This window comes from Dokdonia sp. Dokd-P16, from assembly GCF_003095655.1.
GTDB lineage: Bacteria > Bacteroidota > Bacteroidia > Flavobacteriales > Flavobacteriaceae > Dokdonia.
The window spans coordinates 207501-262500 of the sequence record NZ_CP029151.1; the positions used below are offsets into that span (position 1 = coordinate 207501).

At 37.1% G+C, this 55000-nt stretch carries 48 protein-coding genes, 2 tRNA genes and 1 rRNA gene (1 of these 51 running past the window's edge); 30 read left to right on the top strand and 21 right to left on the bottom strand.

The features are described 5' to 3' along the window. Nucleotides 1-32 precede the first annotated feature (32 nt). Together DCS32_RS00925 and DCS32_RS00930 are read right to left on the bottom strand one after the other, a co-directional pair. Nucleotides 33-1556 (bottom strand): 16S ribosomal RNA (locus DCS32_RS00925). A gap of 783 nt (nucleotides 1557-2339) precedes the next feature. Further along, entirely contained in the window at nucleotides 2340-3020 is a 681-nt protein-coding gene (locus tag DCS32_RS00930) for a DUF4294 domain-containing protein (RefSeq protein ID WP_108876589.1), read from the bottom strand. 107 nt (nucleotides 3021-3127) lie between these two features. Between DCS32_RS00930 and DCS32_RS00935 the strand changes: the two genes are divergently transcribed. Then, nucleotides 3128-4216, top strand: a complete 1089-nt coding sequence (locus DCS32_RS00935; RefSeq protein ID WP_108876590.1) for a M42 family metallopeptidase — start codon at nucleotides 3128-3130, stop codon at nucleotides 4214-4216. A gap of 84 nt (nucleotides 4217-4300) precedes the next feature. Here DCS32_RS00935 and DCS32_RS00940 read toward each other — a convergent pair whose 3' ends face one another. Then, entirely contained in the window at nucleotides 4301-5140 is an 840-nt protein-coding gene (locus tag DCS32_RS00940; protein ID WP_108876591.1) for a 1,4-dihydroxy-2-naphthoyl-CoA synthase, read from the bottom strand. A gap of 44 nt (nucleotides 5141-5184) precedes the next feature. On the opposite strand from DCS32_RS00940, the gene DCS32_RS00945 reads away from it, so the two are divergent. Beyond that, nucleotides 5185-6321, top strand: coding sequence for a C1 family peptidase (locus tag DCS32_RS00945; protein WP_108876592.1), 1137 nt, complete (start codon nucleotides 5185-5187; stop codon nucleotides 6319-6321). 131 nt (nucleotides 6322-6452) lie between these two features. Further along, entirely contained in the window at nucleotides 6453-6869 is a 417-nt protein-coding gene (locus tag DCS32_RS00950) for a hypothetical protein (protein WP_108876593.1), read from the top strand. An 84-nt stretch (nucleotides 6870-6953) separates the two neighbouring features. On the opposite strand, the gene DCS32_RS00955 is transcribed toward DCS32_RS00950, so the two are convergent. The 5 genes from DCS32_RS00955 to DCS32_RS00975 form a co-directional block, all read right to left on the bottom strand. Next, nucleotides 6954-7787 carry a S1 RNA-binding domain-containing protein gene (locus DCS32_RS00955; protein WP_108876594.1) on the bottom strand — a complete coding sequence of 278 codons (834 nt, stop codon included), beginning with the start codon at nucleotides 7785-7787 and terminating at the stop codon, nucleotides 6954-6956. 195 nt (nucleotides 7788-7982) lie between these two features. Beyond that, nucleotides 7983-8324: a DUF2853 family protein gene (locus DCS32_RS00960; RefSeq protein ID WP_035336332.1), complete on the bottom strand. Its 342-nt coding sequence runs from the start codon at nucleotides 8322-8324 to the stop codon at nucleotides 7983-7985. Between the two features lie 79 nt (nucleotides 8325-8403). Further along, nucleotides 8404-10122 carry a 2-succinyl-5-enolpyruvyl-6-hydroxy-3-cyclohexene-1-carboxylic-acid synthase gene (gene menD / locus DCS32_RS00965; RefSeq protein ID WP_204161792.1) on the bottom strand — a complete coding sequence of 573 codons (1719 nt, stop codon included), beginning with the start codon at nucleotides 10120-10122 and terminating at the stop codon, nucleotides 8404-8406. 100 nt (nucleotides 10123-10222) lie between these two features. Further along, nucleotides 10223-11356, bottom strand: a complete 1134-nt coding sequence (locus DCS32_RS00970; protein ID WP_108876596.1) for a chorismate-binding protein — start codon at nucleotides 11354-11356, stop codon at nucleotides 10223-10225. Next, the gene (locus tag DCS32_RS00975) at nucleotides 11356-11775 is read right to left on the bottom strand and encodes a PaaI family thioesterase (protein ID WP_108876597.1); all 420 of its coding nucleotides are present in this window, start codon (nucleotides 11773-11775) and stop codon (nucleotides 11356-11358) included. The genes DCS32_RS00970 and DCS32_RS00975 overlap by 1 nt, the downstream gene beginning before the upstream one ends. Nucleotides 11776-11853: 78 nt before the next feature. Here DCS32_RS00975 and DCS32_RS00980 point away from each other — a divergent pair, with 78 nt between their 5' ends. Then, nucleotides 11854-12387: a hypothetical protein gene (locus tag DCS32_RS00980; RefSeq protein ID WP_108876598.1), complete on the top strand. Its 534-nt coding sequence runs from the start codon at nucleotides 11854-11856 to the stop codon at nucleotides 12385-12387. A 66-nt stretch (nucleotides 12388-12453) separates the two neighbouring features. Then, nucleotides 12454-13044, top strand: a complete 591-nt coding sequence (locus DCS32_RS00985) for a GNAT family N-acetyltransferase (protein WP_108876599.1) — start codon at nucleotides 12454-12456, stop codon at nucleotides 13042-13044. A 35-nt stretch (nucleotides 13045-13079) separates the two neighbouring features. Here DCS32_RS00985 and mtaB read toward each other — a convergent pair whose 3' ends face one another. From mtaB to DCS32_RS01010, 5 genes are all read right to left on the bottom strand, one after another. Then, nucleotides 13080-14423: a tRNA (N(6)-L-threonylcarbamoyladenosine(37)-C(2))-methylthiotransferase MtaB gene (gene mtaB / locus DCS32_RS00990; RefSeq protein ID WP_108876600.1), complete on the bottom strand. Its 1344-nt coding sequence runs from the start codon at nucleotides 14421-14423 to the stop codon at nucleotides 13080-13082. A gap of 86 nt (nucleotides 14424-14509) precedes the next feature. Continuing rightward, nucleotides 14510-15574, bottom strand: coding sequence for a glycerophosphodiester phosphodiesterase (locus DCS32_RS00995; protein WP_239057542.1), 1065 nt, complete (start codon nucleotides 15572-15574; stop codon nucleotides 14510-14512). A 141-nt stretch (nucleotides 15575-15715) separates the two neighbouring features. Then, nucleotides 15716-17029 carry a UDP-N-acetylglucosamine 1-carboxyvinyltransferase gene (murA, locus tag DCS32_RS01000; protein WP_108876601.1) on the bottom strand — a complete coding sequence of 438 codons (1314 nt, stop codon included), beginning with the start codon at nucleotides 17027-17029 and terminating at the stop codon, nucleotides 15716-15718. A gap of 19 nt (nucleotides 17030-17048) precedes the next feature. Then, nucleotides 17049-17711 carry a DUF4290 domain-containing protein gene (locus DCS32_RS01005; protein ID WP_108876602.1) on the bottom strand — a complete coding sequence of 221 codons (663 nt, stop codon included), beginning with the start codon at nucleotides 17709-17711 and terminating at the stop codon, nucleotides 17049-17051. Between the two features lie 297 nt (nucleotides 17712-18008). Beyond that, a complete protein-coding gene (locus DCS32_RS01010; protein ID WP_108876603.1) occupies nucleotides 18009-18299 on the bottom strand; it encodes a DUF493 family protein in 291 nt (96 codons plus the stop codon). 80 nt (nucleotides 18300-18379) lie between these two features. On the opposite strand from DCS32_RS01010, the gene DCS32_RS01015 reads away from it, so the two are divergent. The 4 genes from DCS32_RS01015 (at nucleotide 18380) to DCS32_RS01030 (ending at nucleotide 22209) form a co-directional block, all read left to right on the top strand. After that, nucleotides 18380-18919: an AAA family ATPase gene (locus DCS32_RS01015; protein WP_108879214.1), complete on the top strand. Its 540-nt coding sequence runs from the start codon at nucleotides 18380-18382 to the stop codon at nucleotides 18917-18919. Next, nucleotides 18912-20801, top strand: coding sequence for an ATP-dependent DNA helicase RecQ (locus DCS32_RS01020; RefSeq protein ID WP_108876604.1), 1890 nt, complete (start codon nucleotides 18912-18914; stop codon nucleotides 20799-20801). Before DCS32_RS01015 ends, DCS32_RS01020 begins: the two co-directional genes overlap by 8 nt. Next, nucleotides 20798-21748 (top strand): methionyl-tRNA formyltransferase, encoded by a 951-nt coding sequence (fmt, locus tag DCS32_RS01025; protein ID WP_108876605.1) that lies wholly within the window; start codon nucleotides 20798-20800, stop codon nucleotides 21746-21748. Before DCS32_RS01020 ends, fmt begins: the two co-directional genes overlap by 4 nt. 188 nt (nucleotides 21749-21936) lie before the next feature. Next, a complete protein-coding gene (locus DCS32_RS01030) occupies nucleotides 21937-22209 on the top strand; it encodes an HU family DNA-binding protein (protein ID WP_013751630.1) in 273 nt (90 codons plus the stop codon). Between the two features lie 184 nt (nucleotides 22210-22393). On the opposite strand, the gene menA is transcribed toward DCS32_RS01030, so the two are convergent. After that, nucleotides 22394-23296, bottom strand: a complete 903-nt coding sequence (gene menA / locus DCS32_RS01035) for a 1,4-dihydroxy-2-naphthoate octaprenyltransferase (RefSeq protein ID WP_108876606.1) — start codon at nucleotides 23294-23296, stop codon at nucleotides 22394-22396. A 103-nt stretch (nucleotides 23297-23399) separates the two neighbouring features. Between menA and DCS32_RS01040 the strand changes: the two genes are divergently transcribed. After that, a complete protein-coding gene (locus tag DCS32_RS01040) occupies nucleotides 23400-25070 on the top strand; it encodes an alpha-amylase family glycosyl hydrolase (protein ID WP_108876607.1) in 1671 nt (556 codons plus the stop codon). On the opposite strand, the gene DCS32_RS01045 is transcribed toward DCS32_RS01040, so the two are convergent. Genes DCS32_RS01045 through DCS32_RS16030 form a run of 3 tightly spaced genes read right to left on the bottom strand, consistent with a single transcriptional unit; the run spans nucleotide 25067 to nucleotide 28400 of the window. Then, entirely contained in the window at nucleotides 25067-25609 is a 543-nt protein-coding gene (locus DCS32_RS01045; protein WP_108876608.1) for an NADPH-dependent FMN reductase, read from the bottom strand. The genes DCS32_RS01040 and DCS32_RS01045 overlap by 4 nt on opposite strands. Nucleotides 25610-25666: 57 nt before the next feature. Then, complete coding sequence (locus DCS32_RS01050; RefSeq protein WP_108876609.1) at nucleotides 25667-27190, bottom strand: outer membrane protein transport protein; 1524 nt, start codon at nucleotides 27188-27190, stop codon at nucleotides 25667-25669. Between the two features lie 31 nt (nucleotides 27191-27221). Further along, nucleotides 27222-28400 (bottom strand): hypothetical protein, encoded by a 1179-nt coding sequence (locus DCS32_RS16030; protein WP_162533567.1) that lies wholly within the window; start codon nucleotides 28398-28400, stop codon nucleotides 27222-27224. A 99-nt stretch (nucleotides 28401-28499) separates the two neighbouring features. On the opposite strand from DCS32_RS16030, the gene proS reads away from it, so the two are divergent. From proS to DCS32_RS01105, 10 genes are all read left to right on the top strand, one after another. After that, complete coding sequence (proS, locus tag DCS32_RS01060) at nucleotides 28500-29978, top strand: proline--tRNA ligase (RefSeq protein WP_108876610.1); 1479 nt, start codon at nucleotides 28500-28502, stop codon at nucleotides 29976-29978. Nucleotides 29979-30062: 84 nt separating this feature from the next. Further along, a tRNA-Glu gene (locus DCS32_RS01065) sits at nucleotides 30063-30134 on the top strand. A 48-nt stretch (nucleotides 30135-30182) separates the two neighbouring features. Continuing rightward, nucleotides 30183-30254, top strand: a tRNA-Glu gene (locus tag DCS32_RS01070). A gap of 30 nt (nucleotides 30255-30284) precedes the next feature. Next, nucleotides 30285-30536 (top strand): 30S ribosomal protein S20, encoded by a 252-nt coding sequence (gene rpsT / locus DCS32_RS01075; RefSeq protein ID WP_013751623.1) that lies wholly within the window; start codon nucleotides 30285-30287, stop codon nucleotides 30534-30536. Nucleotides 30537-30763: 227 nt separating this feature from the next. Next, nucleotides 30764-31117, top strand: coding sequence for a 50S ribosomal protein L19 (gene rplS, locus DCS32_RS01080; protein ID WP_013751622.1), 354 nt, complete (start codon nucleotides 30764-30766; stop codon nucleotides 31115-31117). Nucleotides 31118-31641: 524 nt separating this feature from the next. Beyond that, complete coding sequence (locus DCS32_RS01085; protein WP_108876611.1) at nucleotides 31642-33864, top strand: NADP-dependent isocitrate dehydrogenase; 2223 nt, start codon at nucleotides 31642-31644, stop codon at nucleotides 33862-33864. Between the two features lie 123 nt (nucleotides 33865-33987). Further along, nucleotides 33988-36366 (top strand): TonB-dependent receptor, encoded by a 2379-nt coding sequence (locus DCS32_RS01090; protein ID WP_108876612.1) that lies wholly within the window; start codon nucleotides 33988-33990, stop codon nucleotides 36364-36366. Between the two features lie 4 nt (nucleotides 36367-36370). Then, nucleotides 36371-37264, top strand: a complete 894-nt coding sequence (locus DCS32_RS01095; protein ID WP_108876613.1) for a DUF4249 family protein — start codon at nucleotides 36371-36373, stop codon at nucleotides 37262-37264. An 84-nt stretch (nucleotides 37265-37348) separates the two neighbouring features. Beyond that, nucleotides 37349-39049: a M23 family metallopeptidase gene (locus DCS32_RS01100; protein ID WP_108876614.1), complete on the top strand. Its 1701-nt coding sequence runs from the start codon at nucleotides 37349-37351 to the stop codon at nucleotides 39047-39049. Next, a complete protein-coding gene (locus DCS32_RS01105; protein WP_108876615.1) occupies nucleotides 39046-41517 on the top strand; it encodes a carboxypeptidase-like regulatory domain-containing protein in 2472 nt (823 codons plus the stop codon). Before DCS32_RS01100 ends, DCS32_RS01105 begins: the two co-directional genes overlap by 4 nt. Before the next feature lies 1 nt (nucleotide 41518). Here the strand turns inward: DCS32_RS01105 and DCS32_RS01110 are convergent, their stop codons facing one another. Next, nucleotides 41519-42676: a cysteine desulfurase family protein gene (locus DCS32_RS01110; protein ID WP_108876616.1), complete on the bottom strand. Its 1158-nt coding sequence runs from the start codon at nucleotides 42674-42676 to the stop codon at nucleotides 41519-41521. A 195-nt stretch (nucleotides 42677-42871) separates the two neighbouring features. On the opposite strand from DCS32_RS01110, the gene DCS32_RS01115 reads away from it, so the two are divergent. Next, entirely contained in the window at nucleotides 42872-43792 is a 921-nt protein-coding gene (locus DCS32_RS01115) for a hypothetical protein (protein ID WP_108876617.1), read from the top strand. A gap of 1 nt (nucleotide 43793) precedes the next feature. Here the strand turns inward: DCS32_RS01115 and DCS32_RS01120 are convergent, their stop codons facing one another. After that, nucleotides 43794-44333 (bottom strand): Smr/MutS family protein, encoded by a 540-nt coding sequence (locus DCS32_RS01120; protein ID WP_108876618.1) that lies wholly within the window; start codon nucleotides 44331-44333, stop codon nucleotides 43794-43796. A gap of 142 nt (nucleotides 44334-44475) precedes the next feature. Between DCS32_RS01120 and DCS32_RS01125 the strand changes: the two genes are divergently transcribed. Genes DCS32_RS01125 through DCS32_RS01135 form a run of 3 tightly spaced genes read left to right on the top strand, consistent with a single transcriptional unit; the run spans nucleotide 44476 to nucleotide 47265 of the window. Then, entirely contained in the window at nucleotides 44476-46617 is a 2142-nt protein-coding gene (locus tag DCS32_RS01125; protein WP_108876619.1) for a T9SS type A sorting domain-containing protein, read from the top strand. A 9-nt stretch (nucleotides 46618-46626) separates the two neighbouring features. Beyond that, nucleotides 46627-46902 (top strand): DUF2752 domain-containing protein, encoded by a 276-nt coding sequence (locus tag DCS32_RS01130; protein WP_013751612.1) that lies wholly within the window; start codon nucleotides 46627-46629, stop codon nucleotides 46900-46902. 27 nt (nucleotides 46903-46929) lie between these two features. Beyond that, complete coding sequence (locus DCS32_RS01135) at nucleotides 46930-47265, top strand: CCC motif membrane protein (RefSeq protein WP_108876620.1); 336 nt, start codon at nucleotides 46930-46932, stop codon at nucleotides 47263-47265. A 124-nt stretch (nucleotides 47266-47389) separates the two neighbouring features. Here the strand turns inward: DCS32_RS01135 and rocD are convergent, their stop codons facing one another. After that, a complete protein-coding gene (gene rocD, locus DCS32_RS01140; RefSeq protein ID WP_108876621.1) occupies nucleotides 47390-48673 on the bottom strand; it encodes an ornithine--oxo-acid transaminase in 1284 nt (427 codons plus the stop codon). Between the two features lie 213 nt (nucleotides 48674-48886). On the opposite strand from rocD, the gene DCS32_RS01145 reads away from it, so the two are divergent. From DCS32_RS01145 to DCS32_RS01160, 4 genes are all read left to right on the top strand, one after another. Continuing rightward, entirely contained in the window at nucleotides 48887-50053 is a 1167-nt protein-coding gene (locus DCS32_RS01145) for a mechanosensitive ion channel (protein ID WP_108876622.1), read from the top strand. 161 nt (nucleotides 50054-50214) lie between these two features. Further along, on the top strand, nucleotides 50215-51627 hold the full coding sequence (gene rlmD / locus DCS32_RS01150; protein ID WP_108876623.1) for a 23S rRNA (uracil(1939)-C(5))-methyltransferase RlmD: 1413 nt from the start codon (nucleotides 50215-50217) through the stop codon (nucleotides 51625-51627). A gap of 1 nt (nucleotide 51628) precedes the next feature. Beyond that, nucleotides 51629-52132, top strand: a complete 504-nt coding sequence (locus tag DCS32_RS01155; protein ID WP_108876624.1) for a DUF6452 family protein — start codon at nucleotides 51629-51631, stop codon at nucleotides 52130-52132. Then, nucleotides 52095-52817 carry a DUF6048 family protein gene (locus DCS32_RS01160; protein WP_108876625.1) on the top strand — a complete coding sequence of 241 codons (723 nt, stop codon included), beginning with the start codon at nucleotides 52095-52097 and terminating at the stop codon, nucleotides 52815-52817. The genes DCS32_RS01155 and DCS32_RS01160 overlap by 38 nt, the downstream gene beginning before the upstream one ends. A gap of 25 nt (nucleotides 52818-52842) precedes the next feature. On the opposite strand, the gene DCS32_RS01165 is transcribed toward DCS32_RS01160, so the two are convergent. Further along, nucleotides 52843-54021 (bottom strand): class I SAM-dependent RNA methyltransferase, encoded by a 1179-nt coding sequence (locus DCS32_RS01165; protein ID WP_239057543.1) that lies wholly within the window; start codon nucleotides 54019-54021, stop codon nucleotides 52843-52845. Between the two features lie 55 nt (nucleotides 54022-54076). On the opposite strand from DCS32_RS01165, the gene DCS32_RS01170 reads away from it, so the two are divergent. Continuing rightward, entirely contained in the window at nucleotides 54077-54745 is a 669-nt protein-coding gene (locus DCS32_RS01170) for a ZIP family metal transporter (protein ID WP_108876626.1), read from the top strand. Next, on the top strand, nucleotides 54745-55000 hold the 5' portion of the coding sequence (locus DCS32_RS01175; RefSeq protein ID WP_108876627.1) for a DUF4268 domain-containing protein. The gene runs 173 nt beyond the window's last position; 256 of the gene's 429 nt are visible here — the first part of the coding sequence; its start codon is at nucleotides 54745-54747; its stop codon lies off the right edge, out of view. Before DCS32_RS01170 ends, DCS32_RS01175 begins: the two co-directional genes overlap by 1 nt.

Consider the following 55000-nt stretch of genomic DNA (forward strand, 5'->3'; position numbering starts at 1 on the left):
ACGTAACGCACAATAACAGGGACAAGCTCTAGAAAGGAGGTGTTCCAGCCGCACCTTCCGGTACGGCTACCTTGTTACGACTTAGCCCTAGTTACCAGTTTTACCCTAGGCCGCTCCTTACGGTGACGGACTTCAGGTACCCCCAGCTTCCATGGCTTGACGGGCGGTGTGTACAAGGCCCGGGAACGTATTCACCGGATCATGGCTGATATCCGATTACTAGCGATTCCAGCTTCATGGAGTCGAGTTGCAGACTCCAATCCGAACTGAGATAGGGTTTATAGATTCGCTCCTTATCGCTAAGTGGCTGCTCTCTGTCCCTACCATTGTAGCACGTGTGTGGCCCAGGACGTAAGGGCCGTGATGATTTGACGTCATCCCCACCTTCCTCACGGTTTGCACCGGCAGTCTGGCTAGAGTTCCCGACATTACTCGCTGGCAACTAACCACAGGGGTTGCGCTCGTTATAGGACTTAACCTGACACCTCACGGCACGAGCTGACGACAACCATGCAGCACCTTGTAAATTGTCCGAAGAAAAAACTATCTCTAGTCCTGTCAATCTACATTTAAGCCCTGGTAAGGTTCCTCGCGTATCATCGAATTAAACCACATGCTCCACCGCTTGTGCGGGCCCCCGTCAATTCCTTTGAGTTTCATTCTTGCGAACGTACTCCCCAGGTGGGATACTTATCACTTTCGCTTAGTCACTCAGTCCGAAAACCAAACAACTAGTATCCATCGTTTACGGCGTAGACTACCAGGGTATCTAATCCTGTTCGCTACCTACGCTTTCGTCCATCAGCGTCAATATATTGTTAGTGATCTGCCTTCGCAATCGGTATTCTATGTAATCTCTAAGCATTTCACCGCTACACTACATATTCTAACCACTTCACAATAATTCAAGACATACAGTATCAATGGCAATTCTATGGTTGAGCCACAGACTTTCACCACTGACTTATATGCCCGCCTACGGACCCTTTAAACCCAATGATTCCGGATAACGCTTGCACCCTCCGTATTACCGCGGCTGCTGGCACGGAGTTAGCCGGTGCTTATTCTTATGGTACCGTCATCAGTCTACACGTAGACCTTATTCTTCCCATATAAAAGTAGTTTACAACCCATAGGGCAGTCTTCCTACACGCGGCATGGCTGGATCAGAGTTGCCTCCATTGTCCAATATTCCTCACTGCTGCCTCCCGTAGGAGTCTGGTCCGTGTCTCAGTACCAGTGTGGGGGATCTCCCTCTCAGGACCCCTATCTATCGTAGTCTTGGTAAGCCGTTACCTTACCAACAAACTAATAGAACGCATAGTCATCTTATACCGCCGAAACTTTAATGTAAAAATGATGCCATTAATACATACTATGGGGTATTAATCTTCGTTTCCAAAGGCTATCCCCCAGTATAAGGTAGATTCTATACGCGTTACGCACCCGTGCGCCGGTCGTCAGCAAGTAGCAAGCTACCTCTGTTACCCCTCGACTTGCATGTGTTAAGCCTGCCGCTAGCGTTCATCCTGAGCCAGGATCAAACTCTTCATCGTGTATTGTAAATAAATTTAACTCCTCACGACTCGAAATATCTGGTCAATAATAAACTTCTAGTTTTCAAATTCTTTGTAATAATACCCGAAGATATTAATACGCGCTGTCAATTCAATAAATCAATGAACTTTCTCTACTACTATTAATAGTAGAAAACTCTTGTAAATGCTAAGGATTCGAACCTCAAATTAGAATAACTAATCTTCCAAAACATCTAAATAAAAACTTTTGAACTTCGCTAGATATGTTACTGTTTCTCTAAGCGGGTGCAAATATACAACTGTTTTTTAAACTCACAACTTAATCTTAAAAATAATTGAAAATTTAATTTCAAACCTTTAAAACTAAGCAACAATCGCAATGAACATAACTCCCAAATAACCTCCATTTGTTAGCGGCTGCAAAACTACAACCTTTTTATTAATCTAAAACTATCTTTTGAAAAATAATTTGAAAAAATAAAAACAAACTTTTTGAAGACATTTAAAAGAACAACCGCTTGCTGTTAAGCGGGTGGCAAAGATACACCGAAGTTCTAATCTGACAAGAATATTCTTAGGAAAATTTTAAGGAAATATGCAACTCACTGTAAATACATGAAGTAGCTTTTAAAATAATTTGACTAACACCTCAACTAAGCTAAAAGAACCCTATTTTACCTCTCATAAACTCAGAGAAGCCAGCAAATCTCACCTCAGCAACCATCAAATAGCTGCAAAAAGCACCCTAGAAATTTTCGCGAAAGCGATACAATGTAATTATACTATATAATAGGTATGATGCTACTCTACTCCTTTCTCCTTCCACTTATCTGATAATTCTAAAAACTCAAAGTCTAAAGCGCTAGGCTGTGTTTCTAGAATTCCTGATTGAAAAGAGCGTTGCAGTATATCTTCTATAAGGAAATCTTCTTCCTCGTTTACTGGATCAAACTCTCTTTTAAGTGATATGTCAAAAGCACTGGCGGTTGTATTATACCAGAATGCTCTCCAACCACTGCGCAACCTCTTTATCAACTCGAAGGCTGTCTCGCCTGTTTGACGGTGTATGAGCTTAATAAGTATTTGTCCTTCGGTGCGTGTGAGTTTCTTAAGCTCTGCCGAAAATTCTCCTTCTAGATATTTATGAATGATTTTTGTGTACTTCTTTCTAGCGCGTTTGCCCTCTATAGAATCTAATCTACTATTTAATTCTACAAGCCTATCTGCAGCAAGTTTTGCGTATGGAAAAACCTTTCTAGTTTTTCGGCGTAGTATTAAGTAGCGTCTACGGTCTTCTTTATTATCAAACTTCAATCTTTTAAAAACGATTACCTCATTAAGATATATAGCGCTCCTTGGGATGGTGTCTCCCTGAATGATGTAATACTCAATTGCTACTTCTGTAGAATCTACAGGAGTTTCTTGAGCACAAGCAAACCTTGCTATGAATACTATTATATATAGGAGATTATGTATGCGCATCTTTTTCTTTCGCTTTAAGCTAAAATCGTTCCAAAATTAGGTATTAGACCTCTATAACGTTATAAACTCTTGGTTAATATTCTTACATTTAAAGAAAATATTATACTATGGCTTCAAAAAGCATTTTAAATAAAAAGTCTCTGGACTTTCTCGAACGTTACCTCAACAACGCTGCTCCTACTGGTTATGAGTGGGACGGTCAAAAATTGTGGATGGATTATCTCACTCCTTATGTAGATGAATTTATCACAGATACCTATGGAACTGCAGTTGCAGTAATTAATCCAGACGCAAAATATAAAGTAGTAATAGAAGGACATGCAGACGAAATATCTTGGTATGTAAATTACATAGCAGATAATGGTCTTATATATGTAATACGTAATGGCGGTAGTGATCACCAGATTGCTCCTTCTAAGATTGTAAATGTGCACACTAAAAATGGCATTGTAAAAGGAGTGTTTGGCTGGCCAGCAATTCACACTCGTGATAAGTCTAAAGAAGAAGCTCCAAAACCTGATAACATTTTTATAGATGTAGGGGCAGCAGATAAAGAAGAAGTTGAAAAAATGGGCATATTTGTAGGCTGTGTAATCACTTACCCAGATACGTTCCATGTTTTAAACGGAGATAAATTTGTGTGCCGTGCTATAGATAATCGTGCAGGTGGCTTTATGATTGCAGAAGTTGCTAGATTACTTCATGAGAATAAAAAGACCTTACCTTTTGGTCTTTATATTACAAATTCTGTGCAAGAGGAAATAGGGTTACGTGGTGCACAAATGATTGCAGAGCGTATTAAGCCAAATGTGGCAATCGTTACAGATGTAACTCATGACACCACAACGCCTATGATAGAGATGAAAAAGCAAGGACATGTGGAACTAGGTAAAGGACCTGTGATCGCATATGCTCCTGCGGTACAACAAAAGTTACGTGATCGTATTACAGAAACAGCCGAAAAGAATAAACTTCCTTTCCAGAGAGCTGCACTTTCTCGTGCTACGGGTACAGATACAGATGCATTTGCTTATAGCGGTAGCGGCGTAGCCTCTGCCCTTATATCATTACCTTTAAGATATATGCACACTACTGTAGAAATGGTGCACCGTGAAGATGTAGAAAATGTGATTAAACTTATATATGAAACGCTGCTTACTATAGAAGATGGTGAGACATTTTCTTATTTTGAATAATTCGCTTTCGCGAAAAATTGAAAAAAAAAAACCCGTTCAATGATAATTGAACGGGTTTTTACTTTTAAAACGCTGAAGCCTCCTCTATGGAATCCACTTCTTCTCAAAATTAGGTGCTCTTTTTTCTAGAAAAGCATTTCTACCCTCTACAGCCTCATCTGTCATGTATGCAAGACGCGTTGCTTCTCCAGCAAAAACTTGCTGCCCCACCATGCCATCATCTGTAAGGTTCATCGCAAACTTGAGCATCTTTATAGATATAGGTGATTTAGCAAGAATCTCTTGCGCCCACTCGTATGCAGTATCCTCTAGCTCTGCATGTGGTATTACGGCATTTACCATTCCCATCTCATAAGCTTCCTGCGCAGAATAGTTTCTACCTAAGAAGAAAATCTCTCTTGCTTTCTTCTGCCCTACCATTTTTGCGAGGTAAGCACTTCCATAACCACCATCAAATGAGGTTACATCTGCATCTGTCTGTTTAAAAATTGCGTGCTCCTTACTTGCTAGTGTTAAGTCACACACTACGTGCAGGCTGTGCCCTCCTCCTACCGCCCATCCTGGAACAACTGCGATTACAGCTTTAGGCATAAAACGTATAAGACGTTGTACTTCTAATATATTAAGTCTATGATATCCATCTTCTCCTACATATCCTTCTTTACCACGTGCTTTTTGATCTCCACCTGAACAAAAACTATATACACCATCCTTAGATGATGGCCCTTCGGCAGATAAAAGTACTACACCTATAGATGTGTCCTCATTTGCATCATAAAAGGCATCATATAATTCCTTTGTAGTATTAGGTCTAAATGCATTGCGCACATCTGGCCTATTAAATGCTATTCTCGCTACACCATTACTCTTCTTATAAGTAATGTCTTTGTATTCTTTGGCTGTTTGCCAGTTTGGCTTATCCATAAAATGCTATTTTAGCGTAAAAATAATTCTTTATTCCTAGACCGATGAAAAAAGTAGTACTAAGTGTGATGGTTGTTTTTGCTTTCGCGAAAGCGTACTACGCACAAGAAGTCACCACCGCTCCCTATATTTTTACAGATACTATTGATTTACAAGCTACAGCTGTAATAAGTCAAGGTGTTACTGGAACCTGCTGGAGCTTTAGCACATCTTCCTTTTTAGAAAGTGAAATACTAAGACTGACAGGCAACACTGTAGATCTGTCTGAAATGTATACGGTAAGGAATATATATCCAGAAAAAGCAGATAACTACATAATGAGACAAGGTAGCGCACAGTTTTCTGAGGGTGGGCTTGCTCATGATGTATTACATAGTGTAACAAATTATGGATTAGTTCCCCACGCTGCTTATACTGGACTTGCTGATACAGAAGAAGCTCATAATCATGCCGAAATGGTAGCAGTATTACATGCTATGCTGGACACCTACATTGATAATCCAGGGCGTAGCTTAAGCAAAAAATGGAAAAAGGCCGTGAATAAAGTGCTAGATGTGTATCTAGGAGAAAACTTAGCTACATTTAATTATAATGGTAAAACTTATTCTCCTAAAGAGTTTGCGAGAGAAATGAAAGTAAATCCTAAAAACTATGTGACGCTTACTTCTTTTACACACCATCCATTTTACACTTCATTTATACTTAATATTCCTGATAACTTTTCAAATGGATCAATGTACAATCTCCCGCTAGATGAATTTATAAGTAATATAGATCACGCACTAGACAATGGGTTTACAGTTACACTTGACTGTGATGTGAGCGAACTCACATTTTCTTCAAAACATGGTGTAGCCGTTATTCCTTCTCGTGATGAGAATAAGAGGATTGCCGTCTTAGGTCCAGAACTAGAAAAAACAATCTCTCAAGAGTATAGACAAGAGGAGTTTGAAAACTACAATACTACAGATGACCACCTAATGCATATCACAGGGAAAGCAACCGATCAAAATGCAAACGTCTACTATAAAGTAAAAAACTCATGGGGAACAGATCTAGCAAAGACTACTTATGACGGCTATGTATATATGAGCGTTGCATATATGAGATTAAAAGCCATTTCTGTACTTCTACATAAAGAAGGACTTTTAAAACAAACTTCAAGGAAAATTACTTTTTAAAATCGACAAAGTGACATCTATCATCGATTAATTACATATACAAGCTAAAACGCAGTAATATAGCAACTTACAGTCCCAAAAATTGTAATTCAAATTATCTTTGAGCCATCAACAACAAGCTATTAAAGCCGATGAGTATAAGTGAATTAAAGTCTTTAGAAGAAATTGAAACTATATATCATCTAGATATCGGGTCTGTAACTATGTTTAAAAATTATCTTGTTACAGAGTTTAAAGAAGGTGTATTACTTGATGCAAAAAATTATCAATACCTGGCATCACTTATAAAAGATCATTTTGAACATTTAGACACATTTGGATATATATCTAATAGACTTAATGCATATGCTGTTGTTCCCACAGCACTTATGAATACTGAGCCTTTTAATATCCCAAAAGCGAAGGTCGCTATTGTAAGTTATAACGAAACAAGTAAAAGGTCTTCCATTTTTGAAAGCAAATTTTATCCATTTAAACCCACAATATTTGACAGCCTACCTGAGGCTCTTGATTGGGTTACTAGCGATAATTCTATTACCGCTTGCTAAAGACGGATCTCAAAATCCTCCATTTAATTAAAACAAAAGGCAGCTCGATGAGCTGCCTTTTGTTTTATCACTTACTTGGTTAATCTAATCAATAAGATGAATTCCATCATCTTTTATTAAAATTTTACGATCTCTATATAAAGTGCCTATTGCCTTTTTAAAACTCTTTTTACTCAAACCTAATTGGTTTTGTATATCTACCGGATCAGATTTATCATGTAAAGGCATGAATCCGTCATTTGCTTGAAGTTCGTCAAATATGTATTGAGCATTAGGCTCTATGCTTTTATATCCTTCTTCTTGAAGTACTAAGTCTATTTTTCCATCTGGGCGTATTTTCTTTACCCATGCTTCAAGTTTATCACCAGTTCTTATATCCTCAAAAATATCTTCCTTATATATAAGACCTTTATGTTTACCATCTACAATTGCATTTGCACCACGGTCTGTAATATGTGAGATAATAACTTCCACTTTATCAAACTTCTTTACCTCAATATTATCGTTAGATAAATACTTCATGGTTTTACTTGTGGCTGCAAGACGATTTGTTTTTGCGTCTAGATACATATACACAATGTACCAGCTACCTACCTTCATAGGTCTTGCTTGTTGAGCAAAAGGCACGAAAAGTTCTTTCTCAAGACCCCAGTCTAAAAACGCTCCTACTTCATTTACCGCAGTACATCTTAAATAACCAAAGTTATTAAGCTCTATAAAAGGCTTAAGAGTCGTCGCTACCGGTCTTTCTTCATGATCAAGATAAACATACACATTAAGTTCATCCCAAATTTTATATTCTTCTGGAACATATTTATTGGGTAACAAGACGTCATCTCCTGCTTCATTAGAAAGAAAAAGCCCAGGCTCTGTCTCTCTATCTATTCTCATTATATGGTACTTTCCTATATCTAACATAATCTTAATTAAAGTGCAAAAATACGATTACTTAAATTACAAACAACCATCTACTATAGACTTAATCTATAGGGTAGAAAACAACAAAATTCTGAGCACAATGTCACATACAGATTAAGCAATTTACTAGTTGCCCAAAATCAAAAAACGCCTTGACGGTAGGTCAAGGCGTTTTTTTAATATTGTAAGAGTAGTCTATTTGTAAACAGACTCTTTCTTAAAGTGCTTTGCTAGCATATAGTATACTACTGCACGGTATTTATTACGGTTAGACTTTCCATATGTTTCAAGAACACTATCGATAGCCTTATCTAAGTCTGCGCTATCTGCAAGACCTAGTTTTTTTATTAAGAAGTTATTCTTCACAGTAGCGATTTCTGTAGCAGAACCTCCAGAAACTGTAGATGAGTCTTTATTATAGATAGACGGTCCACAACCTATTGTTACTTTAGTAAGAAAGTCCATGTCTGGAGTTACTCCACATTTGTTCTTTAAATCATCTGCATACTTGGCGATGAGTTCTTCTCTTTTGCTCATAATTGTATTGTTACTAGTTTAGTTAATTCTTTATTACATCTTAAAGATAAACAAAAAGTTAAACTATCCTTAAAAAAGATCACTTGATAAAGTTAAAGTAATCAAGCAACACTTTATCGTTGATTTTGCGCGGTGTGAAGATTTCAAGCAACGCAGGTTTATCATTTGATGCATATAACTCCGCTTTCGCGAAAGCGCAACTCTCCTCACTATCTGCTTTTAAGTATTTCAAATTATACATCTCACATAACTTCTCTGCCGAAAGGTCGTGCGTAGTTTCAAAAAACTCATCAAAGTTATCCGTGTTCTTATCCTTATTAGGTAGAATACGGAAAATGCCTCCTCCACTATTATTTATAACGATGATTTTAAAATCTTGCGGAATATTTTTATTCCACAGCGCATTGCTATCGTAAAAGAAACTTAGCTCTCCTGTGATGAATGTAGTAGGCTTTCCACTTACCATAGCAGCACCTATTGCAGTACTCGTGCTTCCATCTATACCGCTAGTCCCTCTATTACAATAAACCTCAAGCGTTTTATTAATATCAAATAGTTGTGCATATCTCACGGTACTACTATTACCTAGTTGTAACATTGAGTGATCTGGAATCTCACTGAGAATATGGTCAAATGCTTTAAAATCGCACCATTCCATTTGATTGATATACTCTGTATGAAGTCCATCACGTTTTTCTCGTATAGCAAGCCATTCCTGTTGGTAAACACTCTCAGTGTATGAAGTGTGATCTCGCAAGTTTTCTAAAAAGTGGGAAGCCGAAGTTTCAAAATGTTTATTAAGACAGAAATAAGTATCATAAGCTTTCTTTGCGTCAACATGCCAGTGCTGTTCTGGCTGGTAATTTCTAAGAAAAGCTTTTACCTTTTTTGAAACCACCATTCCTCCAAAGGTTAATAGAATGTCTGGCTGCAATGCTTTGAAACCATCATCATCTAGACTACCGATTATATTGTCTATGCGAGTAAAGAAATTAGGGTGAGAAACATTTGAAGTTGTCTCTGTAAAAACAATAACGCTAGGATCATTACCTAACATATCAAGTAATGATTGTTCCATCACATTTGGCCCTTGTACACCGACTATTACAAGCTTACGTGTTGCATGATTCCAGCTATCCATATAGGGTTGTAACTCGTCTAAAGATAACTGACCAATAATTTTATGAGGTGCTACCTCTATAGGTTTTGCTATCGCCACATCTGTCATTTCATACAAAGGCTCGTAAAAAGGAACATTAATATGTACTGGGCCAGATTGTTCAATCGCTATATTAAGCGCTTTATTAATCTCTTGATCATTATGTCGCTGGCTCTCCTTTATTTTCTGAGCAATCTTAGTATCCGTAACCTCATCTGTGGGCACTAATTCTGAATATAAGTTTGCCGAATATAAAATGTGATTTTCAAAAACATTCTTTTGTCTTATCGTTTGTCCATCTCCTATATCTATACGTTCTATAGGTCTATCTGCACTTATAGCTATAAGCGGGATATCACTGTAAAAAGCTTCGGAGATCGCTGGATAGTAATTAAGTAAAGCACTACCTGAAGTACATACAATAGCCACAGGCTTTCTAGATTGCTGTGCTATTCCTAAAGCTACAAAAGCAGCACAGCGCTCATCTACAATGCTGTGTGCTTTTATGTTTGGATTTTTTGTAAACTCAATGGTGAGCGGTGCGTTACGGGACCCTGGAGATATGATAACCGTGTCAATTCCTTTACTTAAGCAAAGGTGAACGATAGATTGTGCTACAGGAATTTTAGAGTGAATCATTAGTAACAAAAATACGATTTCTACCATTTAGAATTGAGCATCTATAATCAGGAATTATAGAAAATTTGAGATACTTTATTTCTCAGATAGCCCCTTCATGTCATGCAGGACGCAGTACCTTAGCAACAGTTTGTAACTTATTTACAGTTTCCTCCCACTCTGCTAGGGCATCGCTAGATCCTGTTATTCCTCCACCCACATATAGTTGTGCACCTTGAGCATCTACCTCCATGCATCGCAAGTTTACAAATAAATGAGTGTGTTTTTTTATCGCGCCATAAGCAAGGTTCTCAACGTTTCTACGAGTACTTGCTCTCTTTTTTTCTGTTTTGTAATTAAGTTCCCCTAAGAAACCTGTGTAATAAGAACGCGCATATCCTTCATGATTAAGGATAAATTCCTTTGCTTCTTCTTTTGGTAGTCCGCAAACGGCTGGTGTGGGATGTAAAGCATTTACTACAGCAGCTATGCTTGTTTCATTTTCATTAATGATTGCAGAAATATCTGTCTTGAGATGTAGCAAAGTTCCTGCTTGCTGGGTCGTAACATCAGAAACTTGAAGATCATTTACAAGCGTCAATAGATTTTCGACAATAGAGTCTGTGACAAATTGTTGTTCCTCTTGTTCTTTTTCTCCCCAGACCACATCAGAACTAGCGCTTGTTTTCTGTGTTCCAGCTAGCGACATTGTATGCAAACGTCTATTATTTATAGATAATAATGTTTCTGGCGTAGCTCCTAGCCATAAACCTACATTAGGGTGATACCAGCAATACACAAACGCGGTCTTATAAGTCCCTAGTAATCGCTTAAAAAGCTCAACAGGAGATTCATAGTTATGCGGTATGTTTTGCTTTCGCGAAAGCACCACTTTCTTCATAACCGTATTTGCTATGGCTTCAATTCCTTTTTTTACTAGTTTAATATGAGTCTCACGATCCTCATTTGTGTGATTAACTACGATTGTTTCTGCTTCTAATAGCATCTCATTTTCAAAGGAATTGAGTTCCATTGCAAAAGACTCTTCAGCAGGAATTAAGACAGTCTCTGAAGTCGATGCATCAAAAGGTGCAAACACGAAGCCACTTTCTGAAAAGTCATTTACTTCGTGAAGCGATTCATCATCTTGTAAAAGCGCATGAATCTTTTCTTCATTAGGTTTTCTATAAACCACAAATGGTAATGCACTTTCAAAATGCTCATCGATATGTTCAAAAAAGTCTGTGCTATTCATTACTTCCTAGGCAAAGCGATTGTAGTCAGTTTACATTTTGAAATAAGCGCATCGTTTTCGTCTACCACATCGATGTTCCAAAGCTGGGTGGTTCTACCTTTATGTATAAATGTAGCTTTTGCATAGACCATCCCATCACGCTTACTCTTTACATGATTTGCCGAGATTTCTATACCCCTTATAGTATGCTCCTGGTTAAGAAACATAAAACTAGCAGCGCTCCCTACACTCTCTGCAAGTGCAACCATTGCACCTCCATGCAACACTCCATCTGGCTGATGTACTTTTGGAGTTACAGGCATTTGTGCTACAAGAAAATCCTCTCCAAAATCTATATAAGTAATATCTAAGGTTTCCATTAAAGTGTTTTTACAACTCTCTGCTAGACGTGCTAGTACTTCTTCTTTATTATTTTTCATATAAATCTTTCAAGCAAACAAATTATAGATACTTTCGCTTATCAAATTTCGTTAATATTGAACACAAAACCCTCAATTATGATTAAAAAGACACTTGCTATCACATTACTTATACTTACAATTATCTCTTGTGATAAAATTGATGAGCTCACTAAATTTGACATAGACTACACTACAAACTTTACGATTCAAGCGACTACACTTCTAGGTACGCCGTTTGATATTGTTACTCCAGAAACCACCACAAACTCAGAGTCAGAATTTGAGAATAATAATACAAACTCTAGTCTTGTAGAAAGTGTGAAATTAACCACCTTGAGACTTGACCTTCAAACACCTGCTTCTGGTGATTTTGATTTCTTAAATGACATTTTTATTTATATCACTGCAGATGGTCTTCCAGAGCAACTCATCGCTTCAAAAGTGGGCATCCCAGAAAATGGAGCTCGCTCACTTACGCTAGACATAGAGAATGTAGAGCTTGAAGAGTATATAAAGAAAGATTCTTACAGATTGCGCACAGAAACAACAACAGATCAAACCATCGAGTCTGATCATGAAATTGAGATTTATACTAAATTTAAAGTCGATGCAGAGATTTTAGGAGTATAATAACTCATAACATATCGCTTCTTACAAAATGTGTCGTATTTTTAAATACGACACATTTTTTTTGATATGAAAGTAAAGAAATTAGAAAACGAAAGAGCAAAATTACTTGCCTTAGAGAATTACCATTACAGTGATCTTCTTCCATTATCACAAGAAGTAGACCTCAACGCCTATGGCGGTTCGGATATATCTACGGGGCCTAAACTAAAGGCGTACATAAAGGATGCAATAGAAAGGCAATCATTAGGAACTGCTTTACCTTTTATCATTTTTGACAAAAAACTTTGCAAATTTGCTGGCTCCACACGTTATGGAAATATAGATGATGTCAATAAAATTGTCCATATAGGATGGACTTGGCTTGGAGAAGATTTTCGCGGAAGCGGTCTTAACTTACATGTCAAGTTTCTCATGCTACGTTATGCTTTTGAAAAACTTCGCTATGAACGTGTAGAGTTTCGTATTGACGAGCGCAATATTCGCTCAAGAAAAGCAGTAGAAAAGCTAGGCGCTACCTTAGAAGGTATCATGCGCAAAGATATTGTTACAAAAAACGGTAGACGTCGTAATTCTTGTTGCTATTCAATTCTCAAAGAAGAATGGGAAGAAATCAAGAACACACGATTTATTGATATTCTAGATAGTAAAGAAGAGTAGATGTTTTTAAAGTACGCTTTCGCGAAAGCGATCACCTACACCTCTACGTTTGCAAAATCAAATCTCACCATTCCATCGTCATCTATAGAAGTTAGCTCCACTTCGTGTAATGTATTTACAAGTTCTGGATTCCAAGGTGATTTTACTTTTACATAATTTTCTGTAAACCCGTGAATGTAGCCTTCCTTATTCTCACTTTCAAAAAGTACCGTACGTGTACTATTTAATTGAGACTCATAGAATGCTCTACGCATTTTGGCTGAAAGTCCTCGTAGCATTTTACTACGTTTACTGCGCACTTTTTTGGGAACTACACCATCCATCGCAGCCGCAGGAGTATTATCACGTTCTGAGTACGTGAAGACGTGTAAGTAAGAAATATCTAGACTAGTAAGGAAATTATACGTTTCTAGAAAATCCTCATCTGTTTCTCCCGGAAAACCTACAATCACATCTACACCTATGCAAGCGTGCGGCATCACCTCCTTGATTTTGGCAACACGATCTACATATAACTCGCGTTGATAACGGCGACGCATTAACCCAAGAATCTTGTTACTTCCACTTTGTAATGGAATATGAAAATGAGGTACAAATGTGCGGGACTTAGACACCACATCAATTGTCTCATTTTTAAGAAGATTAGGTTCTATAGAAGAAATTCTTAAGCGCTCTATTCCGGCTACTTTATCAAGCTCTTGTACAAGTTCTAAAAAAGTATGCTCGTGCTTTTTATTACCAAACTCACCCTTACCGTAATCTCCTATATTAACTCCAGTAAGTACAATTTCTTTTATGTCTTGCGCGGCAATTTTTGAAGCGTTGTCCAATACGTTTTGTAATGTATCACTTCTAGAAATACCTCTAGCAAGTGGTATCGTACAATAGGTACACTTATAATCACAACCATCTTGCACTTTTAAAAAGGCACGAGTTCGATCTCCTATAGAATAAGAACTCACGTAGAAATCTGCATCTTGAATTTCGCAAGCATGTACTTCTCCGCCCTCCTTAGATCTGTCTGGATTATCTAGTAAATCATTTATATAACTTGTAACATTAAACTTCTCTGTCGCCCCAAGAACGAGATCTACACCATCTACAGCAGCAAGCTCTTCTGGTTTGAGTTGTGCATAACAACCTACTGCAACAGTAACTCCTTCTGGATTTCCTTTCTGAGCTTGTTTTACAATTGACTTAAAACGCTTATCTGCATTTTCTGTCACACTACATGTATTTATCACGTAGACATCTGCAGGCTCAGAAAACTCAACCTTATCAAATCCCTCTTGCCCAAAACTACGAGCAATAGTGCTCGTCTCTGAAAAATTCAGTTTACAACCTAGTGTATAAAATGCGACTTTCTTTGTAGAGGACATGTGGTGATGATTTGGAAAAATTGCTCAAATTTTGAGGACTGCAAAGGTAACAAAAGAAGCAAAGAAAATATTACTACTTACAACAACTAATCATTGGTTGCTAAGAATTTGTTTCTGGCAGCTACGGCATCTTTAGTATAGTCGCTAAAAACTCCATCTACGCCTGCCTCAAAAAACAGTTGATACTCGGTAATTCCTTCATTATTCTCACTCCACAAAGTATCTTCTTTCCTAAAGGTGTAGGGATGTACTTCTAGCTTCTGCTCATGTGCAAGCGCTACAAAGTCTGTAGATGCTAGCATCTCAACCTCTCCTTCATCCGTTTTACTATAAGAAATTACAAAAGGTTTCCAAGGACCTATTCCATCGGCATAGGTAGAAACAAACTTCATTCCTTCTTTGGTTGTGAAGTAATTGTATGTACGAGCATCTTTACTCAGTATGAAATCATAAGGTTGCCCTTCTGGATCATAGCTACCATCTTCTTTGGAAAAGCGTAAATCTCCATTGCTAGAGATTCCAGCTGCACCAATAAGTTGTATAAGTCGCACATCTGAACGTGCTGAAATGTATTGCAACGTACTCACCTCAAAACATTGGACAAAAATGGGTGAGCTTTTATCCACATAACCAGCCTTTGTAATCTGATTAAGGAAGAGATCTTCCATTACAAGCCCTAATTCTCGGTGATAACTAGGATGCTTTAATTCTGGATAAATACCCACAGGATTTCCTGATGTGGTTTTGTTCGCTTTCGCGAAAGCGATAATCTCCTCAAACGTAGGGATCTCAAAAAGATCATCATACTCGTGTGTTCTCTCCTCCCAAGACTGCCTCGCTCGTAGTGTTTTGAGTTCGCTAAGAGTGAAGTCAGATACAAACCAATCTGTTACAGGTACACCATCAAGCATTTTTGTGGTTTTACGATCTGCATATTCTGGGAGTACAGAGACATTAGTAGTTCCAGAAATAAAAGGCTCATGCCTAGCTACAAGAACGCCATCCTTTGTCATCACAAGATCTGGCTCTATGAAATCTGCGCCTAGTTCGATTGCTTTTTTATACCCTTCCATCGTATGTTCTGGATATAAAAATTGCGCTCCCCTGTGTGCAATAACAATAGGCGTATTATGAATTTGAGGTTGCTCCATTTGATTACAAGATAAGATGAGTATTGAAAATAAAAGCGATATTCTTTTTAAACTAATCATGTAGACAAAGGTAGAATCTATTCCACAAAAAAGGCGCAAATATCACTTGCGCCTTTTTTAATTTTATAACTAGAGATTAGATTAATCTATTCTAGTGATTTTTGCTCCTATTGCTCTAAGACGCTCATCTATATTTTCATATCCACGGTCTATTTGCTCAATATTATGAATAGTAGAAGTTCCCTTTGCACTTAACGCTGCAATAAGCAATGAGATACCAGCACGTATATCTGGTGATGTCATTGTAGTTGCCTTAAGCGTAGACTGAAAGTTATGTCCAATCACTGTAGCGCGGTGCGGATCACAAAGTATCACTTTGGCTCCCATATCTATAAGCTTATCTGTAAAGAACAAACGACTTTCAAACATTTTCTGGTGAACCATTAGTTCGCCCTTTGCTTGGGTTGCCACTACTAGAATAATACTTAAAAGATCTGGAGTAAAACCTGGCCATGGTGCATCAGAGATAGTCATAAATGAACCATCAATGTATGATTCCACCTGGTAACCGTCTGTGTGTGCAGGAATGTAAATATCATCTCCCTTACGTTCTAGCGTTATCCCTAGTTTTCTAAAGGTATTAGGTATAACACCAAGATCATCCCAGCTTACATTTTTAATTGTAATCTCACTTTTAGTCATTGCTGCAAGACCTATCCATGATCCTATTTCGATCATGTCTGGTAATACTCTATGCTCGCAACCACCTAGTTTTTCTACACCTTCTATAATAAGCATGTTTGAACCTATCCCTTGAATATTTGCTCCCATGCGCACCATCATTTTACAAAGCTGTTGTAAATATGGTTCACAAGCTGCGTTATATATAGTTGTAGTTCCTCTGGCTAATACGGCAGCCATCACGATATTTGCCGTACCTGTAACAGATGCTTCATCTAGTAGCATGTATGCTCCTGTAAGTCCGTTAGGTGCTTCTACACCATAAAAACGTTCTTCACGATTGTAACGAAAAGTCGCTCCCAGTTTAATAAAACCTTCAAAGTGTGTATCAAGACGACGACGACCTATTTTATCACCTCCTGGTCTAGGAATGTATCCTTTGCCAAAACGAGCTAGTAATGGCCCTACAATCATTATAGATCCTCTTAGTCCACTACCTTCTTTTTTAAATTTCTCACTTTCTAGGTACTCGAGGTCAAGATCATCTGCTTGAAACGTGAACTCACCTTTTCCAATTTTCTCCACCTTTACACCTAGATTTTCCAAGATCATGATGAGCTTATTTACATCTATAATGTCTGGCACATTACTTATGGTAACTTTTTCAGGAGTGAGTAGTACTGCACATAATATTTGTAATGCTTCGTTTTTTGCGCCTTGTGGTTGGATATCACCTTTAAGTTGGTGACCTCCCTCGATCTGAAATGTTGCCATAGTTAATTAGAAATATATTTTAATAACGCTTTTTGCGGTTGTTATTGTTGTTTGTATTTTTTGAGTAGCTTCTTTTCTTTATTGGATTATCTGCGGCTTTAGCTTTCTTGTTTGCTCTTATAAGTCTATCAGAATCTCCTAGTTCTTCTCCACTATTTTTTAGATTGATCTCCCCATTACTTAACTCAAATAGGTGATTAAAGATGACCTCATCATCTACAGTATCCTTATTCCAGTTTAAGAAACACTTTTTCATATGGTTTGCGATAGTCATTGCAAGTCCCTCACGCATATCTCCTTTATCCCAGCTTACGGCTACATCAATCATACGTTTGATGTTGTTACCGTAAAAACGATATTTAGGGTGGTTTTGCGGATATTCTAAAGGCTCTGGACGCTCTGCAAGCTCCTCTCTAGATGGTTTTCCATATGGCGACTCAACATCTAGTTGAAAATCAGACATTATAAATAACTGATCCCACAACTTATGCTGAAAATCTGGTACATCACGCAAGTGAGGTTGCAAATTCCCCATTACTGCGATAATCGCTTTAGCTGTTTTGTTACGCTCTTCGGCGTCTTCCATTGCCGTCGCATCATTTACCATTTTCTGTATATGGCGCCCATACTCGGGAATGATGAGATGAACTCTCTCCGTGTTGTACTCTAATTGATCTATCAATTGTAAAAAATTAAGTGAAGTCGTCCTTTAAGTAAAGACATGTGCAAAATACTAAAATTTGTCTAAACGCATCTAGTCTTTAGTAAATTGATAACATAACAATAAAAAAAGCCTCTTATTGTGTTCTTGAGATGCTTTGGGCGTGACCACAAGGGTCGGGCGCTACGCTTTTACGCTTCGGCTCCTTGCGCTATCGCTTCATGAGCCTGCAGGGTAACCACTACGATCCCTCACGCGGAGTTAGTAAAACTAAAAGATGGTAGTGATTAATAACATTTTCGCGAAAGCATATATCTCTTACAATGAAATAACGCCTTCTATCTTACCTACTTCCTTATACTTTTCTATCACAACATCAGGATTATCTAGACGTACGTTTATAGAAACGCTTGTGTACTTCCCTGTGCGAGATACATTCTTTTTTATTACAGCTCCTAGGTGGTCAAAGAGCCCTTCAATTTGCGCTTCTTTCTCTGCATTTGCAGGCACAATAAACTTGTACAAATAAGGTGCAGGCCAGCTAGAAGTTTCTTCTAGTTGTGTCTTTAATTTTTTATAAAACTCTTCTGGATTTTTATCTAAACTCATGGGTGTCTATTATAATACAAAGGTACATAAATCACGTTCTTTGTAGTTTGCTTAATTTTGCTAAAAAGACTACCATTTTTATGCCAAAACGTATACTTCTCATAGGAGGGCCATCTACCGGGAAAACAACATTACTTAACCACCTAGAACAACTAGGGTATCCCTGCCTTGAGGAAATCTCAAGACAAGTAATAAGTCAAGCTCAAAAGGAAGGTATAGACCAGTTATTTCTAGAGAAACCATTATTGTTTTCTGAGCTTCTTAGAGATGCTCGCATACAACAACATAAGGAAGTGGACACATACATCACAGACACTGTTTTTATAGATCGAGGGATTCCTGACACTGTGGCATATATGGACTTTATAGGACAAGAATATCCTGAGGCTTTTGTTCAGGCTTGCAAGACGTATACTTATGATATCGTATTCATCTTACCTACTTGGGAGAAAATACACAAGGTAGATCAAGAACGCTATGAGACTTTTGAACAAGCTCAAAAAATTGAAAAACACCTTGTAAAAACGTACCAAAACTATGGGTACACCCCTATTGTAGTACCTATGTCTCCAGTAGAGGATAGAGCGGCTTTTATATTAAAAACGCTAGCTCTTGAGTAATCAAGCGCAAGACATATTACAACAATACTGGGGTCACTCCACCTTTAGACCACAACAAGCAGAAATTATAAAGAATGTGCTTGCTGGGAGTGATAGTATTGCACTATTACCCACAGGTGGCGGAAAGTCTCTATGCTATCAATTACCTGCGTTATTACTGGACGGTATTACGATAGTGGTATCACCACTTATCGCTTTAATGAAAGACCAAGTAATGACTTTGCAAGAAAAAGGTATCAAAGCGCTCTCTATCACAAGCGGAATTTCCTTTAGCGAGCTAGACACGCTACTCGATAATTGCATTTATGGCAACTACAAGCTTTTATATCTCTCACCAGAGCGATTACAACAAGAGCTTGTAAGAGAACGTATTAAACTTATGAATGTCTCTCTCATCGCTGTAGATGAGGCTCATTGTATTTCTCAATGGGGACATGACTTTAGACCCGCATATAGAGAAATCTCAAAATTACGTGCTCTCAAGCCTACCGTACCATTTATAGCGCTTACTGCTACAGCAACACCTAAGGTATTAAAGGATATCACAGAGCAGCTAGAATTACAAGATCCGCAGTTATTTAAAACTTCTTATCACCGCCCTAATCTCACATATAATGTAGTGCAAGCTACAGACAAGTTTTACCAGCTAGAAACTATCCTCGCAAATACAAAGGCTAGTGCTATTGTATATGTGCGTAATAGAAAGGCTACACTTAATACTGCTCACTTTTTAAAAGGCAGAGGCATCTCTGCCACCTCTTACCACGGAGGTATGTCTCGTGATGAACGTCACAAACAATACCTCGCATGGCGTAATAATAAAGTGCAGGTCATGGTAGGCACAAGTGCCTTTGGGATGGGAATTGATAAGGCAGACGTAGCTACTGTAGTGCATTTAGAAATCCCTGATAGTATAGAAAATTACTTTCAAGAGTCTGGAAGAGCTGGAAGAGCTGGACAAGAATCACAAGCTGTACTCCTTTATAATGAAAATGACGAGGTGCGATTAGAAAATCAGTTTATAAAAGTGATTCCTCAGGTAGCAGATGTGAAAAAAATATACAAGCACCTCAACAACTACTTTCAGATCTCTTATGGTGAGGGCCAAGAGACACTGCATCGATTTAACTTCAGTGAATTTTGTGCAACTTACAAACTTCATACGATTCTTACATTTAATGCGCTTCAAACACTAGATCGTAATAGCGTGATAAGCTTATCTCAAGAATTTACAAAGCGCGCAACAATCAACTTTAAAGTAAATGACTTTGCGCTTTCTTACTATTTGATTCGCAATAATCAGCTGGATGATGTGGTTAAGGCTGTTCTTAGAACGTATGGAGCCGTTTTTGAACAAGTCACAAATATCAACTATAGCATTGTAGCTACAAAAGCTAGTAAAACTATAGAACAGGTACACCAAGTCCTACTTACTCTTGAGAAAGATGACATCATAGATTACGAGCATCAAAATTATGATACCGCAATTACCTTCCTTGTGCCTAGAGATGATGATAGAACTATAAACGTCATTGCTCCATATATAAATGCACAAGCTACGTATAAGAAAAACCAAGTAGATGCTATAAAAACATATCTCGCTACAGATACCGTTTGCAGGGCAATCCAACTTATGCAGTACTTTGATGAGACATTAACCACACCCTGTGGAAAGTGTGATGTATGTACAAATGCAACACACCAAGTTTCAAGAACTGCTATACACAGTGCTATTATTGATATTTTAAGAGAAGGTCCAAAAACTTCTCGCGAAATATCACAACTAGACTACCCACAACAAACCATAATTAATACGATTCGACTACTTTTGGATCAGAAAAAGATAGCCATCTTGGCAAATAACACCTACACCTTATTATGAGAGATTTACGCATAGTTTTCATGGGTACACCAGAGTTTGCAGTAACTATATTAAATGGTCTACTAGAAGAAGAATATAATGTAGTGGGAGTAATCACCGCACCAGATCGTCCTGCAGGAAGAGGACAGAAAGTAAGAGAAAGTGATGTTAAGGCGTTTGCAAAGGCAAGAAACCTCAACATCCTACAACCTACAAACCTTAAAAGTGAAGAGTTTTTAAAAGAACTAAAAGACCTTAATGCAAACCTACAGATTGTCGTTGCCTTTAGAATGCTTCCAGAAGCTGTATGGAAAATGCCAACTTATGGAACCTTTAATTTACACGCATCGCTCTTACCTCAATATCGTGGTGCCGCGCCTATAAACTGGGCAATTATTAATGGAGAGACAGAAACAGGTGTTACTACATTCTTTATTGATGAAAAAATTGATACCGGTGAGATTATATTACAAGAGAAACTCGCTATAGATGATAAGGAAAATGCTGGCGTATTACATGACCGTCTTATGATTGCAGGTAAAGAACTTGTAGTAAAAACGGTAAAAGCTATAGCGATAGATGAAGTAAGCACTTTTGTACAAGACTCCAGTAGAGAACTCAAAACAGCATATAAGTTACATAGTGAGAATACGAGAATAGACTGGGATGCTCCTCTTCAAGACATTTACAATCACATAAGAGGATTGAGTCCTTATCCAGCAGCTTACACAATGCTAGAAAATGGAGGAAAAGAGCAACGTGTAAAAATTTATAGCGCTTTCGCGAAAGCAGAAAAAGAGATGTTTATTCCATCTGGAGCAGTCACCCAAGTAGATGATCATCTAGCTATCGCAACGCCAGAAGGTTACATATGCATCACCGAAATACAGCTTTCTGGGAAGAAAAAAATGGCCGTTAAAGACCTTTTAAACGGATACAAATTTGATAAAAATGCAAAAATGCGCTAAACCCTTGCTCCTATTGGTGTTAAGGGAATTATAAAAAGAGACTACCTTTATCAACAATTGGCTCGACTTATTAACAAAACCTCTCATTTCCCTTGCTATAGCTTGCGTAGGCAATTAATTCAGATAAATTTGTTAGGGAATTAAGCATTTAGCTTAACCAACAATTTAATTAATTAACAATTTACATTATGAACAAATCAGAATTAATTGACGGAATGGCAGAGCATGCAGGTATCACCAAAGCTGCAGCAAAAAAAGCATTAGAATCTTTCTTAGGAGATGTTGAAAAGACTCTTAAAGACGGAGGACGTGTTTCTCTTGTAGGTTTTGGATCTTGGTCTGTTTCTAAGCGTAACGCACGTGAAGGAAGAAACCCACAAACTGGAAAAACTATTAAAATTGCAGCAAAGAACGTAGTAAAGTTCAAAGCTGGATCTGAGCTTGCAACTTCTGTAAACTAGTCAGTTTTAACTGTTATATAAAAAACGGGTAGCTCACGCTACCCGTTTTTTTTGTTTCCAACCGGCTTATATTGACAAAAGCAATCTTATTGGGAATCCATTAGTAATGAATAACCCTTTGATTATCTCGTGATTGTACTAGAGGTTTTTGGAAAATTTTCGCGAAAGCATAACTATATCCTTTCTATATATAACAACTTATAAAAAAGAGTATAGCAAGTAGAAATGTAGATAAAGCCACTTTTTTAAGTTCTGGATCAAGTAAAGCGTGTATTGAAGTACTTCTTACAGTAAACATATGCTTCACTAGTGGTATAAACGCCACAAGAGAGATATAATCAATAAAATGAGTTGCCGTAAGCATGAGATAAGAAACCCACCCTAAGAGTCCTAAAACGAATAATGCCGAATGATACTTCTCTGCACCAGCTGCTCCTAAGACAACTGCAAGTGTGTTTTTACCCACGCGAGCGTCTGCCTCACGATCTCTCATATTATTAAGATGCAATACCATTGTAGATAGCGCTCCTATAGTAAGAGCAGGAAGTATCTGTATAAAATTGATATACTGTGTAAATAAAAAGAAAGACCCCAGAACACCCACGAGACCAAAAAATATAAAAACAAAAACGTCTCCTAACCCTCTATATCCATAAGCACTCTTTCCTACAGTATATTTAATAGCAGATACAATTGCTGCTACTCCTAACAGTAAAAAAAGTATGGAAAGTAAAAAGTGATCTACTCCAAAGGATACGTAAATCAAAAGCAGCACAATAAACACGGTGATAATTGATGTAATTATAATTGCCTTCTTAAGATCTTGTGCCGTAAGAAGGCCGCTTTGCATGGCTCTAGCTGGACCTACTCGCTCTGCATTATCTGTTCCCTTAACGCCATCACCATAATCATTTGCATAATTAGATAAGATCTGAAATCCTAAAGTAGCGAGTATGGCTAGTATAAAAATACTCCAGTTAAAGGCGCCTTCTTGCAATGCGAGTCCGCCTCCCACAAGAATCCCAGCTATAGAAAGTGGTAATGTACGAGGACGTGCGGCACTAAGCCAAACTTGGAATGAGGGCATATATTTTTTTAAGTGCGTAAATGTACTATTTTCTTTGGGCTTCTACCCTTCTCAAATTTCAAAAGGATTTACTAGCTTCGTAATGATTAAAAATAATCTCATGATGAATCTCAAATCTATTGCCGCACTACTTCTTGTAATTCTTTCAGTTTTAAGTTGTAAACAAAAAGAAACTACAGCAGCCCATGTTGAAGTGGAAGAAAAAAAACCTTTTTTCTGGGAAGCTGCAAATATGTATTTCTTACTCACAGATCGCTTTAATAACGGCGATACAAGTAATGATGTCAACTTTGAGAGAACTCAAGACGCTGCGGTATTAAGAGATTTTATGGGTGGTGACATCAAAGGAATTACGCAGAAGATAGAAGACGGTTATTTTACAGATCTTGGGATCAACGCTATCTGGTTTACTCCAGTAGTAGAGCAAGTACATGGAGCAGTAGATGAAGGAACTGGTGTTACTTATGGTTATCACGGTTACTGGACTAAGGACTGGACTTCACTTGACCCTAACTTTGGCACGAGAGAGGACTTACAATCATTAATAAGTGCAGCACATCAAAAGGATATACGCATTGTTATGGATGTGGTACTTAATCACACAGGTCCTGTAACACAAGAAGACCCATTCTGGGGTGAAGACTGGGCAAGAGAAAACCCTAATTGCGCCTTCAGCACTTATGAGAATACTACTGCTTGTAGTCTTGTAGAAAACCTACCAGACATCCTTACCGAGAGTGATCAAGAAGTTGCACTTCCAGCTACACTAGTTGCAAAGTGGAAGTCTGAAGGACGTTATGATGAGGAAATGGCAGAGCTTGACTCTTATTTCGCAGCAAACAACCTAAAGAAAACACCGCGCAATTACATTATAAAATGGCTTACGGACTACATTAGAGACTTTGGAGTAGATGCTTTTAGAGTAGATACTACAAAACATGTGGATGAAGCCTCATGGGTGGCATTAAGAGCACAAGCAGATATAGCCTTTGCGGATTATAAGGCAAACAATGAAGACAAAGTTATGGATGATAATGACTTTTTCATGTTTGGAGAAGTTTATAATTACTCTATAGATGGAGGTCGTGATTATGATTTTGGAGATAAAAAGGTAGATTACTTTGCAAATGGCTTTGATAATCTGATTAATTTCCAATTTAAATATGATGCTCAAGGAAGTTATGAGCAGCTATTTAGTAAGTATGCGACAATAAAGGATTCTATTTTTAGCGATAAGAGTTTTGTAAACTATGCTACCTCACATGATGATGGACAACCGTTTGACAAAGACCGAAACAAAGCAATAGAAACAGGTACTAAGCTCTTATTAACTACGGGGATATCTCAGGTTTATTATGGTGATGAAACTGCAAGAGACTTAACGATAGAAGGAACAGATGGTGATGCAACCCTGCGTAGCTTTATGAACTGGAAAGATATTAACAGTAGTACTACAAATGAGGTTCTTGCTCACTGGCAAAAGCTAGGAACTTTTAGAAGAGACCATCCTTCGGTAGGTGCTGGTACTCATGAGATGCTAAGTGCAGCTCCTTATGTATTTAAAAGATCATTTGACAAAAATGATATGAAAGATACTGTGGTCGTAGGACTAGACCTCAATATTGGGAAGAAAGATATTGTGGTGGGTAACGCTTTCGCGAAAGCGCAAACTGTCAAGGACACTTACTCGGGACAAGAGGCTAGTATTATCGACGGTAAGATAACTCTTGATACTCCTTATGATATTGTTTTACTAGAGGTTGTAAAAAACTAATCATCTAGCTGCTGAAGAAATGAAGCCAGCACTTGAGAAATCCCTAACTCCATAGCAGGATTTGTTATGGAGAGATTGTTTACGTCAAAGTTTTCTTGAAATGATGGAAAGCTAAAGCTCTCTGCGATAACTCCTCCAAAACGAGGCGCTGTACTCTTCATGTATTCAAGCGCAGAAGAGGCTCCTCTCGCTCCAGGAGAAGTACTCACTAATAGAATCTTCTTATTTGCTAAGAAATTCCTATCTGCTCGAGAAAGCCAATCAAGAATATTTTTAAAATAGGCAGATATCATCCCGTTGTGCTCATTTACTCCTATAATAATACTAGAAGCCTCGGCTATCTTATTTTTAATAATCTGAATATCAATTGGGATTCCTCGCTCTTGCTCTATATCTAGATTATATATGGGAATATCATAATCAAGAATATGCAAACGCGCCTCGGGCTGAGATTGAATTGCATTAATAATATAATCTAGCAACATGCTATTTATAGATGTGTTGCTGTTACTTCCCGATAATGCTATAATGTTTCCCATAGTTTCATAAAAAAAGCCACCCGAAGGTAGCTTTTTTATTAATTATAAAATTCCTTTTTAGAGACTCAACGTAAGTGTAGCAATAATTGATGTATTGTCACGGTCTACTGTAGCCTCATTTGTTAATCCTGTACTGTATAGAGAATTAGTACGCTCTTGTGAGAATGTATCATAAGCTACATCTAATTTTATTTTTCCAAAATTATAACCAATACCTGCAGAGTAACCAGACAAATCACCTACCGTAGTCTCATCTTTAAACGGACTATCTTCATAGCGATAACCACCTCTAAAACTCCATGCCTGAGATCTAATCTCTCCACCTAATTTATAAGAATTTACTGGTTGCAATAAATTATCTATCGCTGCATTTTGAGCGTTAAAAAAAGAATCGCTTTCTGGTCTAAAACTAAGATTTGTATAATCTTTATAAGAGTAATCAAAACTCAATAAACCTTGCTGTCCAAAAAGATATGCGATACTTCCTGTATATTTTCCTGGTGTTTTGATTTCATAATTTTCATAGATATTAGTTACTCTAGGATTAATCACCGTGTTAAATACTCCTGCATCATCAATAGCTGTAGTAGAAACACTTTGATTAGTCTCTTCACTTATAGTTGTCCACGTAGGTGAATCATAGGTAAAGCCAACTCTCAAGTTTTCTCCAGCCTTATAAATACTTCCTAGTTGGAAAGAAAACCCACTACCAGTAGTTCTTAAATTATTTTCAAAACGAATGTCTGTAATATTTGTAAAACCTTCATCTGATCCTACATTGTTAGACTCAAATAAAACAGTAGACTGGTTATAATCTATAAAATGGGAATTTAAGTTAAGTCCTAAATAAAGATTTTCATCATACTGCGCTCCAATATTAAATGACGCTTTACCACTATAACCCGATGAAGCAAAAATGTACTCTTGGTCATAATTTTCGGCAACCGTGTTTACAAAATACTCAGTATTACCAAAATCATTCGAAGCTGGATCCAAAATAAAAGATTGGAACCCGAATAATGCCTGTTGAGCACCGAACCCTTCACTTTCTCCAAGAAATTGATATAAATCTGAAACAGACTCCCCATCAACCGTCTCTAACAGATCAAGAGGAATTCCTTGTGCAAAATCACTAAAGTAGCTAGAAATAGAATTTGTATTGTTTCCTACGGCCGTATATTGATTATCAAGATTTGATGTTCGATCGTAATTGAAACTAAGAGAAATTTTATTCCACTTAGAATTACCTGAACCCCCTATAATAAAAACACCACCAGCCTGATTTATAGATAAATCAGAATCTGAAACATTTGTAGTATTTCCAAGGTATCTCGTATCATTATCGAAGTTATCATTAACGATAGATAGTGATACTGTACCTTTTGTAAAAACAGCACTTGCTGCAGGATTATCTCCTATTGCACTTAAGTCTCCACCTAAAGCACCAAAAGCACCTCCCATAGCTCTATAACGAGCTGTTCCGGTTACATTTGATGAGGTATATAAAAGTGCATCAGAAATACTCTGTCCAAAAGATGTTCCGGTGGCCACTAAAGCCGCTATTATAATTAGTTTTTTCATATAAAAAATTTAATACTGTAAACTATATCAATTATCCTCTACGTCCCCCGCTTCTACCAGAAGATCTTGAAGATGAACCACTACTACTTCTTGATGAAGATGACGATCTAGAAGCAGAACTACTTCTTGACGAAGATCTGCTAGGCGTCGCTGTAGGTCTAGACGAACTTGATGCAGGTCGTGAGTTTGTACCACTAGGTCTTACTGGACGCGAAGGTCTTGATTGAGTTCCAGATGGTCTTGTAGGGCGACTTGGTCTCGTTGCATTAGGTCTCCCTCTTGTAACTCCATCGCGATTTGCAGATGTAGGTCTACCTCTAGTTACACCATCACGGTTAGTAGAAGTAGGTCTCCCTCTAGTTACGCCATCTCGATTAGTAGATGTTGGTCTAGTTCCAATTACTCGCGAACTATTTCCTCTATTTCTAGAATATGTATTTCTACTTGTAGCACTTGATGTTCTTCCTGAAGCCGAACGTAAACGAGATCTTGAGGATGAAATAGCATTTACAGCACTACTTCTTCTTCCTGTATTTGAAACAGCTGATCTTCTCCCTGCGCTATAGGCTACACGACCTCTATAATTCCTACCATTGTTTCCATAGTAATGATTGTTAAAGTTATTACCATAGTGAAAGAAAGGACGGTTATATGCGTATCCATAACCACCGTACCCGAAAAATGGACTATTAAACCCTCTATGAAAGCCATATCCCCATGGTGACCAAAATCCGCCTCCCCAAGCATTTCCATAGAATCCTCCACCCCATCCGTAACCGTAGCCTCCAAAACCTCCCCAGTTATTAAAGCCCCAATAAGGAGCGTTATTGTAGATGTTTATTTCTACATCTTGAGTTTCATCACCCCAAGCTGCATACCCAGTATTCGTTTCAAAACTAGCTCCGTCTACATAAATATCAGTCCCCGCTTCTGAAGAGTAGGATTCAATATCAGTAAATACGGCACCGTCTTCTTCTAGCTCACTGAGTTCTTGAACTCCTTTTTCAAAATAATTTTTATAAACCTGAGTATTTGCACCACTAGAAATTTCTTGATCAGAAGCGCTAGCTGCATCAGTTTGCGGACTACTATAAATTCCATCCTCATCATAAAAACTTTGTGTAGAACTACAACCTATCAAAAATACTGACGTAACAGCCACAAATGACAAATTCTTTGTTGTGCGTATAAGTGAAGTATAAAATTCCATATCGATAGTGTTTTAATTGTTGCTTGATTCAAAAATACCTAATTTCGCTAGGTATTTTTACATTCAAATAAACACAACATTTGTGCCAAAACAAGTTTTATGGGCAAGAACCTCACAAAAAGAAGTGAAGATTATTCTAAATGGTATAATGAATTAGTAGTTCAAGCAGATCTAGCAGAAAACTCAGCGGTGCGCGGCTGTATGGTTATCAAACCATACGGATATGCTATCTGGGAAAAAATGCAAGCAGAGCTTGATCGTATGTTCAAAGAAACAGGACATGAAAACGCATATTTCCCATTATTTGTACCCAAAAGTCTTTTTGAAGCTGAAGAAAAGAATGCAGAAGGCTTTGCAAAGGAATGTGCAGTAGTTACTCACTACAGATTAAAAACAGATCCTGATAATCCTAGCAAGCTTATTGTTGATCCTAACGCAAAATTAGAGGAAGAACTTATCGTTCGTCCTACTAGTGAAGCTATTATATGGAATACTTATAAAGGATGGATTCAATCATATAGAGATCTTCCACTATTAATCAACCAATGGGCAAACGTAGTACGCTGGGAAATGCGTACTCGCTTATTCTTAAGGACTGCCGAATTTTTATGGCAAGAAGGCCATACAGCACACGCTACTAAACAAGAAGCACTAGTTGAGGCAGAATTGATGAATAACATCTATGCAGAATTTGCTGAGAATTTCTTAGCCATTCCTGTAGTAAAAGGTGTAAAGACAGAGAGTGAACGTTTTGCTGGTGCAGACGAAACCTTTTGTATCGAAGCCCTTATGCAAGATGGAAAAGCGCTACAAGCTGGAACATCTCACTTTTTAGGTCAAAATTTCGCAAAAGCGTTTGATGTAAAATTCACCACAAATCAAGGAAAACAAGAGCACGTATGGGCTACCTCTTGGGGTGTATCTACACGACTTATGGGAGCTCTTATAATGACGCATAGTGATGACCAAGGACTTGTTTTACCTCCTAATCTCGCTCCTTTCCAGGTGGTGATTGTTCCAATATATAAAGGACAAGAACAACTGGATGCAATATCTCAAGTGGCAAATGAAATTGTACAAGACCTTAAACTGCACGGAGTTTCTGTAAAGTTTGATAATCGCGATACTCATAAACCAGGATGGAAATTTAATGAGTATGAGCTCAAGGGTGTTCCTTTAAGAATAGGTATAGGACCTAAAGACCTTGAGAAACGAACGGTAGAACTTGCAAGAAGAGATACACTGACTAAAGAATTTGTAGCCAAAGAGGATATTGTAGAGACTGTAGTTGACTTATTAAAGGAAATACAAGAAAACCTATACACTAAGGCAAAAAATTACAGAGACACGCACATAACGCCTGTAAATAACTTTGAGGAATTCAAAGAAGTACTAGAGACAAAAGGAGGTTTCTTAAGTGCACACTGGGACGGAACAGAGGAAACAGAAGAGAAAATCAAACAAATAACAAAAGCAACGATAAGATGTATCCCTATGGATGCTGTTGAAGAGGAAGGAAAATGCGTTTTTTCTGGTGCTCCTTCAAATCGTAGAGTACTGTTTGCCAAGGCCTATTAAAAAAAATTTGAAAAAAGTTTCAAATTGGCTTGCAACATCTAGAAATATGTTTATTTTTGCATCCGCAATTTAAACGTTGTTCTAGGCCCGTTCGTCTATCGGCTAGGACGCATGGTTTTCATCCATGTAAGAGGGGTTCGATTCCCCTACGGGCTACACATTTTGAATTAATGAATTCTGAAGTTAACACTTCAGAATTTTTCTGGCCCGTTCGTCTATCGGCTAGGACGCATGGTTTTCATCCATGTAAGAGGGGTTCGATTCCCCTACGGGCTACAATTTTTATAATTACTAGAAAAAACAATAATGGCAAATCACAAGTCAGCTTTAAAGAGAATTAGAAGCAACGAAGCTAAGCGTCTTAGAAATCGTTACCAACACAGAACGACTCGTAACGCGATCAAAAGACTACGCGATATGACTGAGCAAAAAGATGCACAGGCTTTATATCCAGCTGTAGCTTCTATGATTGACAAGTTAGCTAAGCGTAATATCATTCATGATAACAAAGCAGCTAACCTTAAATCTAAGCTTGCAAAGCACGTAGCAGCGCTATAATAGCACTACGATTATGATATACAGAGAACTTCTATATTTCTATAGGGGTTCTTTTGTTATTTAAGAAGTAGATAAGTATAACTTACGCTTTCGCGAAAGCAAAACCTCTCTACTACTTTTACATATTAAGATTAATACCGCAAGAAATTCTTGCAACTGATTAGGCTAACCTCTGACGATGTTCGTGAATGTTGCCCTAACGTAAAACCACTTTAATATCCATAGAAATGGAAGATTTAGTAAAATTCGTACAAGACGAATTCATCCCAAAAAACGATTTCCCAACTTTTTCAGCAGGAGATACAATTACTGTATTTTATGAAATTAAGGAAGGTGAAAAAAGTAGAACACAGTTCTTTAGAGGAGTTGTGATTCAATTAAGAGGAACTGGAAGAACTCAAACATTTACAATCCGTAAAATGTCTGGTACTGTTGGTGTGGAACGTGTATTCCCACTTAACCTTCCTGCTATCCAAAAGATTGAAATAAACAAGAAAGGTATTGTACGTCGTGCACGTATCTTTTACTTTAGAGGTCTTACTGGTAAGAAAGCTCGTATTAAAGAAAGACGTGGAGCTTAAGCTACCACAATATATTATCAAAAAGCTCCATCATAACGATGGAGCTTTTTTTTTGAACATATGTTAGGATACAAACATCTTAAAAAAGATAAATATTATACACACATCTACATTTGCATTGGAATAATATGGATTCATTAATCAAGTAAACTACTGTTGTCATCTTTCGAACTAATTAGAATCTTTCCGTAATAGTTGACAAGAAGTTCAAAGTCATCCCCTTCTCCTCAAACTTAATCTCCCTCCTTAAATACTACACATCAAACATAGTTATTAGCACTACAGCTTTGTAACACACCTAAATGTCAAGGCCACCTTTATACTTTATATAACTTCTAAAAAAGCATTATTCATCCCTCTTAATTAATTAAATGAATTCAATGTGTACTTAAATACAATATTCTTAATAATTCTAAGTGCATTCGCACACCTAAGCATTGCAAGTAACCTTAGTGATTTGGTATATTTGCTAGGCTCGACTTACGAGTGATTTTCAAAAGATTTACTAAACAAATACCTTCTAAATGGCGACAGAAAAGACCACTATAAAGTATACACTTACGGATGAAGCTCCTATGCTTGCGACGCATTCATTCCTCCCTATTATAAAACGTTTCACCCAGTCTTCTAATATTGACATGGAGCTAGTGGATATTTCTCTAGCTGGTCGTATCGTTGCAAATTTTCCAGACAACCTTACCGAAGATCAAAAACAAGAAGATGCATTGCTTGCGCTAGGAGAACTAGCAAAGCAACCAGAAGCAAATATTATCAAACTTCCAAACATCTCTGCCTCTATACCTCAGCTTACGGCTGCTATAAAGGAATTGCAAAGTGATGGATACGATATTCCAGATTTTCCAGAAGAACCAAAAACTGACGAGGAAAAATCTATACGTGCTAGATATGCAAAAGTATTAGGTAGTGCTGTAAACCCAGTATTACGTGAAGGTAACTCAGACCGTAGAGCTCCTAAGCCAGTAAAACAATATGCGAGAAACAACCCACACAGTATGGGCGCGTGGAGTGCAGATTCTAAAACACATGTTTCTACAATGTCTCATGGAGATTTTAGAAACAATGAAAAATCTGTTACTATTCAAGAAGCTGGAAATGTGCGTATTGAACATGTAGCTACAGATGGAACTGTTACTGTTCTTAAAGCTAATACACCAGTACTAGCAGAAGAAATTATAGATGCTTCTCTTATGGAGAAGAAAGCTTTAATTTCTTTCCTTGAAGAGCAAGTAGTAGATGCAAAAGAAAAAGACATCCTTTTCTCCCTTCACATGAAGGCGACTATGATGAAGGTTTCTGATCCTAAAATATTTGGACACGCAGTACGTGTATTTTTTGCACCAGTATTTGAGAAGTATGGAGCTACTTTTGATAAATTAGGAGTAGATGTAAATAATGGATTTGGAGACTTAGTTGCTAAAATTGACGAATTACCATCGTCAGAAAAAGAAGAAATCCTTGCTGCTATAAAATCTTGTTATGATGCAAGACCAGATCTTGCAATGGTAAATTCTGATAAAGGAATTACAAATCTACACGTTCCTAGTGATGTTATTATTGATGCATCTATGCCCGCAATGATACGTGCATCTGGTCAAATGTGGAATGCAGAAGGAAAACAACAAGACACTAAAGCGGTAATTCCAGATAGTAGTTATGCTGGAGTTTTCCAAGAAACTATAGATTTCTGTAAAAAACATGGAGCTTTTGATCCTACAACTATGGGTACTGTTCCTAACGTAGGTCTTATGGCTCAAAAAGCCGAAGAATACGGATCACACGATAAGACATTTGAAATACCAGCAGCTGGAGTAGTACGTACAGTAGATGACGCTGGAAATACATTAACAGAACACAAGGTAGAAGAAGGTGATATCTGGAGAATGTGCCAGGTAAAAGACGCTCCTATACGTGACTGGGTTAAGCTTGCTGTAAGTCGTGCAAGAGCGACTGGCGTTCCAGCTATATTTTGGTTAGATCAAGAGAGAGCTCATGATGCGCAACTTATCAAGAAAGTAAATCTCTACTTAAAAGATCACGATACCGATGGTCTTGATATTCAAATCATGTCTCCTGTACTTGCTACACGTTTCTCTTTAGAACGTATCAAAAATGGACAAGACACTATCTCTGTAACAGGAAATGTACTTCGTGATTATAACACAGATTTATTCCCTATTCTAGAAGTAGGAACTAGTGCAAAGATGCTATCTATAGTTCCTCTTATGAACGGTGGAGGTTTATTTGAAACTGGAGCTGGAGGATCTGCTCCTAAACACATCCAGCAGTTTCTAGAAGAAGGTCACCTGCGTTGGGATTCTCTTGGAGAATTCTTGGCACTAGCAGTATCTCTAGAGCACGTAGCAACTAGCCGTGGTAATGATCGCGCTCAAGTTCTTGCAGACACGCTAGATGAAGCGACAATTAAATTCTTAGAAAATAGAAAGTCTCCTTCTCGTAAAGTAAACGAGCTAGATAACCGTGGTAGTCACTTTTATCTTGCACTTTACTGGGCACAAGGCCTAGCTGCACAGACTGTAAATGCTGACCTAGCTTCAGAGTTTACACCTATTGCAAAAACTATGGAAGAAAACGAGCATACAATTATTAATGAACTAAATGCCGCACAAGGTGAGCCTCAAAATATAGATGGTTATTACAGCGTAAGCAGTGAGAAAACATTTGCAGCTATGAGACCTAGTGCTACATTTAATGCAATTATTGATTAGATTATAACGCTTTCGCGAAAGCGTACAAAATCACTTAAAAGCCTCTTCTAGACAGAAGAGGCTTTCATTTTTTTTAACAAGTTTAATTAAAGAATTGTGGTTAGCTTTACTCAAAACTATAACATGAAAAAGTTCTTTACTTTACTCTTTCTCATAGGGGTTACTCAGCTTTCATTGAGTCAAGAAAAGTATACACTAAGTGGCACAATCACCGATAGCTCAAGTAATGAAACGCTCATAGGTGTAAGTATATTATTTCCAAAATTAAGCGATGGTGTAGTTACAAATTCTTATGGATTCTATTCCATAACACTACCCGAAGGAACCTACCAGCTACAAATAAGCTATCTAGGATTTAAAGATGTTATTGAAACGGTTAATCTTACAAGTGATATACGTCGCAATGTTAAACTAACACCTTCTGAAGAGCTACTCAACGAAGTCGTTATAGAAGAAAAAGTAGAACGAGTACGTATACGCAAACCTCAAATGAGTGTAAATGCACTGAGCGCTGCGACTATCAAACAGATTCCCGTAGTACTGGGAGAGGCAGATGTAATTAAAGCTATTTTATTACTCCCAGGAGTTACAAGTGCTGGCGAAGGTGCTTCTGGGTTTAACGTGCGTGGTGGTGCGGCAGATCAAAATTTAATATTACTTGATGAGGCTACCATATTCAACTCCTCTCACCTCTTCGGGTTCTTTTCAGTATTTAATCCTGATGCGATTAAAGATTTAAAGCTATATAAAGGCGGAATCCCTGCACGTTATGGTGGTCGCGTTTCTTCTGTATTAGATATTTATCAAAAAGAAGGAAATAGTAAAAATGTAAAAGTAAGCGGAGGAATAGGCGCTGTAGCGAGTAGATTACTTGTAGAAGGACCTATTGTAAAGGACAAAGCTGCGTTTCTACTAGGAGGAAGAGCATCATATGCTCATTTATTTTTACCCTTATTTGACATAGACAACAAGGCATACTTTTATGACCTCAACACTAAGATTAACTACAATATAAATGACAACAATAGCTTGTACCTCTCTGGATACTTCGGCAGGGACCTCTTTAGTATAGATGATAGTTTTAAAAATGTTTATGGAAATGCCGTAGGAAACTTACGATGGAATCATATTTTTTCTGATAAATTATTTTCTAACGCCTCCTTAATATACAGCGACTATTATTATGGTTTAGACCTTGACTTTGTAGGCTTTGAGTGGAATTCTGGCATCAATAACATTAACCTCAAGTATGATCTTACTCATTACTTAAATGATAAAATGAAGATTTACTCTGGGATTAATAATCTATACTACACCTTTAATCCTGGTCGCATAAAACCTAATGGCCCAGATTCTGGTATTATAGAAGAACAACTCACAAAGAAGTATGCAAATGAGTTTGCTGCATATGTAGATATCGAACACAAATTATCAAAAGATCTCACCGTTGAGTATGGGTTACGTTATAGTAATTTTACCCGCCTTGGCCAAGATGAAATTAATATATATAGAGATAATCAACCTATTACTTTTGATCCATTTTTATTAATTTATAAAAGTGAAGATCCTATTGGAACAGATACTTCACTATCAAGAAGCGATAAGCTAGCTACCTTTAACTCACTAGAGCCCCGTATTGCCGCATCTTATGCCTTTAATGACGACACCTCTATAAAAGCAAGTTACACAAGACTTGTTCAATATCTTCACTTATTATCAAATACAAGCTCCCCTACTCCTCTAGATATATGGACACCTAGTGGACAATTTGTACAACCTCAAAAACTAGATCAATATGCGCTAGGTTATTTTAAAAACTTTGAAGTAAAAGACACAGAGTACACCCTAGAAACTGAGGCTTTTTATAAGAATATAGATGGTAGAGTGGATTATATTGATGGCGCACAACTTATCGCAAATGACGCCATCGAGCAGGTAATATTACAGGGCGAAGCAAGAGCCTACGGCCTAGAGTTTTTATTAAGGAAAAATGATGGTGATCTTAAAGGATTTATAGCGTACACACTCTCAAAATCTGAACAACGCACTCCGGGCAGAAATGAAAATGAGTTAGGTATTAATAGAGGACAGTGGTATAACACACCTTATGACAAAACTCATGACATCTCTATGAATCTAAGCTATGAACTCAGTAAGAAATGGAAATTTGGTAGTAACTTCCTTTTTCAAACTGGACAGCCTACAAATTTCCCTGTAGGACAATTTGAGTTCCAAGGAATAGTAATCCCTACCTATGGTCCTCGCAATGAACAACGACTCCCATCTTACCACAGGCTAGACTTAAGTGCAACATTAACTCCTAGTGCAAATGAAGGTCGCTCATGGAAATCCGAGTGGATTTTTAGTCTTTATAATGCCTATAATCGTCGCAATGCAGCTTCAATCAACTTTAGGCAAAACGCAGAAACTGGAAATAATGAAGCTATTAGGACTTCTATTTTTGGGGCAATACCTGCAGTAACATATAATTTCAAATTTTAAGAATATGAAATATTTATTTTCTATCCTCATACTGCTTTTCATCGCTACTTCTTGTGAAGACGTAGTAGATGTAGATCTAGAAAACGAAGAGCCAAGACTTATAGTAGATGCCCTTATTAGAATTGATACAGCACAAAATCTAACAGATGCAACCATAAAGGTTTCTTTATCATCTTCATTTTTTGGAGCTATTGAACCTGCCTCAATAGAAAATCTAGAATTAAGAAAAGAAGACGATGGCAGCACTGTTCCCTATGAAGCCATTCCTGGGTCACCTGGAATGTATCGCCCTTTCAGCACGACAACTTCTCCTGTGTCAGATAATAAAATTGTCACTAACTGGCTCGTAGATGATAGTGAGTTTCTATTATATGTAACCTATCAAGATCAGCTATACCTAGCAAGAACTTCATTTGCGCCTTCTTCTCCTATTGATTCTGTTACTCAGGGCGATGGAGGACTATTTGATGAAGATGATAAAGAAGTTATTGTGGCATTTACAGATATTGAAGCTCAAGAAAACTATTATATTTTTGACTTCGGGTTCAATGAATTCTTACCTACAGAAGATCGATTTTACGAGGGTCAGCAATTTGAATTCTCTTATTTTTATGATGCAGAAGATACCGGTATAGCAACGGGAGACGAAGTAAACATCAGTATTCTAGGAGCTACAGAAGACTTTTTCAACTACATGAACGGACTTGTTGAACAGAGTCAGCAAGGAGATAATGGACCTTTTCAAACTCCTACCGCCACCGTAAGAGGAAACTTTCTCAATGTGACTGACATAGATAATATAGACCAGTTTGATAATGTAAATAGACCAGATGCTTTTATCTTAGGCTACTTCTCGTTATCACAAGAATTTACAACCAGCTTCGTTATAGAAGAGTAATTTTCTTTTTACGCTTTCGCGAAAGCGTACTAATAACATACATCGACATTTTATTTTATTACTTGATTACCTACATTAGCCTTTATGATTAAAAGTATCTTATCCTTTACATTATTTATAGTTACAAGCACTCTTCTATTTTCACAGCAAGATGTACCTCAAGACTATTTTGTTAATCCGCTGGACGGACAGCTTGTCCTTGCTGGAAGTTTTGGAGAGTTGAGGAGTAATCACTTTCATAGTGGTTTAGATTTAAAAACACAAAGAAGAGAAGGACTTCCAGTTTATGCATCTGCGGCTGGTACGGTTACACGCATTAAGATATCGCACTACGGTTATGGGAAGGCCATTTATGTTACTCATCCTAATGGATACACTACCGTTTACGGACACCTGCAGAAATTCTGTGATGAGATAGAAGAATATGTAAAAAATGCACAGTATAAAAAGGAAAGCTTTGAGATAGAGCTTTTCCCTAAAAAGGGCGAACTAGAAATAGGTCAAGGTGAGATTCTAGCATATAGTGGTAACACTGGAAGCAGCGGCGGACCGCATTTACATTTTGAAATAAGAGATGCAAATGAACGCCCTATGAATCCATTTTTATTTGGACTTACAGCAAAAGACACGCGTAAACCTACTATTAATGAGCTACGCGCGTACCCTGTGGGAGAAAATGCATCTATTAATCAAAATGCAAATCCAGTATCTGTGAGACTTACACAGAAGCCTGATGGCAGCTACCTTGCCGAAAATATCAATGCACATGGAGAAATAGGTTTTGCAATAGGCACCATAGACCAGCAAGATCTAGCAAATAATAAAAATGGCATATATGCTATTACCACAGCTGTTAATGGTCAAGAAAACTTTGAAGTAACTATGGATAAATTTTCATTTGCAGAGACTCGCTATCTCAACCGAATGATTGATTACAGTCTATATAAAGACAAGCGTAAACGTGTTCAAAAATTATTTATAGAAAAAAACAATCCTTTGAGCATCTACACTAAGCAAGTGGATAATGGGATACTGAATATAGTAGATAGCCTCTCTTATCAATATCAAATAAATGTACGTGACTATGCAGGTAATAATGTAATCATTAATGTACCTATCACAGGCAAAAAAGAAACGATACCACCTGCTGACAAAAGTGAAATAGAAGATTATGTCTATAGTGATCAAGGATACACGTATAATGATGGTAAATTTGAAGTGTATATACCAAAAGGAGCGTTATACGAAGACACTTTTCTCAACTTAAAAACAGAAGGGGATAAACTTACACTGCACGAAGATTTAATCCCGGTACATAAAAACATCGCTATCTCTTATGACTTGTCTAGTTACAATGAAGAAGACCGAGATAAACTATATTTAGGTAGAATAGGATACAAAGGAGACGTTTATTATAGCAATACAAGAATTAAAGATAATAAGCTACAGATAAGCACTCGTATATTGGGCGACTATACAATAGGAAAAGATACGGATTCACCAATCGTAAAAGCTGTAAATATTACAAAGGGAAAATGGATGTCAAAATACAGATATCTCAAGTTTGAAATAACAGATCTTACTAGCGGCATTAAAGGCTATAGGGCTACTGTAAATGGCAAGTATATTCTATTCGAGTATGACCCAAAGACTAAACTCCTTACTCATGACTTTAATGACAAGGTGGTAACAGACACAGAAAACAACTTAAAACTAATCGTAACTGACAATGTAGGAAATAACACTACATTTGAAACTACCTTCTTTAGAAAATCTGCCTTTTGAAAAACAACTACCTACTCCTACTCATTACGTTTCTAGTCACAACTGCTACCAGTCTAGCGCAAACCGCAACTGTACGCGGTATTGTGATTGATGATAGAAAAACTCCCGTTCCTGGGGTTTCCGTGTCTTATGGAACGAATGGCACAACTACAAATGATAATGGTTTTTACTTACTAGAAATACCTTCTGGTGAGCAAGTAACTATAAACTTCACCTATGTAGGTTTTAAAAAAATAGCACAACCTTTTAACCTCTCTCCTAATGCTGAAGTGGAGTTTAACCCAGTGTTAAGCGCAGACGTAGAACAACTAGGAACAGTAATTATAACTGCAACAACACAGCAACGCGTTGAGGGTGTCGTGACCATATCTCCAGAAGTTATTAGAAAAACTCCTGGCGCAAACGCTGGAGTAGAAAACTTATTAAAATCCTTACCTGGGGTAAGCAACAATAACGAGTTGAGCACACAATATTCTGTACGTGGGGGAAACTTTGACGAGAACCTTGTATATGTAAATGAGATTGAAGTATACAGACCTTTCTTAGTAAGGTCTGGGCAACAAGAAGGATTGAGTTTTGTAAACAGTGATCTTGTTCAAAACGTGGCATTTAGTGCTGGAGGGTTTCAAGCCAAATATGGAGACAAATTGTCGTCAGTTTTAGATATAAGCTATAGGAGACCTACAGGTTTTGCCGCTAGTGTAGACGCAAGCTTATTAGGTGGAAGCATCTCTGGCGAGGGAATAACAAAGGATGGACGGTTTACAGCACTAGCAGGAGTACGCTATAGAGATAATAGCTTACTTGTAGATGCAAAGCAAACAGAAACAAATTTTAGACCTCGCTTTTTTGATGCGCAGACGTTTCTTACCTATAAGTTTTCAAGCAAATTCCAATTAGACTTTCTCGGAAATATTGCTGTAAACAAATATGATTATGAGCCACTTACAAGACAGACTAATTTTGGAACTTTAGCAGATCCTATTGCGCTTGTTGTTTTTTATGAAGGCCAAGAAAAAGATAAGTATGAGACATACTTTGGAGCATTAAAAGCAACTTACGAGCTTAATGAGCATACTACATTAAAGCTATTAGGCTCTGCATATCACACACAAGAACAAGAGTATTTTGACATTTTTGCAAATTATCGCTTAGGACGACCTAACACAAATATAGGGGATGAAAACCTAGGAGATGTAGAATTCACTCAAGGTATAGGGTCTCAACTTACCCATGCTCGTAATGATCTTGATGCGCTTTTTATTAACCTAGAACACAAAGGAACCTACTTAAAAAACGATGATCAGCTAGATTGGGGAATTAAATACACTAGAGAAGATATACGTGACCGCCTCGAGGAATATGAAGTAATAGATTCGGCTGGCTTTTCAATTAGACCTCCGATAGGGGATTTTATAAACCAACAACCTTATCAAGCTTTTGACGCTCCTCTTGAACCCTTTACAAATATCAGAGCTAGAAATAATGTTCAAATAGACCGCATCTCTGCTTATGGTCAATATAGCAAGCGCACGGATTGGGGCAATAATGAAGTATGGATTAATGCAGGAGTACGGGCACATCAATGGACAGTAAGTGGTGAAGGAATAGAAAGTAATACACAAACCATTATAAGCCCTAGAGCTCAAATTAGCTTAAAACCAGGCGGAAGTGAGGACATGATTTTTAGACTTTCAGGAGGGCTTTATGCGCAACCACCGCTCTATCGTGAGTTAAGAGATTCACTAGGTCAAGTACGCCCAGAAGTAAAAGCTCAAAAATCTTATCATATTGTAGCTGGACACGATTGGAGCTTTAATATGTGGGAACGTCCTTTTAAATTAGTTACAGAAGCTTACTATAAAGGTCTTACAGACGTAAATCCATATACGCTAGAAAATGTACGTATAAGATATAGAGCTACTAATAATGCTACTGCTCGATCGTACGGACTGGATACAAGACTTAATGGAGAGTTTGTGCCAGGAACTGAAAGTTGGATAAGTCTGGGTGTATTACGCACAGAAGAAAATATAGATAATCAAGGCTACATACCTCGACCAACAGACCAGCGATTAAAGGTTGCTTTCTTATTTCAAGATTATGCTCCTAGTATTCCAAGTCTTAAGCTATATATCAATATGGTATATCAAACAGGATTACCAGGAGGATCTCCAAGTTATGCAGACCCATATCAATTTGCAGAGCTACCGAGATTACGAGATTACTTTAGATCAGACATAGGTATAAACTATGTAATAACAGATGCAACAAAGCCATACCCAAAAGGGCACTGGCTACACGTATTCAAAGATCTAACTGCGGGATTTGAAATCTATAATATATTTGATAGACAAAACTCGATTACAAATACCTTTGTAAGAGATGCTAGTACGAGACAACAATTTGCAATCCCTAATTTTCTATCACCTAGAGTATTTAATGTAAGAATGTCTGCAAAGTTCTAAACTAAGCAGGAACACCTTCTAGAATTTCTTTTAAGATCCCAATTACATAATCTACCTCTTCTTTGGTGTTATATTTTGAGAATGAAAAACGCACACTAGGCTTTCCTAAATCTTCTCCTGATAGTATTTCTTGTAATACATGCGATCCCTTGTCGCTACCACTTTGACAAGCACTCCCTTTAGAACAAGAAATACCTTTCATATCTAGTTGAAAAAGTAGTAAAAGGGCTTTTTCTGAAGCGATAGGTAAACAAACATTGAGTAAGGTGTATGTACTTTTTTCTGAGTTAGAACAATTACCGTTGAGCTTAGCTTCAGGTATTTCTTGTTGTAGCCTTTCGGCGAAATAGTCTTTTATGCCCTTCACATAAGCGCTTTCTTCTTCAAGATTTTTGTAAGCATACTCCATTGCCGTTTCTAATCCTGCAATGTTATGAACTCCTTCTGTTCCCGCTCTTAATCCTCTTTCTTGAGAACCTCCATAAATTAAAGGTCTTAGGCCGCTATTTTTTCTCACAAAAGCAAAACCAACCCCTTTAGGACCGTGGAATTTATGAGCAGCTGCAGCAATGTAATCTACAGGTATCTTCTGTAGGTCTATATTATAATGACCTATACTTTGTACCATGTCACTATGCACTAGTGCTCCATATGACTTACACATAGTCGCCACAGCTTCTATATCAATCATATTACCTACTTCATTATTAACATGCATTAAGCTCACAAGCGTCTTCTCTTCACTTGATTTTAGCATTTCTTCTAGATGCTTCTCATCTGGTGTCCCGCAGTTCTTGAGGTTTACGTACTCTAATTTGATATTATTAGTACGTGCTGCCTCTTCGGCTGCATGTAGGACTGCATGGTGCTCTATACGTGAAGTAATTATGCGTTGTATTCCTAAGTCGCGTGCTGCGCTATTTATTACAAGGTTATCTGCTTCTGTACCTCCAGAAGTGAAGAATATTTCTCCAGCAGATACATTGAGAATCTTAGCTACTGTCTTACGCGCATTTTCTACAATGCTTTTAGCACTGCGACCTACAGCATGTGTCGAGGATGGATTTCCAGATACATCACGCATTACTTGCATAATACGGTTAAGTACTTCCTCTCTTATTTGTGTAGTTGCTGCGTTATCAAAATAAACCTTAGACATAAGCGTTATTCATTAGGGATTTGCATACAAAAATAACCAAAATAACTCGAGACTGGTCGATAGCTGCCTATTTGGTTATTAGAATTTGCAGAGCTAAAAAATAATTCAAATAGCTGCTTTTTTGAAAGTAAATAACATTTTCGCGAAAGCGAATTTCAATCACTTTGCCCTATTTTTGCATTAAACATCATAACTATGAAGAAGCTCACGCTTTTACTTGCTCTTATATTTTTAATCGTGTCATGTGATGACGGCGACGTTATTGTTACGGAACTTGATTTTGATGACGTTGAGTTACAACGATGTGAGAATGTAAGTGATGTTACTAACTATGTTTTTTATAAGACCAAATCTAGTACTAATGAGGCGCTTGCTTTACAATTTGAGACAGATGAGCCTTTATTTGAAGAAGTAAATACCTCTTATTCTATATTACTTTCTGGAACAGATCAATACTCATACCGTGTATTTAATGGAGATCCAAGCAACTACTTTTGTAATGCGATACCACCTACAAGTCCATTGGTTCAAGAAGAGTTTATAAGTACAGATGGTCTGGTAGAAATATTTTCTAGCGGTACAGAAAGCGACGCAGATGGTATTCCTACAGAAATAGAAGACCCTACACTGCTGCTAGATACAGATCTTGACGGAATCCTTGATTACTTAGATTTTGATGATGATGGAGATAATGTACCTACTAGACTTGAGGGTGTGGTTTTAAATGAAGATGAGACAGCGATAGATTTAATGTTATCCCGCGACACAGACGGAGATATGATTCCAGATTATCTTGATGATGATGATGATGGCGATGGGATTCTTACAAGAAATGAAGATTTAAACAGAGACTTAAACCCAAATAATGATAAATCTGATCTTGATTTTCCAACGGTCCCAGATTACTTAAACCCAAATATTACTGTAGAAACTGTAGTAGACGTCTATCGTGAAAACGAGTACTTTATATCGGATTTAACGCTAGATATCACGATTACTAATACGGTGCTTATTAACCCTGCAAATCAGGAAGAATTGCGAGATGAGACATTACAATTGCTAGGAACATACGCTGCAGGTGATGTGTCAATAAAGGATACCCCACTGTTTAATTAGATTATGTATTCTGGAAAATGTAGACTTCGGTAGCTCCTACTCCATACTTCTGAAAATCTGCATCATAAAACCTAAGATTATCATACCTACGAAGTAGTGTATATAGCTCATCACGAAGTACTCCTTCTCCCACTCCATGTATAAAAACCATCTTAGGAATACGTTTTTTGATTGCAAATTCTAATTGTCTAGTGGCAGTATCGAGTTGAACGGTAAGAATTTCATAATTACTCATACCACGTTCCCTATCGACTAACTTATGGATATGTAAATCCACCTCAAACATGGGAGCATTGCGCTCTTTAGGATTTACCTTTATCGCTTTCTTTCTTTTTGCCTCTTCTTTTTCTGAAATTACAGAATCTGGCACTACAGAAAGTGCTGCTCTCATACTCTTAGAAACTGCTGGTATAAGCTCGCTTTCGCGAAAATAGGATATAAAGCCATCCTCATCTTCTACCGAAACTTCATCCTCTTTTATGAGCACCACAACGCCCTCAAAATCATCGTCTAACGCTTGCACTTGATCTCCTAATTTCATAAATTTACAGTCGAATAGGTTTTTAGTCGGTAAAAATATACAATCTATCGAAAATTAAGCAGAAAAGTATACTACTTACGCTGTCCTATCTACATTTGACTAAGTTTGACCCCAAGTTATAACTAAGTGTAAAGTTTAAATTATGAAAAATCTACTTCTTGTAGCAGCACTCTCCCTAGGATTCTCTGCTCATGCACAACTTTTTGTAAAACCTACAGATACAGATGCATCATATGTTTTTGTAAACGATACTTTCATTTATGTTGAAAATGATATTGAGTTGGAGTCTAATAGAAGCCTATCAAATGGTACTGATGATGGTACAGCTAATATTGTCTTGCGAAACAATGCCCAGCTCCTTCAAGGTGCAGGCACGGTTAGTAAAAGTAATAAAGGAACAGGTGAAATATCAATATATCAAGAGGGTACTGTAAACAATTTTGATTACAATGTTTGGGGCTCTCCAGTTGGAATTTCTCGCAATGGGGCTAACTCTCCTGCTCCTGATGGAAATGGGGTATTCTCCTTCAGAGATGGTTCAAGTGGTTTTATTGAAAGTGTCTTCTATTTGCCTACTTCAGTGACAAATAGCAACCCTGCACTGGAAATTTCTGGATTTGATGGAGTTGTAGTTCCAAATACTTTAAAAATTGCAAATTATTGGCTATGGTCATATAAATCTGGAACAAACTATGGCGCCTGGGATCACGTTACAAATACTGGTGAGTTAGATGCTGGTTATGGTTTTACAATGAAAGGCGTATCGGGCACAGATGCAACCGAGATTTCAACAGAAATTGGACAGTTACAAAACAATCCTGGTAATGCGCAACGTTACGACTTTAGAGGAAGACCGAACAATGGGGATATAAATATAGAAGTAGGACCTACTACTAATCCATTATCGCCTGTTCAAACTTTAGTAGGAAACCCTTACTCATCTTCATTAGATCTCAATTATTTTTTGCTGCAAAACTCACGCGCCGCTAGTGATCCCGTTACTTACTCTGAAAATGTAGGAGGTGAAAATGTAACCTTTACCAGAAAAAGTGTGATTAATGGAATGGCATACTTTTGGGATAGTAATCCTGATGTAATGTCGCATTATCTCGTAGACTACCAGGGTGGATACGGCACGTACTCACCTCTTGGATCACTCAATGGTAACGGTTTATATACGAATGCCGTTTTTTATATGTATGATGAAAGTGGCGCTCAGATTCCTAACAGTGACACAACAACAGATCAAAGTAATGTTGGAGTTTTTGATAGAAGGTTTTCTCCCGTAGGTCAAGGCTTTTTTGTAACAGGTGCCGAAGTACAAGATGAAAGTACTCCAGGAGTTCCAGAATTAATTTCTTTTAATAATAGCCAGAGAGTATTTGTACGAGAGGGAAATAATTCTGACTTTCGATCATCACAATCATCTCAAAGTGAAGAGCAAACTCCAGGTGTAGGAGTATCTGTATATTATCCAGATGTAAATAATCTAGACATTACAAGTCACATAAAATTATCTGCTGGAATTAATGACACATATGCACGAGAACTAGGAATTGCTTTCTTAGACAGCGCTACAGAGGGTTATGATGTTGCTATGGACGCACCAACAGTAGACAACTTAGGGTCAGACGTTGCTTTTGTTATAGAAGATATTAATAACTACGTAATCAATGCTGTACCAAAAGATGAGTACCAGTGGATTCCTCTATCTATAAAAGCTTCTGGACCTACAGAATTTAAATTTGCAGTGCATTACACAGAAGCATTTGAATACAACGACGTTTTCTTAGTTGATATGGAAACAGAAGTATATCATTCTATACTAGGTGAAGAGGTTCTCATGATGCTTGAAGATGGTGTTTATGATGATAGATTCTTTATTCGTTTTACTACATCAGCATCGCAAGAGGAAGATGAAACTACAGAGGAAGAAGAAACAACTGAAGAGGAAACCACAGATAATACTGATGTAGCAGATGAAACTGTTGACATAGCGGTAAACGAGCAAGATCCATTTATTGAAGAAAGCGTTCTTGAATCTTTTACCATTATACAGAACAACATTAACAACCAACTTGAAATTTATAACCCAAATAACATTGTTGTTGAGGATGTAACGTTATTTGATTTATCTGGAAAAAAGATCTTTAATGAGATAAACTTAGGTGGCCAGAGTGAATATACTTTTCCTACAAGAAACTTGGCAACAGGCATATATGTAGTTAAATTTACAACTCGCGACGGACTTACAAAAGGACGTAAAATTAGTATAGTAAATTAAAAGACACCTATGGATGAATACATGTTGCCCTGCCTGAACAAGAAATATTTAGGTTTTGAATGCATGGGCTGCGGTATTCAAAGATCCATTTCTCTCCTTTTTAAAGGAGAATTTATAGAAGCATTTTATATGTACCCAGCAATCTATCCTTTGATAGCATTGCTGGGTTTTTTAATGCTCAATCAGTTTACAAATTTAAAATTTGCAAATAAAGGTGTAATATTTTTAGCTATATTGACGGTCGCTACTATCATTATTAGCTACACAATAAAAATGACTAACTAATCAATTAACTAAACATCAAAAATTAAAATGGAAAATCGTAAACTGCCTAATGTAACTATTTCTCTAGTATTAGGGATTGTATCATTCATAGCTTGCTGCTTCTCTTGGGGTATAGGAGGAGTTCTACTCTCTGGAATAGGCTTATTTTTAGCAAACAAAGACAAGAAAACATACTTACTATCACCTGATAGCTATGATAATTATGGACAGCTTAAAACTGCAAGAATTATCGCTATTATTGGTTTAGTTTTAGGTGTATTAACTTTATTAATGATAGTAGTTATGCTTGTTATGTTTGGAGGAATGGAAGGCATGCAAGAATGGCAACAACAACAAATGGAACAAGCAGGAATGGGACAATAGTCTTATTATTCTTGAACAAACATTAAACACGTCTCACGACGTGTTTTTTTTTGCTAAATCATGAAAGCAAAAAAGCCGTTGGGATTAATAATCCTAACGGCTTTTTATTTGAAACTAGAGCAATCTATTTCTCAAACTGCTTAAGCGTGTTGATTATTATATCAGTACACTCTAATAATTGTTTTTCATTCATTACTAATGGTGGAGCAAAACGAATAATGTTACCATGCGTTGGTTTTGCAAGAAGTCCATTATCACGTAGCGCCATACATATATCCCAAGCTGTTGAGCTATCTTCTGTATCATTAATGACTACAGCATTCAGTAGGCCGCGACCACGTACTAGTGTTGCAATATTACTAGTATCTACAAACTCCTGCATCTTCTCACGGAAAATTGTTCCTAGTTTACGAGCGTTCTGTATAAGATGTTCATCTCTTACAACCTCTAATGCTGCTGTGGCTACTGCTCCAGCTATTGGGTTACCACCAAAGGTAGACCCATGCTGCCCTGGCTTTATTACCTCCATGATGTGATTATTTGCTAGCACGGCAGATACTGGGTATGCACCTCCAGAGAGTGCTTTTCCTAGAATTAATATATCAGGCTGAGCATACGTATCTTCTTGTTTCTCACAGTGAGATTCACAAGAACAATCACCACATACCGCAAGTAATCCACCAGTACGTGCAATTCCTGTTTGAATTTCATCAGCTATAAAAAGTACTTCATGCTTATTACACAAAGCTTGCGCCTTACGCATATAATCATCTGCAGGAGTATAAACACCTGCTTCACCTTGGATAGGTTCTACTAGAAAACCTGCAATATTTTTATGTGACTTAAGGGCATTTTCTAGCGCATCAACATCATCATAAGCTATTTTAATAAATCCTGGAGTATATGGTCCGAAGTTTTTACGAGCGCCTTCATCGTTAGAAAAAGAAATTATAGTCGTTGTTCTTCCGTGAAAATTATTTTCACAAACTATAATCTGAGCGTCGTGTTCTGCAACTCCTTTTTTCTCGTAAGCCCATTTTCGCGCAAGCTTAATAGCTGTCTCTACAGCTTCTGCTCCCGTATTCATAGGTAATAGCTTATCAAAGTCAAAATACTCTGTAGCATATTTTTCGTACGGTCCTAAGGTATCGTTGTAAAAAGCACGCGAAGTAAGCGTAAGTGTTTTTGCTTGTTCTGTCATTGCATTTACAATGCGTGGGTGACAGTGTCCCTGGTTTACAGCAGAATAAGCAGATAGAAAGTCGTAGTATTTTTTTCCTTCTACGTCCCACACATAAACGCCTTCTCCCTTACTTAAAACCACAGGAAGTGGGTGATAATTGTGTGCTCCATGCTTGTCTTCTAATGCAATTGCCTCTTGTGAAGAAAGTTGATCAACAGTGGCCATAATAATAATATTTTAAAGATAGTAATCTACAATTCCTAATTTGTGCTTAAAGCTAGAGGTAAGAAATCAACCCCATAAAACGTATATGCTTAAATTAATGTATTACATCGAAAAAACAAAACACTTAATCGATATCATTACATGATAAGTGAAATAAAGTAGTCTTCACTTACAGACAGTTTACTTTTGAAAAAACTAAAATAATTAATCAAAATGAACTATCTCAACGATTTACTAAGAAACTTAACGAGCGGTGATTATCTAATCAATGCGCTTATTGCAATACTACTACTTATAGTTGGTATTTTTATAGCAAAACTACTCAAAAAACTCACCGCAAATATTATTAAAAAGAGTGGGCTTGATGAAAAACTAAAGAGTGAGAATATCACTCTGTCGAAATTTATATCAAAACTAGTATACCTACTTGTTATGATATTTGTATTTACTCTTGTACTAGGACGATTAGGACTTACATCTGCCTTAGATCCTCTTAAAAATATGCTTGATGATTTCCTAGGCTTCATACCTAAAATTGTAGGTGCTGGTCTTGTAGGCTACATTGGTTATATGCTGGCTACTATTATTGCTGAGTTTGTTGGAATGTCAGGAGATACTATTCGTAAATTTCTTCCAAAACTCAAAATTTCAACGAAGATTGATGTTGTAAATATTTTAAAGAAGATAGTATTTATCTTTATTTTCATTCCATTACTTATAGTTGCTCTTAATATTTTAGGAATGGATGCTATTTCTATACCTGCTACAGAAATGCTATCGAGCTTTATGGAAGCTATCCCTAAAATTGCTACGGCAGCAATCATACTTATCGCCTTCACTATAGGTGCACGTTTCTTAAGTTCTCTTGTTAAGGATATTCTTAATGGTATGAATATGAATGAAACACTTCAAAAAATCCAACTAGACAAAATGGTTGGCAGTGTAAATGTGGTAAACCTCATAGGTAACATTGTGTATTTCTTTATAGTATTATTTGGTATCACTACAGCAGTAGAAAAACTTGAATTTAGCCAACTTTCAGAAATACTTGCAACAGTAAATGTGTATGGCGGCAAGATTCTTTTTGGCCTCGTGATTTTAGTAATTGGTAATTGGATCGCTAGTATTGTATATAAAAATATGGCTGTAAAAGAAAACGCATTTTTGGCATCTATTGTACGCATGGCGATTATTGCTATATTTCTTGCAATAGGTCTTAACACGATGGGGATTGCAGATGAAATCATCAATCTTGCTTTTGGACTTACATTAGGTACTATTGCACTCACAATAGTATTAAGTTTTGGACTAGGTGGACGCGAAGCTGCAGGTCATCATATGAAGAAGATCTTAAATAAGTTTGATAATAAAATTGATTAAGCACTAATCAATTTTGTTCTTAAGGCTACTTTTTAATTAAAGTAGCCTTTTTTTTGTCTTATGTGTATAACTTAGGTGTTCTTCATACTGTATGGATACTGCTTTATAAAAAACTGCTTTTAATCAATTAAGGTTTTGATATAAGTCCTACTTTTGCGCCTATGGGAAGACGTAAACAAAACAGACAGGTTTTTGAGAATATTACTGTAACAGATGCAGGTGCAAAAGGTAAAGCTATCGGTCACGCGCCAGATGGAAAAGTAATTTTCATCAATAATGCAGTACCTGGTGATGTTGTAAACGTACAAACTACAAAGAAGCGTAAAGCTTATTATGAGGGAACGGCAACGGAGGTTTTAACGCTTTCGCGAAAGCGTACTCAACCTCAATGTGAGCATTTTGATGCATGTGGTGGCTGTAAATGGCAACACATGGATTACAAGTTTCAACTAGAATACAAACAGCAAGAGGTAGAAAACAACCTAAAACGCTTAGGTAAAATAGAACTTCCCGAGCTTACACCTATCGCTGGGAGCTCAGAACAATACTTTTATCGCAATAAAATGGAGTTTGGCTTTTCTGACTCAAAATGGCTTACACTTGAACAGATAAAAAGTGATGAAGTCATTGAAGATAGAAATGCCCTAGGCTTCCATATCGCTGGAATGTGGGATAAAATACTTGATATTGACAAATGTCACTTACAACGTGATCCTAGTAATGCCATACGTAATGGTATAAAAGAATTTGCAACTGCAAATAATATGGCATTTTATAATGCTCGTAATCAAGATGGACTCCTTCGTACACTAATGATACGCACATCATCTAATGGTGAGTTAATGGTGTTAATTCAATTCTTTAAGGAAGAAACTGAGAATAGAGAATTACTCCTTAACTATATAAAAGACACTTGGCCAGAAATAACTTCGCTATTATATGTAATAAATAGTAAAGGGAACGATACTATTTATGATCAAGAAGTTATATGCTTCTCTGGAAGAGATCATATTTTTGAAGAAATGGAAGGTCTTAAGTTTAAAATTAATGCCAAATCATTCTACCAAACAAATTCAAAACAAGCTTACGAACTTTACAAAATCACGCGAGACTTTGCTGGACTTAGTGGTAATGAATTAGTGTATGACTTATATACTGGAACCGGTACTATTGCTCAGTTTGTAGCCAAGAAAGCCAGAAAAGTGATTGGTGTAGAAGCTGTACTAGATGCAATTGAAGCTGCTAAAGAAAATGCAAAGCTTAATGGCATTGAGAATACAGAGTTTTTTGTGGGTGACATGAAGAAAGTATTCAATACAGAATTTATAAATGCCCATGGCGTTCCAGATATTATTATCACAGATCCTCCTAGAGATGGAATGCACGCAGACGTTGTACAGCAAATTATAAACATATCACCAGAAAAAGTGGTGTATGTGAGTTGTAATAGCGCAACACAAGCACGTGATCTTGCGTTATTAGATGATACCTACAAAGTAACTAAGGTTCAACCTGTAGATATGTTCCCGCAGACTCATCATGTTGAGAATGTAGTGTTGCTTGAAAAGAGATAATATGAGAAAGCTACTTTTAATATTAATAATAAGTGCCAGTTTTGGACAGAGTTCTTGCGAACGAGATGATATCTGTGCAGAGACTACTCCCACTACTCCGTTACTTATTATTGAGTTTTATGATGTAGATAACCCAACATTATTAAAAGCTCCTAATAATCTAACGGTCTCAACAATTGTTAATGAAGAGGTAAACGAAGTGCTAGCGCTCGTAAACCTAGAAAGTATAGAAATTCCTTTACGTACAAATGACGAACTCACAACGTACTCATTTACTATCAATACTGCCGAAGATGATGAGGAAGAAGCCAATACGGATGTTTTAACTTTCACTTACACCGTCACAGATGAGTTTGTAAATAAAGCATGTGGCTTTAGAGTAGTATATGACGATTTACAAAATACAAATGATCCTCAACAAGATGGAGCATGGATACAAAATATAGATATTGAAAACCCAACGGTTAATGATCAAACTGAAGCACATATTTCTATTTTTCACTAGTATAATTCTCACCGTTTTCACCAGCTCTGTAAGAGCTCAAAAAACGTCTATAGAAAATACTGCTAGTGATTCTATCACTGCTCCTGCAGACTACTATGGTTTACGCCTTGGTGTGGATATTTCTAAACCTATTAGGTCCTTTCTAGACGATAATTACAAAGGACTAGAACTCGTTGCAGACTTTAGACTTAAGAAGAATTACTATGTTGCTGCAGAAATAGGTAACGAAACCTGGAACTCTGACCTCCCTAATCTTGAGAATACCACAAGCGGAAGTTACATTAAAGCAGGTTTCAATTATAATACCTATGAAAACTGGTTTGGGATGAACAATCTCATTTACGCAGGTGTTAGAGCCGGTTTCTCTAGTTTTAGTCAGGAGCTAGAGAGTTATACAATTTACACCACAAATCCAGTATTTGGTGATGACACTAGGTCAATAAGTCAAGAATTCAAAGGTCTCAATGCCACTTGGCTCGAACTCAAAATTGGCTTAGAGGTAGAATTATTTAGCAACATCTACCTAGGGGTCAACGCACAATTAAAAAGAACTGTTACAACTACAGACCCAGACGGCTACTCTAACTTATATATACCAGGATTCGGAGAACTCACAGAAGGCACTCCTATAGGCGTAGGTTATGGATATACACTATCATATCTAATCCCTATTTTCAAAAACTAATTATTTACGCTTTCGCGAAAACGAACTACTCCTCTTCCCTATCTAGGTATTTAGCTTTTTTACTTCCCTCGTACATTTCATATTTGACAAGTCTGCTCTCTAAACTACCGTTGAAACATTTAATTTTTCTACTCGGTCTAAGTCCTACATGTTTTAATGATTCCATATTTGATGTAATCATCCAAGCGTGAGATCCAGGATATCCAGATTTAAGAGTGTCTCCTATTTCTTTATAAAATTCTTCCATCTCAATAGGTAAACGCTCACCATATGGTGGGTTAAATACCATCTGCAAGAAATCACTACCTTCTTTCTCAGTCTTAAAGAAATTCTCTTCTTTTATAGTTACAAAATCAGATAGCTGAGCATTCTTAACATTCTCTCTTGCCTTCTCCACAGCCGACGGTGCTTTATCATATCCCGTGATTTTATATCTAAAATCCTTAACACGCTTTAGAGCCGATGCTTCAATGAGTTCAAAGAGATCTACATCCCAGTCTCCCCATTTTTCAAAAGCAAATTCCTTTCTATTAAGGTTTGCAGGGACATTACATGCTATCATGGCGGCCTCAATACACATAGTACCAGAACCACACATAGGATCAAGAAAATCTGACTGTCCGTACCATCCGCTCATCATTATTAGCCCAGCAGCAAGTGCCTCATTAATAGGAGCAATATTTGTAGCAGTACGATAACCTCTATGGTGAAGAGAAGCTCCACTACTATCTAAAGATAGAGTACACCAATTATCTTGTATATGTACATTGAGACGAAGGTCTGGATGTTTTGTATCCACATTAGGCCTTACGTTCTCTTCACGACGGAATTTATCTACAATAGCATCCTTGGTCTTAAATGAGATATACTGAGAATGGGTAAATGTAGGACCGCTTACGGTTGCATTTATTGCAAACGTAGTATTCACATCCATATATTTACGCCAATTGATTCTCTGCATGCGACGATACAAGTCGTCTTCATTCATCACCCTAAACTCAGCAATAGGCTTTAAAATCTTTATAGCTGTACGACAGCAAAGATTTGCCTTATACATAAATCCTTTGTCCCCTTCAAAAGAGACATTACGTACGCCTATTTGCACATTACCTGCGCCTAAATTACGTAGTTCCTCAGCTAAAATATTTTCAAAGCCAAAAAACGTTTTGGCTACCATCTTAAAGTTTTGACTTGTCTCGCTCATATACCGCAAAAATACGTTAATTTTATCGCCTTAACACCGCAAAATATCTAACCATTTGTTAGCAATTATATTACCCATTCTCGCAGTTATTATTGGATTCACTATTGCGCTTATTTTTAAGCCTATAGTAAATAATAGCATCAAGCTTTTGCTTTCTTTTAGCGGCGCTTTTCTATTATCAGTAATCATATTTGAATTTTTACCTGAAGTTTATAGTGAAAGCACGAATAATGTAGGTATCTACATTATGGCTGGATTACTTGTTCAAATACTATTAGAATTTGGTTCTAAAGGAGCTGAACATGGCCACATGCATCATCAAGATAAAGGGAGCTTCCCTTTCTTACTATTTGTAAGTTTGTGTCTACATTCTGTAATTGAAGGTTTTCCCATAGCCGATAATCAGGATTTACTTTATGGAGTGGTCATCCACAAGATTCCAATTGCCATTATTATTTCGGCCTTTTTATTTAACTCTAAAATGAGTAATCTAAATTCTAGTATATTTCTTATCCTCTTTGGATTAATGACACCAATAGGAGCATTTTTAAAGTCACAATTCATATTTCTACAAGAATATAGCACCTATGTAAATGCATTTGTAGTAGGTGTACTATTACACGTCTCTACTACTATTCTATTTGAATCTTCAAAAAACCATCAGTTTAATGCGTCAAAACTAGCCGTAATATTGCTAGGCATAATAATAGCATATTTTCTATAATGTTCACAAGAGAAGAGTCTAAAGAAATACGTAAACAATTTTGGATTTTCTTCGGGAAGAGATACCCTAGAAAATGGTTGTTGTACAATACTGGAGTCAAAGATTTAAACCTCAAATTTGATTTTGACAATGACAAAGCTATAGTCTCTATAGATTCAGAATCTCGTGATGAAATAGACAGAATTTATTACTTCGATAAAATATTGAGTCTTAAAAACCTACTTTTGGATGAAGTGTCTCAAAATATAACTTTTG

Excerpts from the sequence above, each read along its gene's own strand:
- DCS32_RS00930 (WP_108876589.1), bottom strand. The coding sequence starts at position 3,020 with ATGCGCATACATAATCTCCTATATATAATAGTATTCATAGCAAGGTTT.
- DCS32_RS00935 (WP_108876590.1), top strand. The coding sequence starts at position 3,128 with ATGGCTTCAAAAAGCATTTTAAATAAAAAGTCTCTGGACTTTCTCGAA.
- DCS32_RS00940 (WP_108876591.1), bottom strand. The coding sequence starts at position 5,140 with ATGGATAAGCCAAACTGGCAAACAGCCAAAGAATACAAAGACATTACT.
- DCS32_RS00945 (WP_108876592.1), top strand. The coding sequence starts at position 5,185 with ATGAAAAAAGTAGTACTAAGTGTGATGGTTGTTTTTGCTTTCGCGAAA.
- DCS32_RS00950 (WP_108876593.1), top strand. The coding sequence starts at position 6,453 with ATGAGTATAAGTGAATTAAAGTCTTTAGAAGAAATTGAAACTATATAT.
- DCS32_RS00955 (WP_108876594.1), bottom strand. The coding sequence starts at position 7,787 with ATGTTAGATATAGGAAAGTACCATATAATGAGAATAGATAGAGAGACA.
- DCS32_RS00960 (WP_035336332.1), bottom strand. The coding sequence starts at position 8,324 with ATGAGCAAAAGAGAAGAACTCATCGCCAAGTATGCAGATGATTTAAAG.
- menD (WP_204161792.1), bottom strand. The coding sequence starts at position 10,122 with ATGATTCACTCTAAAATTCCTGTAGCACAATCTATCGTTCACCTTTGC.
- DCS32_RS00970 (WP_108876596.1), bottom strand. The coding sequence starts at position 11,356 with ATGAATAGCACAGACTTTTTTGAACATATCGATGAGCATTTTGAAAGT.
- DCS32_RS00975 (WP_108876597.1), bottom strand. The coding sequence starts at position 11,775 with ATGAAAAATAATAAAGAAGAAGTACTAGCACGTCTAGCAGAGAGTTGT.
- DCS32_RS00980 (WP_108876598.1), top strand. The coding sequence starts at position 11,854 with ATGATTAAAAAGACACTTGCTATCACATTACTTATACTTACAATTATC.
- DCS32_RS00985 (WP_108876599.1), top strand. The coding sequence starts at position 12,454 with ATGAAAGTAAAGAAATTAGAAAACGAAAGAGCAAAATTACTTGCCTTA.
- mtaB (WP_108876600.1), bottom strand. The coding sequence starts at position 14,423 with ATGTCCTCTACAAAGAAAGTCGCATTTTATACACTAGGTTGTAAACTG.
- DCS32_RS00995 (WP_239057542.1), bottom strand. The coding sequence starts at position 15,574 with ATGGAGCAACCTCAAATTCATAATACGCCTATTGTTATTGCACACAGG.
- murA (WP_108876601.1), bottom strand. The coding sequence starts at position 17,029 with ATGGCAACATTTCAGATCGAGGGAGGTCACCAACTTAAAGGTGATATC.
- DCS32_RS01010 (WP_108876603.1), bottom strand. The coding sequence starts at position 18,299 with ATGAGTTTAGATAAAAATCCAGAAGAGTTTTATAAAAAATTAAAGACA.
- DCS32_RS01015 (WP_108879214.1), top strand. The coding sequence starts at position 18,380 with ATGCCAAAACGTATACTTCTCATAGGAGGGCCATCTACCGGGAAAACA.
- fmt (WP_108876605.1), top strand. The coding sequence starts at position 20,798 with ATGAGAGATTTACGCATAGTTTTCATGGGTACACCAGAGTTTGCAGTA.
- DCS32_RS01030 (WP_013751630.1), top strand. The coding sequence starts at position 21,937 with ATGAACAAATCAGAATTAATTGACGGAATGGCAGAGCATGCAGGTATC.
- menA (WP_108876606.1), bottom strand. The coding sequence starts at position 23,296 with ATGCCCTCATTCCAAGTTTGGCTTAGTGCCGCACGTCCTCGTACATTA.
- DCS32_RS01040 (WP_108876607.1), top strand. The coding sequence starts at position 23,400 with ATGAATCTCAAATCTATTGCCGCACTACTTCTTGTAATTCTTTCAGTT.
- DCS32_RS01045 (WP_108876608.1), bottom strand. The coding sequence starts at position 25,609 with ATGGGAAACATTATAGCATTATCGGGAAGTAACAGCAACACATCTATA.
- DCS32_RS01050 (WP_108876609.1), bottom strand. The coding sequence starts at position 27,190 with ATGAAAAAACTAATTATAATAGCGGCTTTAGTGGCCACCGGAACATCT.
- DCS32_RS16030 (WP_162533567.1), bottom strand. The coding sequence starts at position 28,400 with ATGGAATTTTATACTTCACTTATACGCACAACAAAGAATTTGTCATTT.
- proS (WP_108876610.1), top strand. The coding sequence starts at position 28,500 with ATGGGCAAGAACCTCACAAAAAGAAGTGAAGATTATTCTAAATGGTAT.
- rpsT (WP_013751623.1), top strand. The coding sequence starts at position 30,285 with ATGGCAAATCACAAGTCAGCTTTAAAGAGAATTAGAAGCAACGAAGCT.
- rplS (WP_013751622.1), top strand. The coding sequence starts at position 30,764 with ATGGAAGATTTAGTAAAATTCGTACAAGACGAATTCATCCCAAAAAAC.
- DCS32_RS01085 (WP_108876611.1), top strand. The coding sequence starts at position 31,642 with ATGGCGACAGAAAAGACCACTATAAAGTATACACTTACGGATGAAGCT.
- DCS32_RS01090 (WP_108876612.1), top strand. The coding sequence starts at position 33,988 with ATGAAAAAGTTCTTTACTTTACTCTTTCTCATAGGGGTTACTCAGCTT.
- DCS32_RS01095 (WP_108876613.1), top strand. The coding sequence starts at position 36,371 with ATGAAATATTTATTTTCTATCCTCATACTGCTTTTCATCGCTACTTCT.
- DCS32_RS01100 (WP_108876614.1), top strand. The coding sequence starts at position 37,349 with ATGATTAAAAGTATCTTATCCTTTACATTATTTATAGTTACAAGCACT.
- DCS32_RS01110 (WP_108876616.1), bottom strand. The coding sequence starts at position 42,676 with ATGTCTAAGGTTTATTTTGATAACGCAGCAACTACACAAATAAGAGAG.
- DCS32_RS01115 (WP_108876617.1), top strand. The coding sequence starts at position 42,872 with ATGAAGAAGCTCACGCTTTTACTTGCTCTTATATTTTTAATCGTGTCA.
- DCS32_RS01120 (WP_108876618.1), bottom strand. The coding sequence starts at position 44,333 with ATGAAATTAGGAGATCAAGTGCAAGCGTTAGACGATGATTTTGAGGGC.
- DCS32_RS01125 (WP_108876619.1), top strand. The coding sequence starts at position 44,476 with ATGAAAAATCTACTTCTTGTAGCAGCACTCTCCCTAGGATTCTCTGCT.
- DCS32_RS01130 (WP_013751612.1), top strand. The coding sequence starts at position 46,627 with ATGGATGAATACATGTTGCCCTGCCTGAACAAGAAATATTTAGGTTTT.
- DCS32_RS01135 (WP_108876620.1), top strand. The coding sequence starts at position 46,930 with ATGGAAAATCGTAAACTGCCTAATGTAACTATTTCTCTAGTATTAGGG.
- rocD (WP_108876621.1), bottom strand. The coding sequence starts at position 48,673 with ATGGCCACTGTTGATCAACTTTCTTCACAAGAGGCAATTGCATTAGAA.
- DCS32_RS01145 (WP_108876622.1), top strand. The coding sequence starts at position 48,887 with ATGAACTATCTCAACGATTTACTAAGAAACTTAACGAGCGGTGATTAT.
- rlmD (WP_108876623.1), top strand. The coding sequence starts at position 50,215 with ATGGGAAGACGTAAACAAAACAGACAGGTTTTTGAGAATATTACTGTA.
- DCS32_RS01155 (WP_108876624.1), top strand. The coding sequence starts at position 51,629 with ATGAGAAAGCTACTTTTAATATTAATAATAAGTGCCAGTTTTGGACAG.
- DCS32_RS01160 (WP_108876625.1), top strand. The coding sequence starts at position 52,095 with ATGATCAAACTGAAGCACATATTTCTATTTTTCACTAGTATAATTCTC.
- DCS32_RS01165 (WP_239057543.1), bottom strand. The coding sequence starts at position 54,021 with ATGAGCGAGACAAGTCAAAACTTTAAGATGGTAGCCAAAACGTTTTTT.